This window comes from Halobacillus sp. BAB-2008, from assembly GCF_000328325.1.
Lineage (GTDB): Bacteria > Bacillota > Bacilli > Bacillales > Halobacillaceae > Halobacillus.
The window spans coordinates 57672-105977 of record NZ_ANPF01000013.1 but is presented as its reverse complement, the minus strand read 5'-3'; the positions used below and the strand labels follow the sequence as shown (position 1 = coordinate 105977).

Below are 48306 nucleotides of genomic sequence, written 5' to 3'. Positions count from 1 at the left end.
CTTATAATTAAATGAATATTTCTCATTTATCATACTGGTATCGTTATATATTTGGTTTTCTTCTATAATTGCCATAAGGTCTTCATGATCTTTTACTAAATCTTTCATATAATAAGCAGCTTTTTGATATAAACGTACTAAGACTATTATTTCGAATGAGTCTCTTATTTTGTTTGAATCATATATTTGATCCAATAGGAAAAGACTTAGAAAGTGGTAATGGGAAAATATTATAAGTTTTCTCATAAGGAATTCTTCCGTATTGAAGAGTTCCTTAAAAATAATGGATAATAAGAGTACATACTTAAACCCAATAAGGGTTCATCTTTACTATGAAACAAATCAAAACGGTTGTTTGCAAAGTTCTCATTTTCCTCTAGTAATAAATTCGTATATTCAATAAATTTTTCGTTAGTTAATCCTAAATACTCTTGAATTTTACTTTCGTCCAAACCATAGCACATCCTGTCTAATATTTTCTATTTGATAAAATTGTATAATTTTCAAATAATTGTGTCAAATTACTTGATTTATGTAAAAATTAGCTAATAATATACAAGTGAGGGGGCAAAAAGACTTTGGGAATTAGTCCTAGTTATTATGTGGCCAGACAAGGGGAATTAAATGAATTTACAAGCGCAAAATTTACATAGTGAATTGTACAATACGATGGGCTATAAAGAGGTTGACTTTAAAGAGGTCAAATTTACTAAGATAAGGTTAAAAAAAAATTTATGGAACCTTTATACCTTAAATATTGTGATTAATGATACGAACTTCAAATTTCTCATAGATACAGCATCACAAATTTCAATTATCCGTCACAAGGTAAAAGCGAATCTTGAAATTGAGAGCCTAAAAAGAAATGTTAAATTAAAAGGATTCGGAGGAGAAAACCTCATTACCAAGGCTGTAGTTATAGATAAGGTGAAACTTGGTGCCAATCTTTTTAATCATGTACTTTTTTTCATGAAAGAGGACAGTAAGCTATTTAAGTTCCTTCGTATAGATGGAATCCTAGGATGGGATTTTCTAAGTAGATTGGATTTTTCAATTGATGATTTAAACAAAAATTTTACAATATACAGTGAAAGTGATTTAGAAAGGTTTGAATTAGAACCACACTCCAAATTAACAGTATCTAGAATTCCGATTATTGAAGCTGAGGTTGGTAATATAGTGGGAATTGACCTAGGTGCGAATAAATCATGGGTATCAAAGGATTCCGAAATTATTGAGAACAATCCGTTCATTAGAAAAAAAAGAATACTATCCATGGGGATAAACGGGATAAATATTGATAAAAAAGGTTATTTGAAAGAACACACAATAACGTTATCGAATTTAAAGATTGTTAGTAAAAAATTAGCAATCTCAAATACAAACTTTGTACATAATGTAGAAATAGATTTAATGATGGGCACGGATACTATGAGGAATAAAAAAATTACATTTTTAAATAGTCAAGGTAAGCTTTTAATCTCCAATTAATTTAGATATTGTGAATTGCTTAATGTACTGAAAGGAGGTGATTCGAATGAATAAAGAAGAAAAATTGGAAGAAGTAGTTGAGGAATCCGTTGTTGATCTTTCTTCAACACCGCGAATTACAATTTCCTGGTAATGATAAGGGGTAAATGTATTTATACTTACTAAGGAGGTGGAGTATTTGCGCCTTCTAAAATTATTTAGCTGAAAATATATGAAACTGAAGAAAACTGCAATCCCCCGATGCATCTTATGCATCGGGGGATTGCAGTTTTTCTATCAGTTATAGGCGAGGTTTTTCTTCTTCTTCAAATCGAAACGGTCGGCGTTCATGACTTTGACCCAGGCGTTCACGAAGTCCTGGACAAATTTTTCTTTGCTGTCATCCTGCGCATATACTTCTGCAATAGAGCGTAGAACAGAGTTGGATCCGAAGACGAGATCGACGCGGGTCGCTGTCCGAACGAGTTCACCGGTCATGCGGTCGCGTCCTTCGTATTCATTGTATCCGGCAGGCTTCCATTCGATGCCCATGTCGAGCAGGTTGACGAAGAAGTCGTTCGTCAGTGTGCCGACGTTGTCGGTGAATACGCCGTGCTCTGTACCGCCGTGGTTCGCGCCGAGGACGCGCATGCCGCCGACGAGAACCGTCATTTCCGGTGCGGAAAGTCCGAGGAGCTGGGCTTTGTCGACAAGCAGCTCTTCCGGGCTCAGCGTATAGCGCTTCTTCTCATAGTTACGGAACCCATCTGCCATCGGCTCCAGCACATCGAAGCTTTCGACATCTGTCTGTTCCTGGGAAGCATCGCCGCGCCCCGGGGCGAACGGAACGGTGATTTCGAAGCCGGCTTCTTTGGCTGCTTTTTCTACCGCCGCACTTCCTCCGAGGACGATTAAATCAGCAAGGCTGACGTTCTTATCCAAGTCTTTTTGGATATCTTCGTAAACGGAGAGGACGTGGTCCAGCTGTTCGGGCTCGTTCACTTCCCAGTTCTTCTGTGGCTCAAGCCGGATGCGTGCTCCGTTGGCGCCCCCGCGGTTGTCCGATCCACGGAAGGTGCTTGCGGAAGCCCAGGCCGTCGTAATGAGCTCGCTCGTCGTCAGTCCGGATCGAAGAATTTTCTCTTTCAACTCCGCTGTTTCTACACTGGATAGTTCATAGTCGGCTTCCGGTACCGGATCCTGCCAGATCAAGTCTTCATCAGGTACCTCTGGGCCGAGGTATCTGGCTTTCGGTCCCATGTCACGGTGGAGAAGTTTGAACCATGCGCGTGCAAAGACGTCAGCGAAATATTCCGGATCTTCATGGAATCGGCGGGAAATCTTCAAGTACTCAGGGTCTTCCCGGAGTGCCATATCAGCCGTCGTCATCATCGTATTCACCTTAATGGAAGCATCCTCCGCGTCCGGGGCGAGGTGTTCCTCTTTGGGATTGACCGGCTTCCATTGGTAGGCACCGGCTGCACTCTTCGTCAGTTCCCAATCATATCCGAGCAGCAAGTCATAATAGCCGTTGTCCCACTGCGTAGGATTTGCTGTCCAGGCACCATCGACACCGCTCGTAATTGTATCGCGGCCTTTTCCGCTGCCATGAGTGCTCTTCCATCCTAAGCCTTGATCTTCGATGTCTGCGGCTTCAGGGGAAGCGCCGACGTGTGCTTCGGCATCACCGGCACCGTGGGCTTTACCGAAGGTGTGTCCGCCTGCTGTCAAAGCGACAGTTTCTTCGTCATTCATTCCCATTCGTGCGAACGTTTCGCGGATGTCACGGGCGCTTGCCAAAGGATCCGGCTTGCCGTTCGGTCCTTCCGGGTTTACATAGATCAGTCCCATTTGTACAGCTGCGAGCGGGTTCTCCAGTTCACGATCACCGGAATAGCGGTTGTCACCCAGCCACTCTGTTTCCGTACCCCAGTAGATGTCTTCTTCCGGATGGTAGATGTCTTCACGACCGCCGCCGAACCCGAACGTTTTCAATCCCATGGATTCAAGAGCTACATTACCGGTCAAGACGAGCAGGTCTGCCCAGGAAATTTTGTTGCCGTACTTCTGTTTGATCGGCCAGAGCAGGCGGCGGGCTTTATCGAGGTTGGCGTTATCAGGCCAGCTGTTCAACGGTGCGAAGCGCTGGTTCCCGGTTGCTCCACCACCACGGCCGTCTCCGGTACGGTATGTTCCTGCCGCATGCCAGGACATACGGATGAAGAGGGGGCCGTAGTGACCGTAATCGGCCGGCCACCAATCCTGGCTGTCGGTCATCAGGTTATGAAGGTCCTGTTTGAGTGCATCGTAATCCAATTTTTGGAATTCTTCTGTATAATCGAAGTCTTCTCCCATCGGTGTCGTCTTCGTGTCGTGCTGACGAAGGATGTGCAGGTTCAACTGGTTCGGCCACCAGTCTTTATTCGTCGTACCGACTTTCGTCGTTGTAACGGCGTTTTCTTCCTGCGTTTTGCCATGAGATACCGGACACTTGCCAGCTTTGCTGTCGTGCATTTCGTTCTTATCCATGTTCAAATCTCCTCCTCTATATAATAGAAACATAATTAAAACTAATCTCAGATTATAATTATAATAAAAAGAGAATAGAAATAAAAGAAAGAACCTCTGACATTCAGAAAAAAATTGAGAGTATAACAGGATTGGTAGACAAGGGAAGGGTTTATCAAGGCGGTTGAAAGGTTTGTGTAGTAAATGCAGTGTGTGTTGTTACTATCATTCTAACAAACTATCAGAAAAGAAAGTATCTTTTACATTTTTTAATAAGGCTGCTTGTTACATTGGTTGGGTATGGAATGGTTCTCAACTGAGATATGGTCGGTATTTACTCTTTCGACTTCCGAAACAAATGGTTTGACCATTTACCTGAGGAGGCGTATCTTTAATGGCGCACACCAAAGACCAGGCTCTGTTGGTCATTCACACAAAACGAGGCGGCTGGAACCGGCTGCCCTTGAATAGAATGATGAGAGGAGAATACATCATGGAAAACTATCAATCACTGCTTGAAAAACAGAAAGCCTTTTTCCGGACAGGACAGACGAAGTCCGTTGAATTCCGTAAACAGGCGTTGAATAAATTGAAGAACCTCGTCACAGCGAACGAGCAGAACATTCTAGATGCGCTGAAAGCGGATCTTAATAAACCGGAAGTAGAGGGGAAACGGGCGGAAATCGGTCTCGTTGTATCGGAAATCGACTTCATGCTCGATCACCTGTCGGATTGGACGAAGCCGGAGGAAGTTCCTACGCCTGCGACGCATGAGGGAGCGTCCAGCTTCATTATGGCTGATCCATATGGAGCGGCCCTTGTCATTGCGCCTTGGAATTATCCGTTCCAGCTTGCATTGAACCCACTGGCGGGAGCGATCGCTGCAGGGAATACAGCCGTCTTGAAGCCATCCGAGCTGACACCGAACACGTCGCATCTGCTTGCAGCCTTGATCAACGACCATTTTGACGAGGACTATCTTCGTGTCGTGGAAGGGGAAGTAGAGACAAGTACGGCGCTTCTGAAAGAAAACTTTGATTATATTTTCTTCACTGGCAGTACCGGTGTCGGCCGCATCGTTGCAGAGGCGGCAGCCAAGCATTTGACTCCTGTGACACTGGAGCTCGGCGGCAAGAGCCCTGTGATCGTGCACGAGGATGCCGATCTTGATGAAACGGCCGCACGGATTGCACGCGGCAAATATGCTAATGCCGGACAGACATGTGTCGCACCGGATTACGTGCTTGCACACAGCCGTGTGAAGGATGAACTCATTGCTAAAATCAAACAAGTGATCACGAACAACTACGGGACGGAAGTATCTGCGGACACTTTCCCTCACGTGGTCAGTGAACGACACTTCGATCGTCTGCAAGGGTTCCTGGATAACGGGACGTTAGCGGCAGGAGGCGGGTCTGACCGTTCCCAGCTGTTCATTGAGCCGACGATTCTTGATAATGTCTCCTGGGATGATGCGGTCATGCAGGATGAAATCTTCGGACCGATCCTTCCGGTGCTGACCTATGACGAGCTTCCGGAAGCGGTGGAGAAAATTATGGATCGTCCCAAACCGCTCGCTCTCTACCTGTTCTCTGATGATGAAGGGGTTCAGGATGACGTCTTCGGCAATCTGTCCTTCGGGGGCGGAGCGATCAATGATACCATCAACCATATGACGTCTCACTACCTTCCGTTCGGCGGTGTCGGTGACAGCGGCATGGGCGCGTACCACGGAAAAGCGAGCTTTGATACGTTCACTCATTATAAGAGTGTGTTGAAACGCTCGAATAAATAAAGAAGGCACGGGAGGACCAATTCATTGGTCCTCCTTTTTTTCGTGACAAAAAGCCATGGCGGTAGAATGATCCGCCATGGCTTTTGTCTGCATTTTTATAACGATGCTTTCAGGATGGAAAGGATGTCCTCTTTGTTCAGTTTGCGGAAGTTGCTGAATCCGCCGTGCTGCATTTCTTTCGCTGCAATCTCTGCTATTTCTTCCAGACGGTCTTCGCCGATTTCATAGTCGGCGAGGCGCGATGGGGCACCGAGACTGGACCAGAAGGCGCTCAGCTTATCGACACCTTCCAGTGCAATTTCTTTGTCGGTTTTACCTGTCGTATCGATATCGAACATCGCAAGCATCACTCGCATCATCCGTTCGGCATCATGGTCGACAACGTGGCGCATCCAGTTCGGGAACAGGATGGCGAGTCCACCGGCGTGAGGAATGTCATAGACAGCGGATACCGCATGCTCGATGGTGTGGGAAGCCCAGTCTCCGAAATAGCCCATTTGCAGGGTTCCGTTCAAAGCGATGGTACCGGAGTAAAGAATCGTCTCCCGGTGCTCATAGCTTTCCAAGTCTTCCAACAGCTTCGGAGCTGTCTCGATGACAGTCTGCAGGACAGAGAAGCACATACGGTCCTGCAGCTTCGTGTTGGAGACGTTGTGGAAGTATTGCTCGAACACGTGACTCATCATGTCCACCATTCCGTAGATCGTTTGGTCGCGCGGGACGGACATCGTGTGGACGGGATCTAGAATAGAGAAGGCAGGGTGGGTGACCCCGGGGCTTCCCCATACGTATTTTTCATTTGTCTCCCAATTCGTAATGACAGAATCCGGGTTCATTTCGGAACCGGTCGCAGCCAAGGTAAGCACCGTTCCGAACGGAAGGGCTTCCTCAGCTGTCACTTTCTTATTGATGATGTCCCAAACATCTCCGTCATACGCTGCGCCGGCAACGATTGCTTTTGTACAGTCGATGACGCTTCCTCCGCCGACGGCAAGCAGGAAGTCGATGTTCTCCTGATGGCAGATTTCGATTCCTTTTCTTACCGTGGAAAGACGAGGGTTTGGTTCGACTCCGCTCAATTCGGAAATGGTGACATCGAGTTCCTTCAATTGTTTCACGACTTGATCGTACAAGCCGTTCCGCTTGATACTACCGCCACCATAGACGAGGAGAATGTTCTTGCCGTACTTAGGTATTTCCTGTTTCAATGCATCGAGCTGATTTTTTCCGAAAATCAGCTTTGTAGGATTGTGATAGGTGAAATGGTTCATATTATTTGTACCTCCTGTATAGTTGACATAATCTATAGGAAAGATTCCAGTATAAATCTTGTAAGATTATCTAACAAGGGACGATGGAATCAGAGATGTGGTAAGGTACACTTAGGAAGATAGGGATAAAAGGGGGAAGCAGCATGAGGGATGTAAGTTTTGTTCCTTTAGGAGAAGGACGGGAGCTTGTGATCAGCTCGGATAATGCAGCGTTTATCGGTGAGAAGGAAGCGGATGAGGTAAATGCTCCTTATGAAGTGGTGGCCGAGGCGCTGTTCCGTGTCGCTTATATGGAAAACAGGGCGGTCGGTGCTGATCCTGTATCGGTGATTTTGTACGATTTCTCCGGTGGAGAAGGGTGGCGGAGGATTTCCGGCGCCATTGAAGAGCTGGGGAAGAAAACGGGGTATCATCTTCCGGTTACAGGGAGTACGGAATCGAACTTTCCATTGCCTCAGTCCGCCTTTGCTATTGCCATTCTTGGACAGGTGAATTCCGAAAGTAAGAAAGTGAGGAAGACACCGAAAACCGCCAAATTTGCCGTTATCGGTGAGCCATTGGTCGGAGAAGAGGTACGGACGAAGCGTGAATCCATTGCTCCGCTTCATTTGTTCGATCAACTGCTTCAGTTGGACGGGGTCTATGAAGTGCTTCCTGTAGGGTCCAAGGGAATTGCCGGTGAGACGAGGGGATTGTTGGAGGACAATAACCTTTTGTCGGATGTCTCCTTCCACTGTGATTTGGATATCGAGAAGTCAGGTGGTCCTGCTACGTGCTTTGTCGTTACATATGAAGAGAAGGAAGAAGCGAGGATTCGCGCATGCTGCAAAGGTTTGTTCCATCCTCTATATGTTTCTTGAAAAAAGCACGCCTGCCGCAGAAACGGCAGGCGTGCTTTTTTTTATTGGTCTCCGAATGCTTCCGGAAGCATTTTAAACCTTCGATTTCCGCATCTTCTTCAATTTCGATCATGATGCACCGTTTTCCTTTATAGTTGACCTGCCGGACGTATTCCAAGTCCTGCGGGCTGATGGATATGTTGGCGACTTTTGTGTTGATCTTAATCGATTTTGACTTGTAGCGTGGCACGATGCTGCTTGCTTTCAGCTCATAAGCCCCATCGTCGGTAATTCGTTCAAAGGCGCTTTTCACCTTCTCGGAATCGACCTGCTCCCCGCTCTGGGATAGGACACGCTCAACGTCTCTGTAATCCAGTTTCGGCGCCTCATCTTCTTCGTTCTCTTCGACGACGCGGTTGATCTCGCCGTAGACGCTTGCAAGAGTGGAAGGGTTAAGCTGGTTTCCGACAACATCTTTAATTACTTCTTCGAATACGGCTTTATCCTCCTTCGCCGTCATAATCTCTTCTCCGTTCAACACGTCCTCGATGAAGGTGTAGTCCGGTTCGTTTGCTTTACCGGCTGCGTAAAGGATGTGATTAACGTCGGCAGCACCGTCTGTAATGCATGGGAACAAGAAGCCGGTCATCGGATTCTTCAAATCGATGACGGGGTCCACTTCGATTTTATATTTAAATTCCTTCTCTATGTAGTCGAATTGGATCGCTTTCTTCGGTTCCTCCGTCCGGTTGACGCTGCAGAGGAGGAAGGGATTCGAATATACGGTATCGCGTTCGCTTTCCTCCGCCTCTTCATTCCTTGCCTTCATCGGCTTTCGGTATTCCGCTCGAATGAAGGTGATGACGGTGTCTTTTTCATTCGGTCGGTCGCGAATCATCTTCTCTGTCATGGCCAGCATCTGTTCTTTCCAATCTTCTACGTCCGTACTCAGCAGTCCTTTATGGAGAAGGAGCTGGGTGTGATCTTCCGCTTCACGCTGAAACTTCAATTCGAACAGCTTCTCATCAAGCTGCCCTGTCAGCAGTTTCTTGAAATTGTTCATGAACAGCTCCTGCTGATCCTGGTCGAGCAGATCAAAGGGCTGACTTTGATAATGATAAATGTCCGTCGATTCCTTCATAATATACACATTGAAAATATCGGATATTTTCAATAGGTCATTTTCTACTTTCAACTGCCTGCGAATACCGGCAATATCTTTTTTATCCATCCTACGTCCACTCCTAATCAGGCTAATATATCGTTTCTTTATTTTATCATGGGAGTCTGGAATAGGAAGGGAGGATGAGGATTTTTTGTCCCTTTAACTAAAGGAGCTGGATGGAATGCAGTATAGAAGCTATAATGGAGGATGGCTTTTTTGTTACGGAGGAAAGGAATAGATGGAAGAGGGGACTTCGGCCTTCTTCCATCTATTTTTTCTTGCTGAGTATATAGAAGAAAGGAACACGATCATGGACTTCTTTACACGAATGGAAGAACAGACGGGCGTCCGCTTAAATGATGTCCAGAAACAGGCGGTGACCCACACAAACGGACCGCTTCTTCTGCTTGCGTCCCCAGGGGCAGGGAAAACGACGACCCTTAATATGAAAATCGGTTATTTACTACTGGAGGAGCGGGTGAGACCGGAACAAATTCTTGCTGTCACCTTCAGTAAAGCATCTGCGAGGGACATGGAGGAGCGTTTCGATCGATTCTTTTCCGGGATGACGGATCAGAAAGTCCATTTCTCAACCATTCACAGCTTTGCGTATCAGGTGGTTCGGGAAGTTCTCAGGAAGCGGGGCGAGGACTTTCAATTGATCGAAGGGAGCGTCAGTGAGGAAGAATGGAAGAAGGGCTTCGATGGCCCGGACGTTCCTCTTCATAAGAAATTCATTCTGAAGCGCCTCTTTGAAGAGCGGAACGGGGCTGCGATTACAGAGGAGGAAATGGATGAACTTATGACGTATATCAGCTTCGTTAAGAACCGGATGGTGGAAGGGAAGGAACTGGAAAGTGTCGACTGTACCGTAAAGCATGCGTCCGATATTTACTTAGCGTATGAACGTTTTAAGAAGACAGGTGCAGAGAAACGGCTGCTCGACTTTGATGATATGCTGACTTACGGCTATCAACTGCTGTTGGAAGAGAACGACATCTTGAAGAAATACCAGCAGAGGTTTTCTTACCTTTTAACAGACGAGAGTCAGGACAATTCGGTCGTGCAGCATGAAATCATCGAACTCCTGGCAAAACCGCAGAACAATCTGTGTGTCGTAGCAGATGATGACCAGTCCATCTTCATGTGGCGCGGGTCTGACGTGACGAAGCTGCTGCAATTTGAGAAGGCGTATCCGGAAGGAACGGTCATGACGATGGCACAGAATTATCGTTCCTCCAAGGAAATTGTCCAAGCTTCCAATCAATTCATCAAGCGCAACAAGAACCGTTTCCAGAAAGAAATGTTCACAGAGAATCCTTCCGGGAAACCAGTAGAAATTAAAGCGTTGAAAAACTATGAGGAGCAGTTGAATTATGTGACGGAAGAAATCAGGAAAAGCGGCTCTGCCGAAGAGGTCGCGGTCTTGTACCGGAATAACGCTTCCGCCGTCCCACTGGCGGATAAGCTGGACCGCGCGGGAGTTTCCTTTTATATGAAGGACATCGACGCCAAGTTCTTCAGACACTGGGTCGTCGAAGATATTCTTAATTTCCTGCGATTTTCTTACAACGATGGACGCGTCGATGTGTTGGATCGGATTCATACGAAATTTAACGGATATATATCGAAGAAGCAGGTTGCTTTCTTAAAGAGGGCAGGGGGCGGTTCTGTCTTTGATACGCTTCTTGACACCGATATTCCATCTTATCAGGAGAAGAATTTAAAGCTTGCGAAGAAACATTTCCATGCCATCAATGAAATGGAACCGGACAAAGCAATCCGGACAATCCGCGAAAAGCTCGGCTACGATCATGCCCTGCAAAAAATGGTCGAGAAGTTCGGGTTCCAGGCGGAGCAGTTGTTCGGGATCCTTGATACGCTGGAGGAAATTGCTCAGGGCCTCGGGTCGTTAAAGGGCTTCGCAGATCGCTTGAAAGAATTGGAGCATCTGATTCAAACGTCCAAGTTCAATAAAGAGACAAGCCCGCTTACGCTCACTACTTTTCACAGCGCGAAGGGACTGGAGTTCGACAAGGTGTTTATGATTGATTTGATCAACGGGGTCGTGCCTTCCAAAGATGACATGGAGCGGTACCGAAGTCAGGATCAGGGGCCGATGGAAGAAGCGGTCCGACTCTTCTATGTAGGGATGACGAGAGCGCGGAAGGACTTGCAGCTGCTGACATACAGCTACAAAGGAAACGAGCGCGTGACGGAATCGCTCTTCGTCATGAACGTCCGCAGAATCATCCAGCCAGGGGGTTCGACTGTTAAAAAGAGACCGAAGCATGCGGACGTTGACTTATCCGATGAGCGGCTGCTTACGCTTGATGAGGTCGAGATCGGCAGACGGATTGTTCATAAGAAATTCGGGACAGGGATCATCAAGGCTTATGGAGGAGATCAGATCGGAATTGAGTTTCATGGCGCTGGTTATAAAGAGCTGATGCTTGCCTTCTGTCTGGAGAACGGGCTCCTGCAGAAAGAATAGGATTCCTTGTACTCACCTTAACCGTTCGACAGCAAAGGAAAGAAGCAGAGAGGAGTATCTCTGCTTCTTTCCTTTTTATTAAGCTTCCCTTACAGGGCCGGCAGTGAGGAGATCGTCCGGTGTCTTCCTGTCTCCATCCGGTACGAACGGGATGGAGGGAATGTCGAACGGTTGATATTCCACCGTCCCCCCTCCGTCTGAACGGTACGTTTTCGATAAGATAGAACCAAGGACCTTACCCCCGCCGGTTATCCGGAAGTCCGCATGAGGAGCATAGAGGAGGGACGCGTAAGCTCTCGCTCCCCCGGAAATGATGAAGCTTCCGCCTCCGGTAAAAATATGTCCCTGAAATCCGCCGCCTCCGGTCAACTCTATATCCGCTGTTTCCGCATAGAGAGAGCCGAAGATTTTCTGGCTTCCTGCCAGTTTAATACGTCGAGCTTCGTCGGAATCAGCGACATAAACACCGAGCTGCTCAATGGAACCATTTTCGTTGATGGTGCTGCCGGAACCCATCGTAAGCGCATCTTTCACATATAAAGTCAGTTTCCCTGTGCCGGTTATGTTTATATGTCCGTTCTTTACGTTCAGGTGGTCGACGACGATAGCTTTGTCCGTGTCCCCGACATCGATGGTCAACGTGTAGTTGCTGTTAAGGATGATTTCCTTGAAGTGGATATCGTTTGTTAGATGGAGCGTGTATCCATCAGAAATATAGTTGTCGATTTTCAGCTTCCCGTCCTTGATGACGTCATAGCCGTTCCATTCGGTCTTTTGAAGACGTTCGTCATCAGGAACCGGATAGTCCGGATAGACCGGGAAGGGGGGCAGCTCGAACGGAACGTGCGTATTATTCGGAATCGGTGGTGGAATATTCATATAGGCAGGAGCATTGACTGCTTGATCTTCTGCGCCTGATGGAACGTAAATGTCTCCGGTTACGCTCGCTCCACCATTAAAGGACACGGTGTTTGCCGCTTCTGAATTCGTTCCGATATTCCCTTCAACAAGAGCTCCGCCGGATAAGGTAATCGTTTCTTCTGTGAAGACGGCCATCGCGTTCGGTACGGTCATGCCGCCTTTTTCCTGCCATTGGATGTGAACCGACTGGGTGACTGTCCTCGTCCGCGCCCCAATCCTCCCTGTCGATGTGATTTGGTAACTTCCAGGGTTATTTTCCTGGTCCCTGGTTATCGTGACTTCCGCTTCCGGCTGTTTCCCAAAAGCAGGTGTGAACGATTGAATGTCGACGGTCCCCAGCATCTTCTTTTCTAATACTTCGTAGAAAGAACGTTCGTCATCAGCGTCAGCGTACGATAAATCGACGGCTTCCTCCATATCTTGCAGCCGCTGGACCGCTCCTGCTTCCGCGATGTAATAAACAGACTGCTGGTCCCGCTCCGTCGAGCTGATCTTGGTGTTGCCTGCAACAAGGCCGAGCAGACTCAAACCAAGGATCGAAAGGATCATCAGAACCATCAGGACAAACACGAAGATCATTCCTTGTTCATTGGTAAATCGTTTTCCATTCATAATGGTTACTCCCTTATATACAGAGCGGTTGTCAAAGAGGTCGTTTTCCCTTGTCCGTTGGATGTGCTCTCGATCGTGATACGGATCTGGTCTCCGTTTTTCTCCAGTTTGAAAGAGTCGATGTTCTGTGCCAGGAGGGAATCATCCTGTAACATTTCGGAACCGTTCAGTTCAAAAGTGGACGAATCCGTCTTCAAGCGCTCGTCCGTTATGCTTACCTCGTTGGTTTTACGAACCGCCTTGGTAATGGCATTCATCGCATAGCGTACATCTGCTTCATGATCGATCTGTTTTGTCTGCACCTCATATTGATGTTGGCTTGTGAAGAAGATGTTACTGATCAAGAGGAGGAGGATGCCTGCCAGACTCAAGGCTGCAAGCAGTTCTACAAGCGTGACACCGTCTTCTTTCCGAAAAAAGGACTTCATGCCTCTGTCTCCCATCGGTAGATCGTCTCCATCTGCGCTTCCAAATCCTGCTTGTCGGAATTCTGGAACACCTTCACGATTATGGTGGACAGCCCGCCATCCGGTTTCGTCAAAGTCAGCTCTATGTAATAACCGTCAGCGGCTTCTTCCATTTGAAGTGTCTTTTCTGTTTCCGCCATGCGCTTCATGGGGGCGAGCGCCGTTTCTACCTGTTGGAAAGGAATAGATGTACTTAAGTGATAAACATCTTCCATCTTCTTCTGTGCTATATAAGTCGCATCTAGCATGTTTGATGATACGGAAGAGGACCGTTGAGATTGGGTGAACAAAGGGAAAGCAACAATTAATACGATGAATAGGATGGTCATAGAGACGACGATTTCAAGAAGGGTGACACCACGTTCTGATTGGAGTGCTTTCCACTTCATTTACCCGGCCTCCTTTTTGATTAGACTTTTAAGAGTATAGTACCATATTTTTGTTTGGGTGAGTGGTTTTAATCTGTTTCATTGGATCTTTAGATTCAGGTATATAGTCTTTGTTCTGCATGTATAATATCGAGAACAGCAGCGGAGATTAACAGGAGGAGGTGATGAGCGGTGTCGGAGGAACACAAATCTGTAACAAGCTCCGGAACGGACATCGAGAAAGTCAAACGTCTTAATGCGGAATCCGGGCGGTCCTACAATGAAGTGAAACAGCTGCTTGCAGAGCGGATGCAGTCGGAAAAAGAGTGAAATCCCTGTCGTTGTGACGGGGTTTTTTTATGGGAGGATTCACAACGTACCTTTTGTGGTACTTATCTTTCAGAGGTGATGAGATGAAGACGAGGTGGATTTTCGGAAATCAGCTGTGTCATCAGCTGCCTTTATTGAACGAAGCGGACAAGCAAAACGACGTCATTCTGATGGTTGAAGCGAAATCGCGTTCCCTTTGGCAGTCCTACCACAAACAGAAGCTCGTCCTGATCTTCTCCGGCATGCGCCACTTCGCAGAAGAGTTGGAGGAAAAAGGCTTCACCGTCGATTACCGCAAAGCGGAATCTTTTACGGAAGCTTGGGAAAGCCACCAGGAGCGCTACCACCCGGATGAAGTACACGTAACAACCGTAACCGATCACAGGATGAAGCGGGCGCTGAAGAAATGGGAAAACAATCTAAACGGCGAGGTAGCGGTTCATTACCATTCCGAGAAGCCGCTGTTCCTGCTCTCAGAAGAGGAAGCAGTCGACCGGCTGAAAGGGGAAGGGCCGTGGAAGCAGGACGCTTTCTATAGAAGGTTAAGAAAAGAAAGAGACATATTGATGGAAGATGGGAATCCTGTCGGCGGCAGGTGGTCGTTTGACCAGGATAATCGGAAGCCTGCAGATGAAGATACGGATTTTGTAAAACCAAGGACCTTTCGTCCGGATGACATCACGAAACAGGTGATAAAGGAAGTGGAACGGGATTTTGGTGATAACCCCGGGAATCTCGATGCATTTCCATGGCCGATGACGCGTAAGGAGGCGTTGAAGAAGCTGAATCAATTCATCGATGAGCGGCTCCCGACATTCGGAACGTATCAGGATGCCATGCTGGTGGATGATCCGTTCATGTCCCATTCACTGCTTTCTTCTTCTATTAATATAGGGTTTCTGAATCCTGAGGAAGTAATTGAAAAGGCAGAAGCTGCCTATGCTGCAGGGGAAGCACCGCTGAACGCCGTGGAGGGCTTCATCCGACAGATACTAGGATGGCGGGAATATATGCGTGCTGTGTACGTAAAGAAAATGCCCGGCTACGCTTCTGTAAACGAACTCGGTCACGAGGCTGAACTACCGGCATTTTTTATACAGGAAAGCCGAAAATGAAATGCATGGAACAAGCGATCCGTCCTGTGATCGATGTAGGTTACGGCCATCATATCCAACGGTTGATGATCATCGGGAATTTCTCCAATTTGTTCGGTATCTCTCCGCAGGCGGTATCGGATTGGTTCAATGAAATGTATGTCGATGCCTATGACTGGGTTGTCCTTCCGAATGTGCTCGGCATGGCTCTTTATGCTGATGGAGGATTGCTGTCGACGAAGCCGTATGTCTCTTCAGGGTCTTACATTAAGAAAATGAGTAATTACTGTAAGCATTGCGAGTTTAACGTCAAGCATCAAACAGAAGATGATGCCTGTCCGTTCAACGCGATGTATTGGGACTTCCTGGACAGGCATGCCGATAAGCTGCAGGATAATCCAAGAATGAAATTGATCTACAGTCAATGGCAGAAGCGGGAGGAAGAGAAGAAAAAAGAAATCAAGAAGAAAGCAGCGTCCCTTAAGCAGCAGCTGACGAAAGGGACACTTGAGGCATAACCAAACGGCACACCGATGGAAGGTGTGCCGTTTGGTTTCTTCTATATTATTGGTGAATGGTTGTCTTTTGCTGCTCGCGTATGTTTTGAGCAGCTTGCTGCATGTGATGAAGGGAAGCAAGTGTTTCCTTGATCCCGCGTGTCTTTAATCCGCAGTCGGGATTGATCCAGAACTGGCGTGGATCGAGCACTTTCAGAGCACGACGGATGCTTTGTTCCATTTCTTCCACACTTGGAATCCGCGGGCTGTGAATGTCGTAAACGCCGAGTCCGATACCTTTATCGTATGCGAACGTTTCGAAAGCTTCAATCAGTTCCCCATGGCTGCGGGCAGTTTCAATGGAAATGACGTCCGCATCCAGTTTGTCAATCGTGGCAATGATTCTGCCGAATTCCGAATAACACATGTGCGTATGGATTTGCGTTTCATCTGCCGCTGCAGCGGTCGCAAGTAAAAAGGCGCGGACAGATTGATCAAGGTACGTCGCTTGTTTATTGGATTTCAGCGGCAGCCCTTCACGTAGTGCCGGCTCGTCTACTTGAATCATTCCAATGCCTGCGTCTTCTAAAGCACGGATTTCCTTTTGGAGAGCAAGAGCAATTTGTTCCGTAACCTCTGCAAAAGGGATATCCTCCCGCACGAATGACCAATTCAGGATGGTAATCGGCCCAGTCAGCATCCCTTTGACCGGTTTGTTGGTCAATGACTGTGCATAAGCGCTCTCTTTCACCGTCATAGGAGCTGGTAGAGATACATCTCCGAATATAATGGGAGGCTTCACACAGCGGGAGCCGTAGGACTGCACCCAGGCGTATTCCGTAAAAGCGAAACCGTTCAGCTTCTCACCGAAATATTCTACCATGTCATTCCGCTCGAATTCGCCGTGAACAAGGACGTCGAGGCCGACCTCTTCCTGGTTGGCGATCCATTCGGCCGTCCTTTCCTTTACGAATGCATCGTATGTTTCTTCGCTCCATGCACCTTTTCGGAAGTTGGCGCGGGCCTTTCTGATTTCTGTCGTCTGGGGCAGGCTGCCGATCGTCGTTGTCGGGAGCAGAGGCAGAGCGAACTTTTCCTCCTGTACCTTCTTTCGATTGGAAAATTCGGAGGCACGGGACGGATGTTTGTCTTTCCAACGTTTTACTTCCTGCTGTACGTTCTCGTTCGAGCGGCCTTCGGAATTCGCAAAGGACCTCCAGTTTCGGGAATGTTTCTCCACCTCCGGCAGGATGATTGCTTTTCCTTGATTGACGCCCTTCGTCAGAAGAACCGTTTCTTCCAGTTTCTGATCAGTGAAGGCAAGGACCTGTTTCAGGTCAGATGCCAGCTTCGTTTCCGATTCGGTCGTCACCGGCACGTGAAGCAGGCTGGTGGAAGGCTGGAGAATCAAGCGGTCTTCCGGCACGATCTTTCTGACAGCATCCGTGATCTGCCATGTGTGTTTCCAATCGTTTCGCCAGATGTTTCGGCCGTTAATCACTCCCGCCGCCAATACTTTATCGTTCGGAAAGCCGTGTTCAGCGAGCTGGGACAGGGTTTGGCCGTTATCATCCACGAAATCAAGGCCGATGCCATCTACAGGAAGTTGAATGACGGAATCATAAGCTTCCACTGCTTCAAAGTATGTTTGAAGCAAAAGCTTGATGCCGCTCACTTCTTTAGAAATGGTGTCATAAACCGATTGAACGAAGCGGAGGTCTTCTTCCGATAAGTCAGTAACAAGAATCGGCTCATCGATTTGAACCCAAGCTGCTCCTTCTGCGGCCAATTCTTGAAGCACTTGTATGTAGAGCGGTACCAGTGCCTGCAGCACTTGTTCGAACGGCTGCTTATCAAAACCCTTGGCAAGCTTCAAGTAGGTCACAGGCCCTAGCAGCACCGGTTTTCCATCAATGCCGAGCTGCTCCTTCGCCTCTTTATAATAGCGGAGCGGCCTGTTCTCCAGAAGCACCGGTTTTGTATCCTTTTCAATTTCCGGGACGATATAGTGATAGTTGGTATTAAACCATTTTGTCATGGAGGAGGCTACCGCTGATTCTGTGCCACGGGCGATGTTGAAATACGTTTCCAGTGAAGTGGGTTCCGTATCCTGAAAACGCTCGGGAATGATCCCGAACATGATGGATGTATCCAGAACGTGGTCGTAATAGCTGAAGTCACCGACCGGAATCAAATCGAGCCCTGCTTCTTTTTGTTTCTTCCAATCCTTGTGTCGGAGGGCAGTCAGTTCTTCCACAAGCTCCTGCTCTGTCGTATCTTTCTTCCAATAGCGCTCCAGAGCTTTCTTCCATTCCCGTTTCTCCCCGATACGCGGGTACCCAATTGCTGAACTTCGTGCTTGTTTCATTTCCCATTCCTCCTGCAGTTGTTTTTCAATCCAATAAAAAAATCTCTCTTACCTACAAAGAGAGACGACGGAGTGACATGGGAAGGATACGTCGAAAAAGGGTAGACGAATCCCGTTGTCAACACCTGCCTATTCCTCGTAGGACCTAGTGCGGGTTCCAGAGGCAGGTCTCCTGACTTATGATCACGGCGGGCTGCGCCTTCCCATCGACTATGATAGTGGCTGCTGCAGCTCCGCTCCCAATTACAGTGGCGGGACCGTGCCGGATTTTCACCGGTCTTCCCTTTTAAGCCGGGGGACACCCCGGCACCTGTGGAACAGATTATTCAGTTGAATAATAAAAAAGAACCTCTTGTATGAGAGGTTCTGATTGTACGGACCTCTCTTATCTTTCAGAGCATCTGCTCTGCTGGAATTAGCACCACAATCATATCGATCGGTTGCCGGGTTTCGTAGGGCCAGTCCCTCCACCACTCTGAATAAGAGATTGCTATTGGATTGATTACAAGCATACTAGCATGAGAAAAATAGGGTGTCAATCCGCTCTTCTACAATTTTTTCTAGAAAAAGGATAGAGAGGGGCGAGTATCAACGGGTGAAAAAAATCTATCAAAAAGGTAGAATGTAGGGTATTACTACTCGGGAGCTGGTTATTTTGTTGCGTGTCGTCTGGTTCAAGCGGGACCTTCGTCTCCATGATCATGCACCATTATATAATGCGGTACAGTCGGGAGACATGGTGCTTCCGCTTTACGTTGCAGAACCTTCCATCTGGCAGGGGCAGGAGCTGTCTGCCCGCCATTATCAGTTTGTGAAAGAGAGCCTCCATGATCTGCAGAAGGAGTTAAAGCAGAGAGGCGGTCGGTTATTCGTCGCTGTCGGGGAGATGGAAACAGTGCTGGAAGAGATATACGAGACATATGGCCCGTTTTCTCTTCATGCGCATGAAGAAAATGGAACACCGGTCACGTTTTCAAGGGATCAGAGAGTAAGGTCGTGGATGAAGCAAAAGGGGTTAACCATGAAAGAAGATCAACCATTCGGAGTCTTCCGTGGCTTGAACTCAAGGGACGGATTTTCTGAGCGCTGGGAACAGTTCATGAAGCATCCGGTCTTTCCTGTACCGGAAAAAATCCCGTGCGTCCCGGAAAAGGAATCCGTGTTGACGTTGAATCTGGACCAATTGGACTCGCTGTATGTCGGCGGTTCGACGCTTGATAAAGGACAGAAGGGAGGAGTGGAAGAAGCACATCGGACGTTGGACAGCTTTTTAAGGGTACGCTTCCATTCCTATTCTTATCACATATCGAAACCACTGAAATCAGCACGATCTGGAAGTCGTCTGTCTCCATATCTTGCCTGGGGAAACATATCCCTCCGCTTCGTTGTCCAGCAGACTTGGATGAAGATCAGGGCATGCAGCGATGCGGGAGAAAGAAAGCAGCTGGAGAATTTCTTGTCCCGTCTTTACTGGCACTGCCATTTCATCCAGCGTTTGGAGGATGAGCCCGAAATCGCGGAAGAGTCGATGAATCCTGCTTTTGATCAAGTGTACGAGGAATGGAATGAAGAAGCATTCCGCCGCTGGTATCAAGGAAGTACCGGATTCCCGATGATCGATGCCGCCATGCGTGCCCTTCATGAGACTGGCTGGATCAATTTTCGTTCCAGGGCGATGGTCGTTTCCTTTGCCTGTCATACATTAAGACTGGATTGGCGAAAACCAGCCCGTGCACTGGCGGGGTTGTTCCTCGATTATGAACCGGGAATCCATTACAGCCAAATGCAGATGCAGGCTGGTACAACAGGTTTCCATACCATCCGAGTCTATAATCCTGTCAAACAGGGACTCGACCACGACCCGGGCGGGGCTTTTATCCGGACTTATATTCCGGAGCTTCGCGGCATTCCTGCGTCTTTCATTCACGAGCCATGGAAGCTTCCTTCGTTTGCCTCCTTGGAATATCCGGCTCCCATGATCGATATCCAAGCAGCAACGAAGAAAGCACGGGATACCTTATGGGCTGTGAAGGAGTCGCAAACAGCTGAAGACGAGGCTGGTAAACAGCTTAGGAAACATGGATCTCGAAAGGGTGTAAGGAACAGAGAGACGGTGGATTCGGAGCAGCTTTCCTTTGATTTATTCTAAGTGGCCTTTTAAGAAAGCGGCCGCTTTTTTGTTCAAAAATTTTCCTAAGGAAGCTTTTCAACGGTGGGAATTACTGCTACAATTAACGAAGTTAATTAAGAATGATTATCATTATAGATGTTGGAAGTTGGAGGTAGTCAAAGTGAAAGCAACGAAGTTTTGGTTAGTTACTATTTTTTGTATCGCCGGTTTTGTTCTTGCTGGATGCGGCGCTGAATCCGCAAATCAGGAAGATCAAGGAGATTCGAAGGAAGGCACAAGAACGATTGAACATCAGCTGGGAAAGACGGAGATAGAAGGAACTCCAGAGCGTGTAGTTGCTCTCGAATTTTCCTTTGTCGACAGCTTATGGGAGCTTGGTATGACACCGGTTGGAATCGCTCATGAGAACGATGACGATGTGGAAGGTTTGCTTGGTGAGAAAATCGACTATACGTCTGTCGGAACTAGACAGCAGCCAAGTTTGGAAGTGATCGCTTCGCTGCAGCCGGACTTGATTATCGCCGATGAGAATCGTCACTCCGCGATATACGATCAGCTGCAGGAAATTGCACCGACGATTGTGTTAAAGAGCAGGAACTCTACATATGAAGAGAATCTGGAATCGTTCTCAACAATCGGTAAAGCTGTAGGCAAAGAGAAGGAAGCAGAGGAACGTCTCGAGGAGCATAAGAAGACGATTGAGAGCTATAAATCAGAAGTCGATCCGGACGAAGACAGGGAAATTATGCTCGGCGTCTTCCGTTCTGATTCTTTGAGTGCGCACGGGGCGGAATCCTTTGACGGCCAGCTCTTGAGTCAGGTCGGTATTCCGAACGCCATCAAAGATGCCAAGGAACCGACAGTGAAAATCACCCTGGAACAGATGGTGGAATGGGACCCGGATGTCATCTTCCTGGTGGAAGCAGATGAAGCGCTTCTGGAAGAGTGGAAGCAGAACCCGCTATGGAACAACATTACGGCCGTGAAGAACGGAGAAATCTACGAAGTCGATCGTGCTTTATGGACGCGCTATCGAGGCTTAAAGTCAGCGGAACGTATTGTAGATGAAGCGACGGAAATCCTGTATGACAAATAGGCAGCGGGAGGAAAGCCAGATGTTGTGTCTGGCTTTTTTCTTTGTATAGATTGGAGGAATGGAAGATGGAAGGTATCCATGACCGCCCGTCCGGAAAGAGAGTCAGCCTGACGGTAGGGCTATTGCTTGTCCTTTTGATTGGAGGAGTAGCGCTCAGTTTATTCACTGGACTTACGAAAATTGATGCCGGAACGATAATAAAGCAATGGTGGCAGGGGGAGGAAACGAAAGAGCTGCTCGTTTTCCAGACGCTCAGGTTTCCGAGAGCGGTACTCAGCGTCGTGCTCGGAGCGAACCTGGCTGTAGCAGGTGTCATTATGCAGGCGATTACGAGAAATCCGCTGGCATCTCCACAAGTGTTCGGTGTAAACGCCGGAGCATCGCTTGTCGTTGTGGCCTCCATCGTTTTCCTTCCGTCGATCGGAAGCACAAACCTCGTTTATTTTGCTTTCGCAGGTGCCTTGTTCGGGGGTTTCGTCGTCTTTTCCTTTTCTTCTTCCCGGGGGATGACCAATGTCAAGATTGCTCTTGTAGGTATGGCTGTTCACCTGCTGTTCTCTTCCATGACAAAAGGATTGATTATTTTCAATGAAGAGATATCCGATGTACTCTCCTGGCTGTCCGGTTCCATCAGCGGAGCATCCTGGGGAGACGTCCGCGTGATCCTGCCATGGTCGATCATCGGTCTTGTCGCAGCGTTTCTTCTGTCACGCTCCCTGTCGATCTTTCAACTTGGAGAAGAAGTGGCAATCGGGCTGGGACAAGGAATGAAACGGATTAGAATCACAGCGAGTATCGCCGTCATCCTGCTCGCAGGATCTGCGGTAGCGGTGGCAGGCGCAATCGGATTCATCGGACTGATGGTTCCCCACATTACCAGGAAGCTGGTTGGCGAGGACCATCGGATTTTAATACCGGTTTCCGCGCTTGCCGGAGCGGTGCTGCTTTTGTATGCGGATGTCGTCTCACGGTACGTCGCGTATCCTTATGAATCACCCGTAGGATTGTAACAGCGCTGATCGGAACTCCGTTCTTCCTGTATCTCGCAAGAAACAACGCCGGGAAAGGAGAGGAACAATGAATAGGAAACAACAAAGAAGTCGGGATTATAAGTCGAAGGCGATACTTGTCTTTCTTACCATCCTTCTAGCAGGGATTGCCTTCTTATCTCTTGGATTCGGAACGGTATATGTTACACCCGGAGAAACGTTGGCCATTTGGACAGAAGAGAATCAACAGCTCTCCTTTTTGATTAATAATCTTCGCATGCCTCGGACGGTTATCGCTGTTTTGGGAGGTGCAGGACTTGCTGTTTCCGGAGCAATTCTCCAAGGAGTGATCCGCAACCCGCTCATCTCGCCGGACGTCGTCGGATTGACAAATGGTGCCGGTTTATTCGCTGTCATTGTTCTTATACTGCTCCCACAGGCACCGATCGGTCTCCTGCCGGCAGCCGCTTTTTTCGGAGCTGCGCTCGTTGCCGTCCTGCTTGTAGCGTTAGCGAGGAAATCGGGGATGAACCCAGCAACGCTTGCATTGATTGGAATAGGTCTGGGTGCGGGATTCCAGGCATTGACAGAGTATATTCTGACAAAATACCCGATGGAAGCGAATGAATCCCTTGTGTGGCTGGCCGGGAGTTTATGGGGGAAAGGGTGGGATGATGTATATGGTCTCCTTCCCTGGATGACCGTCCTGCTGCCAACCTGTCTCCTTCTTTATCGCAGGCTCGATATTCTCAGCCTGAACGAAGAAGCGTCTATCGGTTTGGGTATGAACGTCCGATCTACGCGTTTATTATTGTTAACACTTGCAGTGGCATTGGCAGGGGCGGCCGTTGCAACGATCGGCGCCATCGGTTTTATCGGTCTGGTCGCTCCCCATATGGCACGAGGGATCTTCGGATCAAGACACCAATATCTTCTTCCCGGATCCATGATACTAGGCTCGCTCCTTTTGGTTGTCGCAGATACGGCAGGCAGGACCATACGTCCGCCGATTGAAATTCCTGCTGGTATTTTGACGGCAATTATCGGTGTCCCATATTTCTTATATCTCATTCGCAGAGAGTTGAAGGAAAGTTGATACAAGCAGTCGGAAGAGGAGTGAAAACCTCTTTACCGACTGTTTTTTTACAATCATGTAACAGGTGTTTTGACGCAATGTAACGAGCTTATCCTCCTCTTGTTACATAACATCCACAAACTGACAGCGATGTGTGAACGATTCCCTATAAATTTTTTACAATTATAGATCGCAGGTAATTTTTTCACTTTGTCATAAAACCGTTTGCAATTGAAAAGTAAAGGGTTTCATCCTTGGTTTGTCAACGGACATAATCCATACGGACTGTCTTGATTATGGGTTTGCGCAACTATATTACAATCCGTAATATGAGGACGTAAAAAAACTTTTTCGAGAATTGTTGAGGAGGGGATGTTCGAATGCATTCACAAGGAATGACATATTCGAAAGTCGGTGTGATCTTGACCATGCTTCTCGGTCTGTTCGTGGGGTTACAGACAGAGGTCTCTGCCAAAGAGCAGGATGATACAGCAAACTGGACAAGAGAAATGGCGCAAAACTATAAGAATACGCCTGAAAATACACCGGAAAATATTGATAACTTCAAGGACGTAGCACCAGATTATTGGATTTGGGATACATGGCCGTTGAGGAACCGCGATGGTTCACTGGCTGAAATCGACGGCTACAAAATCATTTTTGCTTTGACGGCTTCGAAAGATTATACATGGAACGGACGTCACGATGTTGCGAAGATCCGTTACTTCTACTCTAAAGACGGCAAGGATTGGAAACTTGGCGGCCTTGCTTATGATCCTGACAAAGCATACGGCTCCCGCCAATGGGCTGGATCTGCAATGATGGAGAAAGACGGAAAGGTCAACTTGTTCTACACAGCAACTGGAAGAAAGTCTGATGAGGAAACTACATATGAGCAGAGGTTGGCTCGTACGACGTTGACTTTCGACACAGATGAGAACGGGGTGGAAGCGAACCCTTCCGGAAAGCATGAAATTCTGCTGGAAGCAGATGGAAAGTATTATGAAACACAGGAACAGAAGACAGGAGATATCATCTACTCTTTCCGTGATCCATGGTTCTTCAAAGATCCGAAATCCGGCAAAGAATATCTGTTGTTCGAAGGAAATTCCGGAGGTACGGAAAAAGCATGTGAAGCTGGAGATATCGGAAGTACATCCTTCCAGAAGAATCATGATGTTCCGGAAGGTGCGGAAGATTATAATGGGAACGTGGGAATCGCCGTTGCTGATGACGGAGATTTAAGTGATTTTGAACTGCTGCCTCCACTGTTGGAAGCAGATTGTGTAAACCAACAGTTGGAAAGACCACACTTAGTTTATAAAGACGGCAATTATTATTTGTTTACCATCAGTCACAAATTCACCTTCGCTCCTGGACTGGAAGGGCCGGACGGACTTTACGGTTTTGTTAATGACTCCCTGCGTGGGGATTACAAACCGCTTAATGACAACGGTTTGGTTGTAGCGAATCCGGAAGATGACCCATTCCAAGCATACTCCTGGGCCGTTCTTCCGAATGAGAACGTCATTTCATTCGTGAATGAATACAAGGATGAGAACGGAGAAGATCAAGTAGGAGGATCCTTTGCTCCTACATTGCAATTGGATCTGGATGGTGACGAAACAAAGATCGTTGGCGAATTGGAAGACGGGCAGATCCAGTACCCGGATAACAAAGAGGAAGACGAGAACGAAGAGAAAGAGCAGACACCGGAATGGTCTGCTGAAGACGCAGATAAATTCAAGCGTACCAAGGATAACACGGTCGACGAAATCGATTTGAAAGAAATAAAGAAAATCGCTCCGGACCTTCATATTTGGGACACATGGCCGCTGAGAGAACGTGACGGATCCATTGCGAAAATAGATGGAAAGGAAATTATTTTCTCACTGACTGCACCGGCGGATGTCCTTCCTGGCAAGCGCCATGACATTGCTGAAATCCGTTACTTCTATCGTGAAGATGGAGGAGACTGGGAGCTTGGCGGTAAAGTCTTTGAAGACGGTGAAGCACTGGGTTCCCGTCAATGGGCCGGCTCTGCTATGGTAGATGACGGAGAGCTTCACATGTTCTATACAGCGACAGGACGCAAAGGCGAAGAGAAATTGTCGTATGAGCAAAGACTGGCGACGGCTTCCGCAGATATCAAGTCCAGATATGGAAAGATTTCTTTCGATAACTGGTCCGACCATGAAGTCATTCTCGAGCCGGATGGCGAAACGTACCAGACGATGGAACAGTCCGAAGAGGGAGACATCGCTTATACTTTCCGTGATCCATGGTTCTTCCAGGATCCTAAGACAGAGGAAGAGTATATTCTCTTTGAAGCGAACTCCGGTGGAACTCCTGCAGAGCGCGCTGAGAAAGACGGAAAAGAGCAGTCCGAATCGACTCTTTATAACGGAAGCATCGGAATTGCTAAAGCACAAAACGACGAATTAACGGAATTCAAGGCACAGGATCCACTTCTGGAGGCAGAAGAGGTCAACCAGGAGCTGGAACGTCCGCACATCGTTGTTAAAGGTGGAAAATATTACTTGTTCACAAGCACTCATACGAATAAGTTCGCTCCGGGAATCAGCGGAGAAGATGGCCTGTACGGCTTTTATGCCAAAGACCTGCAAGGGGATTACGAACCGCTTAATGAAAGTGGACTCGTGTTGACCAACCCGGCAGATGAACCTTACCAGACATACTCCTGGACCGTAATGCCGGACGGGAAAGTCATCAGCTTCGCAAACTTCGCGGACTTGGACGGCTTGACCATCGATGAAATCGGCAGCCAGTCCGAAGCTTACCAGTTCGATCACTTCGGCGGGACTTTGGCACCGACCGTAGAGCTGCAGTTGAGTGGTAAGAAGACGAAAATCAAAGACATCCTTGATCCTGGAGTCATCTCGGATGAAAAAGGAAATGGGAAGCACAAAGGAAAAGGTCCAAAGCATAACGGATAACAGTCTGAAAGCATAAATAGAGCCTCTTCACTAAGGTGGAGAGGCTTTATTTAAAGTTACGTCTGACAATAAGGCAGGAGGTTTAACATGTCGAAACAAATGCGATTCACCTTACTTGGAGGAATCGTCCTTCTATTGATAGCCCTTCTCATCTATCTCATCGCCAACATCTCCTCTGAGGGGAACAAGGATCTATCGGAAAATCAGGAAAATCTAGAAAATCCAGTTGGAAATCAGGAGATACCTGCTGAATATGATCAATCATTCCGCCCTCAATTCCATTATACTCCGGCAGAGAACTGGATGAATGACCCGAATGGAATGGTTTATTATGAAGGGGAATACCACCTTTTCTATCAGTACAATCCGGAAGGGGACCAGTTCGGTAATATGAGCTGGGGCCATGCGACAAGTAAAGACCTTGTCCATTGGAAAGAAGAAGAAGTGGCGATGACGCCTGATGAGAATGGAATGATTTTCTCGGGCAGTATTATCGCTGATGAAAACAATAAGAGTGGACTTTTCCCGGATGGAGAAGGCGGTTTAATCGCTTTTTACACCAGTGCAGGAGACGTGCAGGATCAACGTATCGCCTACAGTACGGATAAAGGCAGAACATGGACGAAGTACGAGGGGAATCCAGTCGTCCCGAACCCTGATATAGAGGATTTCCGTGATCCGAAGGTCGTTTGGCACGAAGAATCAGAGCAGTATATCATGCTGCTTGCCGCCGGCAAGAAAGTGATGTTCTATGGATCTAAAAACCTGGTGGACTGGGAGTACCTGAGCGAGTTCGGGAATGTCGGCGCCCAGGACGGTGTCTGGGAAACCCCGGAACTGTTCGAGCTGCCCGTCGACGGTAACGAAGAGGACACCCGCTGGGTCCTTCAGGTGGATATGAATCCCGGCAGCATCGCCGGTGGATCAGGAGGGCAGTACTTCCTCGGTGACTTTAACGGGAAAGAGTTCATTCGTCAGGAGAAGACGTACGACATTAACTGGGTTGACTTCGGCAAGGACTTTTACGCTGCCCAAGCCTTTAACGGCATGGACGACCGCACCGTTTGGATGGCCTGGATGAGCAACTGGGAGTATGCGGCAGATATTCCGACCGACCCGTGGCGCGGAGCGATGTCCATTCCTCGAGAAGTGACGCTTACGAAAGATAAGAATGATGAGGTGCAGCTTGTCCAACAGCCGGCTCCGGAATTGGAGCAGCTGCGCGGGGATCTTTTATACGAAACGACGGATGAGACATTGGGTGGAGCGAAACCTCTGTCTGATATAGAATCCCAGACGTATGAAATCGTAGCGGAATTTGAAGTCGGGTCTGCTGGAGAGTTTGGATTCCGGGTCCGCAACTCGGATGATTTGAAAGAAGGCACTATCGTCGGTTACGATGCGAAAAATGATCTTGTATTCACAGACCGTGCGGATTCAGGGAAAACAGACTTTCATGAGAACTTCCCCGGGGTGTACCGTGCTCCTTCTTCTGCAGAGGATGGAACAGTGAAGCTTCATTTGTTTGTCGATCGTTCCTCTGTGGAACTATTCGCAAATGGCGGACGGCAGGTTATGACGAACCGGATCTTCCCGTTCATGGAAAGCAACGGATTGGAAATGTACAGTAAAGATGGAGAGGTCACCATTAAATCCATGCAGATTTATGAAATGAATACGACTCACTGAAACAAAAGAGCCTGCTCCCCGGAGCAGGCTCTTCTAATGAAAAAGTGGGAGTCTGCTGCATAAAACTTTGTGCTTCGGGTAATGAAAAGAAGAGTGGTATTTGTGAAGGAGGACGATCATGCAGAAAATGAACAGGGGAATCGTTACAGCCCTTTCAGCTATTGGAATTGCTCAAGGGTTGAAGATATTGACACATAAGCGCCTGACAGGGAAGTGGGATTGGAAACAGGTCGCTACGACAGGGGGGATGCCGAGTTCCCACTCTGCCGGAGTGGCGGCACTTGCTTCTTATATCGCATCCAACCGCGGTTCGAGACATACGGAGACGGCGCTCGCGACAATCTTCGGTGTCATCGTCATGTATGATGCTCAAGGGATCAGGCGTCATACCGGAGAGATTGCCCAGCTTGTCAATGACCTAGAGGATAACGTCGCCCAGCTTTCCGGGGATTTCCCAAGTCTTGAATTCGTCGAACGGGATAAAGAATTGAAGGAACTCCTCGGTCATCAGCCGGTCGAGGTGCTTGGAGGAGCTGTCCTCGGCATTCTGCTTGGTGTCGCTTCCGCTAAAATTGAGGGATAACAGCACGTATATCGTGCTGTTATTTTTTATGCCTGATTCAGTATGACTCCATTACTGGAACCCACGAGTACTTCTTTTCCTTTTTGATTACGATAAACGGACGACATCGCCACTCTTGTCTTTTGGTCAAGCACTTCGACATCTGTCACCATGACTTCGCACGTAATGAGATCTCCTGTGAAAACGGGCCGCAGAAATTCGCTGTCCATATTCCTCGCTATGTAGTTCAGGTCGCCGCCGATTTCTGTTCCGATGCTGGCAGTCAGTAAACCGTGGACCATCAGCTGTCCTTGTTCGTTCTCTTCCAGATGATGCCTTCCCTGGTCTTTAGATAATTCACCAAAAGCCAGCACTTCCTCCTTCGTAAAGCTTCTTTCTTTCCTGAATGTGTCTCCAATCTTCATAAGACCGCCTCCTTTTCTCTATAGTCTACCATACAATGAATCACCATTCAGTTTAAAAAGTGTATTTGACGGAATATTCTTTACTTTATTATTAGATACTTCTACACTGATAGGTAGAAAAGTAAATTTTCCCAAATGGAGGATGCTGTTATGCAGACGCTAAATCAGGTGAAAGTCATGGAGTATGAAGATCGTTATGCCGCAGGGATTGCGAAGATGTGGAATGAGAGTAGAGACGAATGGGGAGGAGATTCGGCTGTAACGACGGAAGAAGATGTGATGGAGAAAGAGGGGAAATCTTCGAACCTCAACCTTTTTCTTGCCGTGATTGAGGAAGAAGTCGTCGGTTACTGCGGACTATCCGAGTACAGAGAAGACAAAGGAGCGCTCTATATCCCACTCTTGAATGTCCATCCCGATTATCATGGGAAGAAGATCGGTAAGATGCTGCTGAAGAAAGCTATCGACCAAACCGTTGCCTACGGCTGGCCTCGACTGGACTTATTTACATGGCCCGGAAATACGAAAGCTGTCCCGTTGTACAAGAAGTGCGGTTTCTTTTGGGAGGACAGGGATGATACGACTCACTTGATGAACTTCCTCCCGTCCATCCTCCAGTTGGAGATGCTGAAGCCCTTTTTCGAGAAGAACGATTGGTACGAAACGAGCAGTCGTCTCATTGAGGTAAGACCTGATGGCATCGAAGAGGGAAAACATACGTGCTATGAATATAAGTGGGAAGCAGACGGCTCGTATGTACGGGTCCAATTTGAGCGGACGGGGCGAAAAATCAGACTGGTGGAAACAGAGCGTTTACTGGTGGAAATGACTGCCTCTGATTTTCGAGTTCTGGAGGGAGGAGACAGTTCGATTACATACCGGATTCGGAATTATGATCCGGAGCCTCTCACCGTTCATTTGCGTGGAGCCGGGGATACCTCTGTCCGGCAAGGATGGCAGAAGGATGTACAGGTGAGTGATGAGTGGAAAGAAACGGTCCCACTCGACGTCGAGGCGGCCGGTGTTGCTCCCAACCCGTGGCAGGCGCACCCTGTCGCCGGAATGGATATAGAATTAAATGGGTGTATGACACCGCTTCGGATGGGGTTCTTTCCGGTGAAAGCAGGCCGGGTGCGTGTCCGGACGCTTAAGGCCCATTGGCTGCCGGGGGAAGAAGAGACCGTTTATCTCGATTTAGAGAGTGAATGGAAAGAGCCTTCCCACTGGACAATCCACCTTCCGAACCAGCCGTTGATCGACTGGGAGGAGAAGGTAATCCGCACGTTTGTGGAAGCGAACGGCCGCTGTTCTGTTCCTGTACCTGTCCGACTTGTAAGAAATGGCTGTCTTGAAGGAAACATCCATGTGACGATGGAAGCTCCTGATGGGGAAAGTCTAAAGTTCACTTCCTTTCTCCACGCTTCTTTTCCCGGAAAAGGGGCAAAATTCGGCGGGGAATCGGATACACATATGTATGCCTACAACGGCCCTTTTTTCCTTAAAGTGGAAAAGAGGAATCATATTGTAGAAATCGGAAAGACAGGCGCTGTTAATGAGCCGGTCGTCCTGATGACGCCAAAGCTGGGACTCCCTTACACAGAAGAATTCTCGAAAAAAATGATTCATGATGTCGAGTTCATTGAGCTTCCGGAATGCATCGTCCTGAAAACAACGATGATATCCGACAGTATGACAGGGCTGCGGATGAATGTGTACATGCATTTACATGGGGATGGATTGGTGAAAGTCTATCACGAATTAATTAATGAAGGACTGGAAGCCAAGGAGGCTGTCTCTCTACTCCAGCCTGTGTATCCAAAGTTCGAAGGGTTGGTGATGCCGGTAGCTGATGGTGCCCTAACCGCTGATGATTCTCTCGTGCCTTTCGTCGATGACCTTCCGATAAAAGATCTTTCTGAGAACTGGTTGTTCACTTCTCCTCGGACAGGAGAAACGACAGGCTATGCCTGGTCCGATGATTGGAAGGGAAGAAAGGATGATTGGAAATTCAGTTTGGAGTCTTATACGGACGTGCTGCATCCCGGTGAGGCGTGCCGGATCGGACCCCTTCAAATAGGCATTCAGACAGATCGGGATTGGCTTGAATGGCGCCGGTATTCGGAAGGAAGCACTGGAAAGATCCTGCCGATTGTCCCTTTATTTGATATGAAGGCAGACTCGACAGCAATGGTAGGAGGAGACGTCGTTTATACATTGCAGTCCCGGATGAACTCTTATTTGGATGGAACGTTCCGAGTGGAGCGACGGCAGGAGATAGCAAGCAGACCCATAGACAAAGCGGATCAGAGGCACGAGGCTGACCTCTCCTTTCAAACACGTCAGGCGGGCATTTATGAGGTGAAAGGATTCTATCAGGCGTCAGGCAGGGAGACGGAATTTCATAAAGTGGAACTGGTCAAGGGAGCGAAGCAAGTCGAAGTGTCGGAAAAGGACGGCGTGTGGACTGTACAGAATGGTGTCCTGGCTTATAAGGCATCTTCTGCTTATTTCCCAGGCATTTTCTCCTTGGTTGTGGATGGACGGGAGTTCCTTCACCACCAATATCCTCAAGCCGAGCCGAAGTCCTGGTGGAATCCATGGGGAGGGGGACTGCGCTACAGCCTGCGCGGTGTCAATCCTTTCTCAATATTAAAGGAAGAGACAAGGGTCACGCAGGTGAAGAGGACAGACCAGGAGGGATCCATTTGGGAAGGGATCTGTTTAAGCACTACGTTCCAGGTGCATAAGGAGCGAAAGGGCACCACCCTTCATCAATATATGCTGACACTGCCGGAAGTCCCGGTGGTAGCCGCCTACGCCGATATAGAACAAGACTCTGGTCGGACATTTACGGAAGATGAGCTGACAATGGAATCCTTTTGGAAACCATCGGACAACCTGGACTCCTGTTATGCTGTCATAGATACGAATGGTCCGCCGCAGACCTTTTATGCAGGCGTCGAGGAATTCGATCTCTCTGTATCCGATATTGCACGGATCGGTTCGAAAGATACTGGAAATTCGATGACGATGGTTATACCGGAAGATGCGTCAGGGGCGGATATTTATATGAATAAAGAGGTGCTTCTATTAGCAGCGAAAAGGAGCTGGAGGGCGGCGGATAAGGGCAGGGTGACCACCGATCCTTCTGTGCTTATGTTTGGGGAGATAGCAGCGAAAGATCGTTCCTCGTTTCCGAAAATAGCGTTCAGGGACAATGCCGATGCAGATTATTGATGCGCATATCCACTTTTCAGCGATCCGGAGCTTTGAACAAACGGCAAAAGAGCTTTCCCATGTCGATTATTCCGGTCTCGGCCTACAGAAAGAGATGGCAGAAGCCGATGCTCTCTATGCGATAGGTATGGGGGTGACGGAATCAGAATCCGGTGGGTTTCCCGATCACAGGACAAAGACGCCGATGTCATTGGATTTGGAACCAGTGCTTCCTCCGAATGTTTTGGAGTGTCCAGGGATAAATCCTTATCATCTCGATGCGTCCGCTCTTGACCAGTTGGAACAACGTTTGAAAGAACCACGCGTGGTTGGCATAAAAATCTATTTGGGCTATTACCCTTTCTATGCATACGACGCTGTCTATCAACCTGTGTATGACCTGGCCGCGGCTTATGATGTTCCGGTAGTTTTTCATACAGGAGATACGTATTCAGAGAGAGGATTATTAAAATACTCACACCCGCTGACTCTTGATGAAACGGCCGTGCAGAGAAGAGATGTCCAGTTCATGATGGCTCACCTTGGTGATCCGTGGGTACTGACCGGGGCAGAACTGGTTTATAAGAATCCGAATTTGTATGCGGATTTGTCGGGCTGGGTGGTAGGCACGAAAGCGGTACTTGCAGGGAAACAGGTAGATAATTATTTCGACCACGTCCGTCACGCCCTTACGTACTGTGGTCATTATGAGAAACTGTTGTTCGGATCGGATTGGCCGCTCGCTCCGATGAAGCCGTACGCAGAATTCATCGGTTCCTTTCTTCCTTCTGCTCATGTAGAAAACGTCTTTTATAATAATGCCATGCGTTTATTTCCTAAATTAAACGGGCAGTTTTGATTCCGTTGAAAATATAGGAAGCACCTCCATATGCTTGGAGGTGCTTTTTATTGTTTTCTTCTGTAACCGGCATGGGTATATAATATTATTCGGAAGATGCCGATATAGGAATAAAGACATGGTGGTGAAAAGGATGAAGTGGAACTATTTATGGATCATGTTTGCTTTTTACTTAGTGCTCGGCTGTATCATCGGAGGGCTGTTTGTGCAGTTTATGCCCAAAGTCATTCCGATTCCACAGGATTTGCAATGGTTCTTCACATTCTCATCCATCACAGCAGGCCTTCTGCTCGGTTTAATCAATTTCTTTGTATTCTACTTCTTCATTCACTGGTTTTTGAATTACCATAAACGACTTTTCCGATCTATCAAGGAAGGGGATCTGTCCGTACGGTCCCATATGCGTTCCTCCGGGTCACTGGCGTTATTCACAAACGGGGTGAATGATACGTTGGATACGCTTCAAACGACGCAGCGTTTCGTCACGACCGACGATTTAACAGGGCTTCTGAATCGTTCAGCGCTCCAAAGAGATGTATTGGAGCTTAAGAAAGGAGAACGGATGCACCTGTTCTTTCTTGATTTGGATGACTTCAAACAAATCAACGATCGTCATGGTCATTTGGCGGGGGATGCTGCCCTTAAACATTTTGTAGCTGTTCTTCACGAAACTATGGATGAAGCAGGTACACTTTACCGGTACGGCGGAGATGAATTCATTCTCATTTATGAAGGGAATGCCGATACGAATGACGTTCGCAGCAAGGTCCACCTTGCTTTGGAAGAACCGCTCCTTTTTCATGAACAAGAACTGCGTATAAACGTCAGTATAGGATTGTGCAGCTTCACTGCAGGCGAGCAGGATCTCTTGTCCGTTATTAATGAAGCAGACAATTTGATGTATGAAGTAAAGCAAGGAAAAAGTGTACAAAAGATCCTGACTTTATAACAGGCGGCGGGGGGCTGGTTCTGAAAAAGGACCGGAAAGGATAGATATAAGAAGAGTATGTCTCGAAACTAATCCGTCAACTTCAATTCTCAGGCTTTTGCTGAGCTGATAGTAAAGGTGTGGAGATAGATGCTATTTATGTTTGATCAAGGTCGTTTTGTAGAGGAGACACTTCCCACGGTGAATGTCAGGAATAAAGGACTGAATTATGGTTTAGGATGCATTGACGGTATCCGGGCTTTTTGGAATGAGGAGCATCGGCAGTTGTATGTTTTTCGGTTGGCAGATCATATCGATCGTTTTTACAAATCCGGGAAACTGCTCTTCCTTCCCATTCCATATGCCGTACCAGAAATGATCGCGATTGTCAGGAAGCTGCTTGTCCTTAATCACGTAAAACAGGATGTTTATATTCGTCCGCTCTGTTTCCACGGGGCGGATATGTTACGTCCAGATATAGCTGGTGTCAACAACCGAGTGGCTGTGTTCACAAGCTATTTGGAATATGAGCCGAAGCCGGTTTTAAGAGCTTGTGTTTCTTCCTGGAACAGGATTGGAAGTAATATGATCCCCCCTCAGGCGAAGCCGACGGCCGGATACTTGAATTCAGCCCTTGCTGTCAGTCAAGCGTTGGCAGATGGATATGATGAGGCGATTTTTTTGACGAAAGACGGAAACGTGAGTGAAGGGGCGACAGAGAATATATTTGTGGTCCAAGGGGACTGTGTATGGACGCCTCCTGTTGCGGATGACATCTTACCGGGAATTACACGTGCTACGGTTATGGAGATTTTATGGAAGGAGATGGGGATCAAGGTAAAAGAGCAGAGTTTGGCGAGAGCCGAGCTGTACCGGGCTGATGAAGTTTTCTTTACAGGTACAGCCATCGGTATTAAGCCGGTGGTTGAAGTGGATCGACGAAGGGTGGGGACAGGGGAACCCGGTTCCATCACATTGGCCGTCCAGCGTATGTATGAAGCGGTGGTTCGCAATGACATGCCCGGATACGATCATTATTGTACACCGATTTATCTATAAGAACCCCGGCTTTTTGGAAAAAGTCAGGGGGATTTGGTGTACAATAAAGGTTGTACATAGAAGAAAACCTTGGGGGACTGTTCATGAGAAAAGTAATTATTGATACAGACACAGCCGGAGACGACACGATTGCTATTCTTACGGCTCTTCACAATTTTCAAGTGGAAGGGGTCACCATTACAGGAGGAAATGTAGACTTCGATCAGGAAGTGGAAAATGCGTTGTATACGATCGAGGTGTCCGGAGGCGGACGCTATGTTCCTGTTTATAAGGGATGCGAGAGGCCGCTTTTAATGAACGGGGAGGCTGGTCACCGCACCGTAGAGGATGTACATGGCGAAGATGGAATGGGCGGGGCGCACTTTCCGAAAGCGGAGCAGCGGCCGGAGGAAGGACATGCCGTCGATTTCATTATTGAGCAGGTGAAGCGTTCCCCCGGCGAGATTGAACTGCTTGCGATTGCGCCGTTAACGAATATTGCGTTGGCGATCAAGAAGGATCCGAGCATTATTAAAGCGATCCCGCACTTGTACATAATGGGAGGAACAAATAATTCTCTTGGGAATATTACAGCAGCAGCAGAATATAATTTTTGGGTGGACCCTGAAGCTGCGCGCATTGTTCTTCACTCAGGCATACCCATTACAATGGTCGGCTGGGATATGTGCTTGGAGTATTCTATCATGGATGATTCCGATCATGAGGAGATAGCGGCGCTTGGTACGAAGGGGGCGGACTTCTTCGTGCAGATAAACGAAGTCGTCAAGAAATTCAATAAAGAAGTGCACCGATTAACAGGAACGACTCATCCGGATACGTTGCTTATGGCGGTTGCAGCCGACGAAGAATTGATGACGAAGTCGCATAAATATTTTGTGGATATAGAAACAAAAGGAGAGCTCACGAGGGGATACAGCCTTGTCGATATTAACAATCGTTCCGGAAAGGCACCGAACGTGCGTGTCTGTGAGCAGGTAGACAGGAAAAGGTTTAAAAAGCAGCTGTTGGATGTGTTGAGAGCCATCGATTAAAATGACCGTTTGTTACGGTCTTTTTTTATTGACTTTGCCTTCAAATACGATTAAATTTATATAGACCGTTCGTCATAATTATTGAGGGAGGAGTAAGAATGAGCAAGCATGCAGATACGAAAGAAATCATTCTGAATACATCATCCAACCTTTTCCATATACAAGGATATAACGGTACAGGTTTGAGTCAGATCATAAAAGAAAGTGGGGCTCCAAGAGGTTCTTTGTACTACCATTTCCCTGGTGGGAAGGAAGAAATCGCATTGGAAGCCATTGCCCGGATGCGGACTGCGGTCGCGGAAGACTTGGAGAAGAGCCTCAGGCCTGGAATGGATGTCGGCGAAGCTTTGAAGCAGCACATACTGGACATCGCCGACATGTTCGAAAGAGGGGAACCTGGAGAGGGCGTTCCCATCGGCCTGATTGCCTCAGAGACTTCTATTTGCAATGAGAACCTAAGGCTCGCATGCAAGCAGACCTATCAACATTGGAATCGTTTCTATGTGCAGGCTTTGGAAGCGTCGGGTTACAGTAAAGAGCGTGCGGAAGACTTGGGAATAAGCATCCACGCAATGATTGAGGGTGCGTTTATTTTGGCGAAGACGATGGTTAACGGAGAACCGCTCCGAGCAATCGCCAGACAAATGCCGTATTTGTTGAGTAAAGAAAAAGAGGAGAGATAAGCAATGCAGATGGATGCAGCAGCATCGGAAGAAATGAATACATCAAAACAGGCCATAAAGCCGATGCCGATCATTATTTCACTTGTGGTCGCAGGCTTTGTGGGGCTGTTCAGTGAAACGGCGCTTAATATGGCGCTCAATAGTTTAATTACCACATTCGGGATCCAGGAAACGACCGTCCATTGGTTAACGACTGGATACCTGTTGACACTAGGAATTCTTGTTCCTATATCAGGTTTGATCCTGCAATGGTTTACGACGAGACAGCTTTTCACAGCATCTCTTATCCTGTCGATTATAGGAACATTAATTGCGGCACTGGCCCCGGTATTCGGAGTTCTTATGATCGCGCGGGTTGTTCAGGCAGCTGGAACGGCGTTGCTGCTTCCGCTTATGTTCAACACGATCCTTGTCATCATTCCACCGAAGAATCGCGGAAAAGTTATGGGAGTCATCGGGTTGGTGATCATGTTTGCGCCTGCTGTCGGTCCGACGTTATCCGGACTGATTCTTAACAATTTCACGTGGCATTGGATTTTCTGGTTCTCCCTGCCGCTATTAATCGCAGCGCTCTTGTTCGGTTTTGTTTATATGCAGAACGTGACAGAACCAACGAAGCCAAAAATTGACGCTCTGTCCATCGTTTATTCTACATTCGGATTCGGCGGAATCGTCTATGGCTTCAGCAGCACGAGCGAAGGATGGGGACATTTGGTCGTTGTCCTGCCGCTCATCGTCGGAGCGATCGGGCTTGCATTCTTCATTCATCGTCAACTGAAACTGGAACAACCGATCCTTGATTTGCGTGCGTTCCGTTATCCGATGTTCACCGTCGGTTTGATTATTATTGTCATTACAATGATGGTCATTCTATCATCTATGATTCTTCTTCCGTTGTATTTGCAGACTTCCCTTGCATTGACGACGTTTGCGGCAGGGCTGCTTCTGCTTCCTGGGGGAATTATCAATGGTTTGATTTCTCCGATCATGGGTGGATTATTCGACCGGTTCGGCCCTAAGTTCCTTGTCATTCCAGGGTTCGTCATCATTCTCGGAGCAATGCTTGGGTTTACGACTGTCGATATGGAAACGACATCCGCTTGGATTATCGGCCTTCATATCGTCATGATGATTGGTGTCTCCATGGTTATGATGCCGGCTCAGACCAATGGTTTGAACCAGCTTCCGGCTGATTTGTACCCGGATGGAACAGCTATCATGAATACGCTCCAGCAGGTTTCCGGTGCGATTGGAACAGCGGTTGCTATTTCTATTCTATCATCCGGAACCGCCCGTTTTATGAATACGGTCGACAATCCGGCTGATCCGATGAACCAGGTCCTTGGTTTCACCTCAGGGGTTCAAGGTGCTTTCTGGTTCGGTACGATTATTGCAGGGGTAGGTTTGATTCTTTCCTTCTTCATTAAACGTGTCAAAGTATAATGAAAAAAATCCATACGCCGCCCGGGCGTATGGATTTTTTCGTTTATTTACGGTGTCGGTTGTTTGGTGAGGGAGGCTTGGTTTACAAAATGATCGAATAGTCGCTGCATCCGCTCGTGTTTTTTTGTCATCATTTCCGGGTGCCATTGTACACCGATGACAAAAGCGGTGGTGTCTTCCATTTCAATTGCTTCGATAACGCCATCCGCTGCATAAGCGGTTGCTTTAAATCCCGGCGCCACCGTTTTGATCGCTTGATGATGGAAGGAGTTCGTCAACGTCGTTGTACCGAAGTGTTCGCGCATAAAGCTCTCCGGCTCTGTTTGTATGGTATGCGTCGCTTGTGCGGGCGTATGGACCTGGTCGTGTTTGAGAATATTCCCCTTCATGTAGGAGGTATCCTGATACATGCTTCCTCCATATACAGCGTTTAACAGCTGCACACCTCGGCAGATGGCAAATACGGGTTTACCCTGTCGGATCATTTCTATTGCCAGCACTCCCTCTGAATGGTCGCGCTCAGGGAAGGGAGATCCCTGCTTCGGTGACGGCTCTTCCTGATAAAGAAGAGACTGGACATCGTGTCCCCCGGAAAGGATAAGGCCGTCCATTGCCTGCGCCTGTGCTTTAACCGCTTCGTCATCTTCCAACACGGGAAGGATGAATGGAATACCTTCTGCGCGGAGGACAGACTGGACGTAATCGTTGTTAACATAGGCGCGGTCATAGCCTGGAAACCGCCCGCCCTGGTCGATTATAATACTTCCTGATATGCCTATGAGTGGTCTCATTTGTAATTTTTTCTCCTTTGTCTTCCTATTTATATAAAATTTTCTTTGACATAAAGATTTTTCTGTACTAAAATCCTAGTATTCTGGTATGGATTCCATACTATCGAATTATACGGAACATATTAGTAGGAATTCAAGAGAAAAAACGGAGAAAAGGGGAAAAGAAATTGAAATTATCACGTTTTTTATCGGTTCTCTCCCTTCTCCTTGTCCTTGTTATCGCCGGATGCGGTAACGGAGAAGGAGACGGGAATGGAACGGCAGACAGCAGTAAAAAAGCGGAGGCGCCTTCTAAGGAAGAAGGTTTGACCATTGCCGTAGACGGCAACTTCACGAGCATGGATCCGCATGATACGAACGACAACCAGTCCTATTCGGCGCAGTCCGCTGTGTACGAAGGGTTGCTCGGGTTCGATGAAGATTTGAACATCGTGCCGGTATTAGCAGAAAGCTATGAAGCAAATGAGAACTCTACGGAGTTTACCTTCCAACTGAAAGAAGGCATCACTTTCCATGACGGTACGCCTTTCAATGCGGAAGCGGTCAAAGCGAATATCGACCGGCTTGCCGACCCTGACAGTCAGTTGCGGAGAAGCTCTCTATTCGAGCTTGTCGACAGCACAGAAGTTCTCGGAGAATACGAAGTGAAAGTTACATTGAAAGAGCCGTTCGGCGCCATGCCGAACAACTTCGCCCATCCGGCTGCAGCAATGATCAGTCCGGAATCGATTTCAGAAAGCGAAGAGGAGATTGCCCGCAATCCTGTAGGAACAGGCCCGTTCCAATTCAAAGAATGGAAGAGCGGGGATCACCTGACTGTAGAGAAGTTTGATGATTACCGGGATCCGGAAGTTCCCAAAGTGGACCAGCTTGTATTCAAACCGGTTCCTGAAAGCGGCTCTCGTTCCGCAATGCTTCAGACAGGCGAAGCGGATTTCGTCTTCCCTGTTTCTACAAGCCAGGTGGATACATTAGAGAATCAAGCAGGTGTAACGGTGGAGAACAAGCCGTCTCTTGTCGTTAAGTATTTCTCTATGAATACCATGAAGAAACCGTTTGACGATCCAAAAGTTCGTCAAGCCATCAACTATGCAATCGACAAAGAAGCGTATGTCAATGTCATCTATGACGGCTATGCGACTGTTGCCGAGTCTTCCATTGCACCTGATACACAACACTACTCTGGTCAGGAAGTCTATGAATATGATCCGGAGAAAGCGAAAGAGCTGCTTGCAGAAGCCGGTTATCCGGACGGATTTGAAACGACGATCTGGGGCGGTACAAGTTCTGACAAGACAAAGATGATGCAGTTCTATAAACAGCAGTTGAGCCAAGTCGGTATTAAGCTGAACGTCGTCCCTATGGAAGGCGGTACACTTGGAGACAACATCTGGGGTGTCGAGAAGCCGGAAGATACGGAACTCGAGCTTTACAACGGAGGATGGTCTCCTTCAACAGCCGATGCAGATTGGGGACTTCGTCCGTTATTCAGCTCAGAATCTTTCCCGCCGGAGTCTTATAACACTTCCTATTATAAGAACGATCAGGTAGACGAGCTGTTGCAGAAGGCATTAAATACAGCCGATGATGATAAGCGTGCAGAGTATTATGCAGAGGCGCAGGAAATGATCTGGAACGATGCACCTTGGGTATTCCTTGCGGTTCCTGACCTGCTCTATGCTCATCAGGATTACGTGAAGGGGATTACTATGTTATCTTCCGGAGTCCTGGACTTGAAAAACGCTGAAATCGTATCAGAATAACTTCCAGAGGTTGAGCGCGGACAGCGCTCAGCCTCTTTACTGATTAAGAGAAGGAAACGAAAAATGAAGGAGGGAGAATATGCTTAAATACAGTATCAAGCGGATTCTCAGTATGATTCCGCTGCTTTTCATCATTTCCGTCATTGCATTTCTGTTCGTGCATTTGATACCGGGGGATCCCGCCAGATTGATAGCCGGAGCGGACGCCACTTTGGAAGAAATCGAGAATATCCGTGTGAAATATGGTCTTGATGCGCCCCTTTATCAACAATATTTGAACTATATGGCAAATCTGTTCCAAGGAGATTTAGGCACCTCGATCGTCAGCGGTGAACCTGTTCTGGATATGCTGAAGGAGCGTTTTGGTCCAACACTTACTCTTACGCTTGCCAGCATGTTCTGGGCGCTCTTATTCGGCCTTCTTATTGGAGTAGTTTCAGCAGTCAAACGTAATCGCTGGCAGGATCATCTCACCATGTTCCTTGCCGTTTCCGGTGTATCCATCCCTTCCTTTTGGCTGGGACTTATGTTGATCCAAGTCTTCTCTGTCCAGCTCGGATGGTTTCCAACAGGCGGCATCGGAGGGTTGGAATCTTACATTCTTCCATCGATTACACTCGGAGCAGGGGTGGCGGCCATTATCGCCAGGTTTACGCGGTCCTCGCTGATGGATGTTTTAAAAGAAGACTATATCCGTACCGGCCGTTCCAAAGGACTGTCAGAGTTCAAAGTCATTAATGGGCATGCACTTAGAAACGCCTTAATTCCCGTAGTGACCATGTCTGGACTCCAATTCGGATTCCTGCTCAGTGGATCCATTATAACCGAGACGATCTTCAGCTGGCCGGGGCTTGGAAGACTTCTGATCAACTCTATTACTGCTAGAGATTACCCGGTCATTCAATCGGAAATTCTATTATTCTCTCTTGAATTTCTATTGATCAACCTGCTTGTAGATCTCTTGTATGGTTTCTTGAATCCGAAAATTCGTTATGAGGAGGGGTCATAATGGTGGAATCAGCAGAACAACAGCAGACGGAGCAAAGAGTGACGCCCTTCCGGCAGTTTTGGAAATCATTTAAGAAACAGAAGGTTTCCTTTTTTGCGGGAATCTTCCTTTTATTCCTGTTTCTTATTGCGATCTTAGGACCGTATATTGCTCCATATGAACCCAATGAACCGGATTATAATCAACTGTTGTCTTCTCCGTCCATGGATCACCTTGCTGGAACGGACGATTTCGGTCGAGACATTTTCAGCCGGATTCTTCATGGAGCGAGAATATCATTAGCCGTCGGACTGTCTTCTGTTTTAATTGGTGCAGTTGTCGGTACCGCTCTCGGTATCATCAGCGGCTATTTCGGCAAGTGGATCGATAATGCCATTATGCGCATTATGGATGTCCTGCTCGCTTTTCCGGGGATGCTGCTTGCCATTGGAATTATCGCTATTCTCGGACCGGGGCTGTTTAATGTCGTCATGGCTGTAGCCATTTTCAGTGTGCCGGTCTTTGCGAGGATCATCCGGAGCACCACGCTCTCTATTAAATCGACGCTTTACGTAGAGGCGACGCAGTCTATCGGTGCATCCAGCTGGAGGATCATTTGGAAGCATATTTTCCCGGGGACTGTCTCGACGCTGATTGTATATTTCACGATGCGGATCGGTTCAGCAATCTTGATCGCTGCGGGGCTGAGTTTTCTCGGTCTTGGGGCTGATCCTTCCACACCGGAGTGGGGAGCCATGCTTAGTGACGGGCGTAACTATCTGAATGATGCTCCGCATGTCACGTTCTTTCCGGGGCTTGCAATTTTCTTGACCGTTCTTGCTTTCAATCTTTTAGGAGATGGATTACGGGATGCGCTCGACCCGAAAATCCGTGATTAAGGAGGAAGACGAAATGACAGAGCCAATTTTAACTATTAATCAGCTGCACACAAGCTTCCGGGTGGACGGAAAGATGATTCCAGCTGTAGAAGGAATCGATCTTACGCTGTATCCGGGGGAAATCGTCGGCCTTGTCGGGGAGTCCGGGAGCGGTAAGAGTGTGACCTCCTTATCCATTATGCAGCTGCTGGAAGATACACCGGGGGAGATTGTCGGCGGTGAAGTACTCTTTGACGGGAAGGATGTAGCGAAAGCATCCACCAGGGAGAAACGTAAACTGCGTGGAAACCGTATGTCGATGATTTTTCAAGAGCCGATGACTTCCTTGAATCCTGTTGTGAAAATAGGCAAGCAATTAGTGGAAGCGATTCTGGAACACCAGTCTCTCACGAAGCAGGAGGCGAAGCGTCATGCTGTTTCTATGCTGGAACAGGTCGGTATTCCGAGAGCAGCGGAAATCATGAAGGAGTTTCCCCATCAACTCTCAGGAGGAATGCGTCAGCGCGTAATGATTGCCATGGCTATGTCGTGTGATCCGGATTTGCTGATTGCGGATGAACCGACGACGGCGCTCGATGTAACGATTCAAGCTCAAATTCTCGATGTGATGAGGAACATGAGAAAAGAGCACGATACGTCTATCTTGTTCATTACGCATGATCTTGGTGTCATTGCAGAAATGTGTGACAGAGTTGCCGTCATGTATGCAGGAAGAATCGTAGAACAGGGAAACGTCATCGACATTTTTGAAAATCCTAAGCATCCGTACACACAAGGATTACTCGGGTCGATTCCGAAGCTTGGGGAAAGAAAAGATCGGCTGGATTCTATCCAGGGTCAGGTTCCTACTGTAGAGGACCGGCCTGAGGGATGTAAATTCGCTAACCGCTGTCCTTTCGCCTTTGAACGGTGCTGGAAAGAAGAGCCGCCTCTGTTCAACGGAGAGAATCGCTGCTGGCTTCATGAGGAGGAGGTGTCATCATGAATCAATCCTTACTGCAGGTAGAAGGACTGAAAAAGCATTTCGTAAGCCAGAAAGGTTTCAGGAAGCAATCCCGTCAAGTGGTAAAAGCGGTGGACGGAGTCTCTTTCGATATTAAAAAAGGGGAGACATTCGGTCTTGTCGGCGAATCCGGCTGTGGCAAATCGACGACCGGACGAATGATTATGCAGATGCTCACCCCGACGGAGGGCACGGTCACCTTTGATGGACAGCGGATGGACCAGCTTTCGGGTGGCGAACTGAAACAGGCGCGCAAAGACTTTCAAATGATATTTCAAGACCCCTATGCCTCGTTGAACCCAAGAATGACGGTAAGGGAAATTATTGGTGAGCCATTGATCGTTCACCAGCTCGCTAAGGGACCGGCCATCGATGCGAGAGTAAACGAATTGTTGGACACGGTCGGCTTGTCCAGGAAATTCGCCGATCGTTATCCGCACGAGTTCAGTGGGGGACAGCGACAGCGGATTGGAATCGCCCGGGCTCTGGCCGTCAATCCGAAGCTCATTATTGCGGATGAACCGGTTTCTGCACTCGATGTGTCCATTCAATCGCAAGTGTTGAACCTGATGAAGGATTTACAGCAGGAACTGGATTTGACTTATTTGTTCATCGCTCATGATTTAAGCGTTGTGGACTTCATTTCCGATCGGATCGGCGTCATGTATTTAGGGAAACTGGTGGAGGTAGGAGAGCGGGATGCGGTCATCCAAAACCCGCAGCACCCCTACACGAAGGCGCTGCTGTCTGCCGTACCGGTACCGGATCCGAAAGCGAAACGGGAACGGATCGTTCTGGAGGGAGACCTCCCGAGTCCATCCAATCCACCTTCCGGATGTCCTTTCCATACGAGGTGTCCATTTGCCTTTGATCGCTGTAAGGCAGAGGTTCCGGAGCTTCAGACGTCTGGAACTGGTCAAACGGCTGCTTGTCACTTGTTGGATCAATGATACAAAAACAAAAAGACCGCCTGGAGAATATCCAGGCGGTCTTTTTTGTGTGTTTTATCTGTTTAGAAATCATGGTTTACTTCAGAATCTGTTTGAACGTTTCGTTCCATAGATCCGCTTGATAGAGTGCCTCCTTGTCTGTGGTGATCTCGCCGGGCTTGTTTGCTTCTCCGATTAGATAGGAAGCAAAGGGGAGACCGACAAAATCAAAGATATGTTGGAACTGTTGGATCATTGGAAGACCTTTCGTGCGAGGAGAATCCCCTCCGACAGCGGCGACGTATGCCTGTTTCTCAGCCATTTTTGTCCGGAAATCACGGAAATCCGGATCTCTCATCGTCTGCGACCAACGATCAATGAAGAGCTTCATGGCAGCGGTCATACTGTACCAATAAATGGGGGTGGCGAAGAGTAGAATGTCTGCTTCCATGACACGTCTCATCAGTCCATCATAATCATCTTGTACACATGGAAATCCCTCTGCAGCGTGACGTCCGTCTATGACCGGCAGAATATGGTGGGCGTCTAATTCCATCCGGTCCACCTTCATACCGGCAATGATGCGTTCTGTTAAATACCTGGTATTTCCTTCCCTGCGTCCTCCACCGTATATAACGGCAAGTTTCATGATACTTCCCTCCTTGTATATTCCGTTTCCAGTGTATAATGAATGTGTTGAACATAAAAACGGATTATTATGATTGGAACGATCGGAATTTATGATTAAGGAGAATGATGATGGATTTCAAGCAGTTGCGGACATTTATAACAGCGGCTGAGATGCTGAATTTTACAAAGACGGCGAAGCAGCTTAATTTTGCTCAATCAAGTGTAACGGCACAGATAAAAGCATTGGAAGAGGAGCTGGATCAGCCTTTGTTTGAGCGTTTGGGAAGAAGACTGTTCCTGACAGACGCAGGGCATCGGTTCAAGGAATACGCGGATCAGCTTGTCCGAATATATGCAGAAGCAAAGGCTGTTGTGGGTGATGAGCATAAATTACAGAGGACGCTCGTCATAGGTGCACAGGAAAGTCAGTGCACCTATCGCCTGCCTCCCGTGCTGTCTGCCTTTAGAAAACACTTCCCTGAAGTGAAGGTAATATTCAAGCCGGCCCACTCCGAAGCGCGAGTGAGGGAAGAAATAAGGAACGGGACGCTGGATGTGGCCGTTCTGTTGGATCAAGAAAAATCAGCAGATCACTTAGTGACCGAAGCCTTCGGGAGGAAAAGTTGATGGTGGTGGCTGCTGCAGATCATCCTTTATCTGTGAAAAAGAAGGTAGGAGTGGATGAATTAGCAGACGAAACATTTCTGTTGACCGAGTCAGGCTGCTCTTACCGGGAGCTGTTGGAACACTCGTTTCACCAAGACGGATATTCTTTGTCCAACCTGTTGGAGTTTGGGAGCATAGAAGCCATCAAGCAGTGTGCCGTTGCGGGGTTGGGACTGGCTGCACTTCCAGAAATGGTAGTAGAGAAAGAGATCAGGGAGGGACGGTTGGTCGAACTTCCCTGGACAAAGGACATGCCTCCCCTATACACGCAGATAGCATGGCATAAAGAGAAGTGGATGTCAGTTCCGTTAAGCGGTTTTATTGATTTAACGAGAAAAACCTATTGTACTTCCTGAGCACATTCAACGGCAGAGACGGATGCATTATTTTGGATATATTTTCTTGTGGGTGATAAGGTGGTTTAAAATGGAAGGGAGTAGATGGTAATGAGTAATGGCTTTCCTGAAATAACACTGAATGATGGAATGAAAGTGCCGGCACTTGGTTTCGGTACATATGAACTGAACGGCAATAAGGGAGCGGAGGCAATCGGGAGCGCCATTCATGCAGGCTATCGGATGCTCGACAGTGCATACAACTATGAAAATGAAGGAACTGTAGGAGAAGCTGTCCGACGCTCTTCTGTATCGCGGGATCAGCTTTTGATTTCTTCCAAGCTTCCAGGCAGATACCACGAGTATGACAAAGCACTCACGACAATCCAGGAATCCCTCTACCGCGCGGGATTGGATTATTATGACTTTTATTTGATTCACTGGCCGAACCCGAAGCAGGACATGTATGTAGAAGCTTGGCAGGCGTTGATTGATGCAAAGAGATGGGGGCTTGTCCGCTCCATCGGTGTTTGTAACTTCCTGCCCGAACATTTGGAACGTCTGAAGAAGGAAACGGGAGTGCTTCCTAGTATCAATCAGGTGGAACTTCATCCTTTCTTTAATCAGGAAGAACAAAGGGCATTCCATGAAGAGCATACGATTGCGACTCAATCCTGGAGTCCGCTTGCAAGAGCCGGAAAAGTGATGGAGGAAGAAACGTTACAGGAAATCGCCTCCCATTATAACAAATCGGTGACGCAGGTCGTCCTCCGCTGGCATTACCAGTTAGGGGCCATAGCGATTCCACGTTCAACTTCACCGGCCCGTCAACGGGAAAACTGTGCAATCTTCGACTTTTCTCTGACGGATACGGAAATGAATAAGATTTCCTCCTTGTCCGTTCCGGATGGTCGAATGAACGACCAGGATCCTGCTGTCTATGAAGAGTTTTAAGGAAACAGGCGCACCTCCAAGGGTGCGCTTTTTTTATTGGGGTATGTTAGGATGGGCATACGAATGATAAGTAACGTAGGACACACTTATAAAGGAGATAACATGACACATTCCGATAAAGCAGGTTGGAATCTTTTTAACAGCTACTCAAAACTTCCCGGGGTGTTCTATGCCCGGCAGGCCCCGACACCGGTGGCGGACCCGAAGTTGGTCCTATACAATGAACCGCTGGCAGGAATTCTTGGACTGCATGATATACATGCAGAGCAGCTGTCAGGTAATGAGATACCTGAGGGTGCTCAACCTATAGCCCAAGCTTATGCCGGTCATCAATTCGGTCATTTTACCATGCTCGGTGACGGACGAGCCGTCCTTCTAGGGGAGCAGATGACTCCGGGGGGAGAGCGATGCGATATTCAATTGAAGGGGGCCGGTCCGACTCCTTATTCCCGGAGAGGAGACGGACGGGCGTCGCTTGGACCAATGCTCAGGGAATATGTGATCAGTGAAGCGATGCATGGACTGGGAGTGCCTACGAACCGCAGCCTGGCTGTTGTTACGACTGGTGAAACGGTGCAGAGGGAGACAGAATGGCCCGGAGCTGTACTTACAAGAGTAGCAGCCAGCCATCTGCGCGTGGGTACATTCCAGTATGCAGCAAAACAAGGAGATGCCGAACATCTTCGAGTGCTTGTACAGTATGCGACGGAGCGCCATTTTCCAGAGTTGGAAGCAGGAGATTACCTCGGTTTCTATAGAGAGGTGGTCCGGAGACAGGCGCAGCTGATTGCCCAGTGGCAGCTCGTCGGTTTCGTGCACGGCGTCATGAATACGGATAATATGACAATCAGTGGAGAGACAATGGATTATGGTCCATGTGCGTTTCTCGATATTTATAATCCGGATACCGTTTTCAGTTCGATTGATACAAGCGGCCGGTATGCCTATAAGAATCAACCGGCTATCGCGATGTGGAACCTGGCCCGTTTCGCAGAGACATTGATTC

The 48306-nt window shown here is 47.9% G+C and carries 36 protein-coding genes, 3 pseudogenes and 2 riboswitches (1 of these 41 cut by a window edge); of the genes and pseudogenes, 29 read left to right on the top strand and 10 right to left on the bottom strand.

The genetic code is table 11. The features are described 5' to 3' along the window. The first annotated feature begins 624 nt into the window (after positions 1–624). Positions 625–1491, top strand: a complete 867-nt coding sequence (locus D479_RS04185) for a retropepsin-like aspartic protease (protein WP_008634026.1) — start codon at positions 625–627, stop codon at positions 1489–1491. 276 nt (positions 1492–1767) lie between these two features. Here the strand turns inward: D479_RS04185 and katG are convergent, their stop codons facing one another. Beyond that, positions 1768–3999 carry a catalase/peroxidase HPI gene (gene katG, locus D479_RS04180; protein WP_008634025.1) on the bottom strand — a complete coding sequence of 744 codons (2232 nt, stop codon included), beginning with the start codon at positions 3997–3999 and terminating at the stop codon, positions 1768–1770. Positions 4000–4372: 373 nt separating this feature from the next. Between katG and D479_RS04175 the strand changes: the two genes are divergently transcribed. Then, positions 4373–5773, top strand: coding sequence for an aldehyde dehydrogenase (locus D479_RS04175; RefSeq protein ID WP_008634023.1), 1401 nt, complete (start codon positions 4373–4375; stop codon positions 5771–5773). Positions 5774–5868: 95 nt separating this feature from the next. On the opposite strand, the gene D479_RS04170 is transcribed toward D479_RS04175, so the two are convergent. Then, the gene (locus D479_RS04170; protein ID WP_008634020.1) at positions 5869–7044 is read right to left on the bottom strand and encodes an iron-containing alcohol dehydrogenase; all 1176 of its coding nucleotides are present in this window, start codon (positions 7042–7044) and stop codon (positions 5869–5871) included. Between the two features lie 143 nt (positions 7045–7187). On the opposite strand from D479_RS04170, the gene D479_RS04165 reads away from it, so the two are divergent. Beyond that, positions 7188–7904, top strand: coding sequence for a hypothetical protein (locus D479_RS04165; RefSeq protein WP_008634017.1), 717 nt, complete (start codon positions 7188–7190; stop codon positions 7902–7904). Positions 7905–7945: 41 nt separating this feature from the next. Here the strand turns inward: D479_RS04165 and D479_RS04160 are convergent. Continuing rightward, positions 7946–9114, bottom strand: a pseudogene (locus D479_RS04160) (DUF4317 domain-containing protein). A 172-nt stretch (positions 9115–9286) separates the two neighbouring features. Here D479_RS04160 and D479_RS04155 point away from each other — a divergent pair. Beyond that, the gene (locus D479_RS04155) at positions 9287–11542 is read left to right on the top strand and encodes an ATP-dependent helicase (RefSeq protein WP_008634013.1); all 2256 of its coding nucleotides are present in this window, start codon (positions 9287–9289) and stop codon (positions 11540–11542) included. Between the two features lie 78 nt (positions 11543–11620). On the opposite strand, the gene D479_RS04150 is transcribed toward D479_RS04155, so the two are convergent. From D479_RS04150 to D479_RS04140, 3 genes are read right to left on the bottom strand one after another with little or no spacing between them, the layout of a single operon-like run. Then, positions 11621–13075 (bottom strand): PilX N-terminal domain-containing pilus assembly protein, encoded by a 1455-nt coding sequence (locus D479_RS04150; protein ID WP_008634010.1) that lies wholly within the window; start codon positions 13073–13075, stop codon positions 11621–11623. A gap of 5 nt (positions 13076–13080) precedes the next feature. Beyond that, complete coding sequence (locus D479_RS04145) at positions 13081–13503, bottom strand: prepilin-type N-terminal cleavage/methylation domain-containing protein (protein ID WP_008634001.1); 423 nt, start codon at positions 13501–13503, stop codon at positions 13081–13083. Then, the gene (locus D479_RS04140; RefSeq protein WP_008634000.1) at positions 13500–13931 is read right to left on the bottom strand and encodes a prepilin-type N-terminal cleavage/methylation domain-containing protein; all 432 of its coding nucleotides are present in this window, start codon (positions 13929–13931) and stop codon (positions 13500–13502) included. Before D479_RS04140 ends, D479_RS04145 begins: the two co-directional genes overlap by 4 nt. 171 nt (positions 13932–14102) lie before the next feature. Here D479_RS04140 and D479_RS20625 point away from each other — a divergent pair, with 171 nt between their 5' ends. The 3 genes from D479_RS20625 (at position 14103) to D479_RS21000 (ending at position 15852) form a co-directional block, all read left to right on the top strand. Then, on the top strand, positions 14103–14240 hold the full coding sequence (locus D479_RS20625; protein WP_008633998.1) for a hypothetical protein: 138 nt from the start codon (positions 14103–14105) through the stop codon (positions 14238–14240). Between the two features lie 83 nt (positions 14241–14323). Next, positions 14324–15355, top strand: coding sequence for a cryptochrome/photolyase family protein (locus tag D479_RS04130; protein WP_241210910.1), 1032 nt, complete (start codon positions 14324–14326; stop codon positions 15353–15355). Further along, the gene (locus D479_RS21000) at positions 15352–15852 is read left to right on the top strand and encodes a hypothetical protein (protein ID WP_241210909.1); all 501 of its coding nucleotides are present in this window, start codon (positions 15352–15354) and stop codon (positions 15850–15852) included. The genes D479_RS04130 and D479_RS21000 overlap by 4 nt, the downstream gene beginning before the upstream one ends. Before the next feature lie 46 nt (positions 15853–15898). Here the strand turns inward: D479_RS21000 and metE are convergent, their stop codons facing one another. Further along, the gene (metE, locus tag D479_RS04125; protein WP_008633997.1) at positions 15899–18199 is read right to left on the bottom strand and encodes a 5-methyltetrahydropteroyltriglutamate--homocysteine S-methyltransferase; all 2301 of its coding nucleotides are present in this window, start codon (positions 18197–18199) and stop codon (positions 15899–15901) included. A gap of 144 nt (positions 18200–18343) precedes the next feature. Further along, a riboswitch (cobalamin riboswitch) is annotated at positions 18344–18528 on the bottom strand. 53 nt (positions 18529–18581) lie between these two features. Beyond that, positions 18582–18685, bottom strand: a riboswitch (SAM riboswitch). Between the two features lie 169 nt (positions 18686–18854). Here metE and D479_RS04120 point away from each other — a divergent pair. From D479_RS04120 to D479_RS04085, 7 genes and pseudogenes are all read left to right on the top strand, one after another. Then, positions 18855–20348: a deoxyribodipyrimidine photo-lyase gene (locus tag D479_RS04120; RefSeq protein WP_008633996.1), complete on the top strand. Its 1494-nt coding sequence runs from the start codon at positions 18855–18857 to the stop codon at positions 20346–20348. Between the two features lie 142 nt (positions 20349–20490). Next, positions 20491–21426, top strand: a complete 936-nt coding sequence (locus tag D479_RS04115; protein ID WP_236096537.1) for a Fe(3+) dicitrate ABC transporter substrate-binding protein — start codon at positions 20491–20493, stop codon at positions 21424–21426. A 65-nt stretch (positions 21427–21491) separates the two neighbouring features. Then, positions 21492–22507 (top strand): annotated as a pseudogene (locus D479_RS04110) (iron ABC transporter permease). Next, the gene (locus D479_RS04105) at positions 22504–23511 is read left to right on the top strand and encodes an iron chelate uptake ABC transporter family permease subunit (RefSeq protein WP_008633988.1); all 1008 of its coding nucleotides are present in this window, start codon (positions 22504–22506) and stop codon (positions 23509–23511) included. Before D479_RS04110 ends, D479_RS04105 begins: the two are co-directional and overlap by 4 nt. A 359-nt stretch (positions 23512–23870) precedes the next feature. Beyond that, the gene (locus D479_RS20995) at positions 23871–26447 is read left to right on the top strand and encodes a glycoside hydrolase family 68 protein (RefSeq protein ID WP_008633986.1); all 2577 of its coding nucleotides are present in this window, start codon (positions 23871–23873) and stop codon (positions 26445–26447) included. 87 nt (positions 26448–26534) lie between these two features. Beyond that, on the top strand, positions 26535–28136 hold the full coding sequence (locus tag D479_RS04090) for a glycoside hydrolase family 32 protein (RefSeq protein WP_008633984.1): 1602 nt from the start codon (positions 26535–26537) through the stop codon (positions 28134–28136). A 118-nt stretch (positions 28137–28254) separates the two neighbouring features. Further along, the gene (locus D479_RS04085) at positions 28255–28719 is read left to right on the top strand and encodes a divergent PAP2 family protein (protein ID WP_008633981.1); all 465 of its coding nucleotides are present in this window, start codon (positions 28255–28257) and stop codon (positions 28717–28719) included. Positions 28720–28745: 26 nt separating this feature from the next. Here the strand turns inward: D479_RS04085 and D479_RS04080 are convergent, their stop codons facing one another. Beyond that, positions 28746–29123 carry a MaoC domain-containing protein dehydratase gene (locus tag D479_RS04080; RefSeq protein WP_008633978.1) on the bottom strand — a complete coding sequence of 126 codons (378 nt, stop codon included), beginning with the start codon at positions 29121–29123 and terminating at the stop codon, positions 28746–28748. A gap of 150 nt (positions 29124–29273) precedes the next feature. Between D479_RS04080 and D479_RS04075 the strand changes: the two genes are divergently transcribed. From D479_RS04075 to D479_RS04045, 7 genes are all read left to right on the top strand, one after another. Then, positions 29274–32360, top strand: coding sequence for a GNAT family N-acetyltransferase (locus D479_RS04075; RefSeq protein ID WP_008633976.1), 3087 nt, complete (start codon positions 29274–29276; stop codon positions 32358–32360). Continuing rightward, complete coding sequence (locus D479_RS04070) at positions 32347–33198, top strand: amidohydrolase family protein (protein ID WP_008633974.1); 852 nt, start codon at positions 32347–32349, stop codon at positions 33196–33198. Before D479_RS04075 ends, D479_RS04070 begins: the two co-directional genes overlap by 14 nt. A gap of 133 nt (positions 33199–33331) precedes the next feature. Continuing rightward, entirely contained in the window at positions 33332–34147 is an 816-nt protein-coding gene (locus tag D479_RS04065) for a GGDEF domain-containing protein (RefSeq protein WP_008633973.1), read from the top strand. A gap of 129 nt (positions 34148–34276) precedes the next feature. After that, complete coding sequence (locus D479_RS04060; protein ID WP_008633971.1) at positions 34277–35185, top strand: branched-chain amino acid transaminase; 909 nt, start codon at positions 34277–34279, stop codon at positions 35183–35185. A gap of 83 nt (positions 35186–35268) precedes the next feature. Next, on the top strand, positions 35269–36216 hold the full coding sequence (locus tag D479_RS04055; protein ID WP_008633968.1) for a nucleoside hydrolase: 948 nt from the start codon (positions 35269–35271) through the stop codon (positions 36214–36216). A 98-nt stretch (positions 36217–36314) separates the two neighbouring features. Next, positions 36315–36899 carry a TetR/AcrR family transcriptional regulator gene (locus tag D479_RS04050; RefSeq protein ID WP_008633966.1) on the top strand — a complete coding sequence of 195 codons (585 nt, stop codon included), beginning with the start codon at positions 36315–36317 and terminating at the stop codon, positions 36897–36899. Positions 36900–36932: 33 nt separating this feature from the next. Next, positions 36933–38342, top strand: coding sequence for a DHA2 family efflux MFS transporter permease subunit (locus D479_RS04045; protein WP_039870745.1), 1410 nt, complete (start codon positions 36933–36935; stop codon positions 38340–38342). Between the two features lie 47 nt (positions 38343–38389). Here D479_RS04045 and D479_RS04040 read toward each other — a convergent pair whose 3' ends face one another. Beyond that, a complete protein-coding gene (locus D479_RS04040) occupies positions 38390–39133 on the bottom strand; it encodes a gamma-glutamyl-gamma-aminobutyrate hydrolase family protein (protein WP_008633960.1) in 744 nt (247 codons plus the stop codon). Positions 39134–39300: 167 nt separating this feature from the next. Between D479_RS04040 and D479_RS04035 the strand changes: the two genes are divergently transcribed. The 5 genes from D479_RS04035 to D479_RS04015 all read left to right on the top strand — a co-directional run bounded on the left by D479_RS04035 (position 39301) and on the right by D479_RS04015 (position 44736). Next, on the top strand, positions 39301–40896 hold the full coding sequence (locus D479_RS04035) for a glutathione ABC transporter substrate-binding protein (RefSeq protein WP_008633958.1): 1596 nt from the start codon (positions 39301–39303) through the stop codon (positions 40894–40896). 79 nt (positions 40897–40975) lie between these two features. Then, the gene (nikB, locus tag D479_RS04030; protein ID WP_008633956.1) at positions 40976–41905 is read left to right on the top strand and encodes a nickel ABC transporter permease; all 930 of its coding nucleotides are present in this window, start codon (positions 40976–40978) and stop codon (positions 41903–41905) included. Further along, positions 41905–42783 carry an ABC transporter permease subunit gene (locus D479_RS04025; protein WP_008633954.1) on the top strand — a complete coding sequence of 293 codons (879 nt, stop codon included), beginning with the start codon at positions 41905–41907 and terminating at the stop codon, positions 42781–42783. The genes nikB and D479_RS04025 overlap by 1 nt, the downstream gene beginning before the upstream one ends. Positions 42784–42796: 13 nt before the next feature. Next, entirely contained in the window at positions 42797–43768 is a 972-nt protein-coding gene (locus tag D479_RS04020) for an ABC transporter ATP-binding protein (protein WP_039870743.1), read from the top strand. Next, on the top strand, positions 43765–44736 hold the full coding sequence (locus D479_RS04015) for a dipeptide ABC transporter ATP-binding protein (RefSeq protein ID WP_008633950.1): 972 nt from the start codon (positions 43765–43767) through the stop codon (positions 44734–44736). The genes D479_RS04020 and D479_RS04015 overlap by 4 nt, the downstream gene beginning before the upstream one ends. 76 nt (positions 44737–44812) lie before the next feature. Here the strand turns inward: D479_RS04015 and D479_RS04010 are convergent, their stop codons facing one another. Continuing rightward, on the bottom strand, positions 44813–45364 hold the full coding sequence (locus tag D479_RS04010) for a flavodoxin family protein (RefSeq protein ID WP_008633948.1): 552 nt from the start codon (positions 45362–45364) through the stop codon (positions 44813–44815). 110 nt (positions 45365–45474) lie between these two features. Between D479_RS04010 and D479_RS04005 the strand changes: the two are divergent. From D479_RS04005 to D479_RS03995, 3 genes and pseudogenes are all read left to right on the top strand, one after another. Further along, positions 45475–46367: pseudogene (locus tag D479_RS04005) on the top strand (LysR family transcriptional regulator). Positions 46368–46457: 90 nt separating this feature from the next. Further along, a complete protein-coding gene (locus D479_RS04000) occupies positions 46458–47300 on the top strand; it encodes an aldo/keto reductase (protein ID WP_008633940.1) in 843 nt (280 codons plus the stop codon). A 102-nt stretch (positions 47301–47402) separates the two neighbouring features. After that, positions 47403–48306, top strand: the 5' portion of a protein-coding gene (locus tag D479_RS03995; RefSeq protein WP_008633938.1) for a protein adenylyltransferase SelO. 536 nt of this gene lie beyond the right edge of the window; the window shows 904 of its 1440 coding nt (coding positions 1–904); the start codon lies at positions 47403–47405; its stop codon lies beyond the right edge, outside the window.

Coding starts and splice junctions, on each gene's coding strand:
- D479_RS04175 (WP_008634023.1), top strand. CDS start 4,373: ATGGCGCACACCAAAGACCAGGCTCTGTTGGTCATTCACACAAAACGA.
- D479_RS04070 (WP_008633974.1), top strand. CDS start 32,347: ATGCAGATTATTGATGCGCATATCCACTTTTCAGCGATCCGGAGCTTT.
- D479_RS20995 (WP_008633986.1), top strand. CDS start 23,871: ATGCATTCACAAGGAATGACATATTCGAAAGTCGGTGTGATCTTGACC.
- katG (WP_008634025.1), bottom strand. CDS start 3,999: ATGGATAAGAACGAAATGCACGACAGCAAAGCTGGCAAGTGTCCGGTA.
- D479_RS04150 (WP_008634010.1), bottom strand. CDS start 13,075: ATGAATGGAAAACGATTTACCAATGAACAAGGAATGATCTTCGTGTTT.
- metE (WP_008633997.1), bottom strand. CDS start 18,199: ATGAAACAAGCACGAAGTTCAGCAATTGGGTACCCGCGTATCGGGGAG.
- D479_RS04155 (WP_008634013.1), top strand. CDS start 9,287: ATGGAAGAGGGGACTTCGGCCTTCTTCCATCTATTTTTTCTTGCTGAG.
- D479_RS04020 (WP_039870743.1), top strand. CDS start 42,797: ATGACAGAGCCAATTTTAACTATTAATCAGCTGCACACAAGCTTCCGG.
- D479_RS04025 (WP_008633954.1), top strand. CDS start 41,905: ATGGTGGAATCAGCAGAACAACAGCAGACGGAGCAAAGAGTGACGCCC.
- D479_RS04000 (WP_008633940.1), top strand. CDS start 46,458: ATGAGTAATGGCTTTCCTGAAATAACACTGAATGATGGAATGAAAGTG.
- nikB (WP_008633956.1), top strand. CDS start 40,976: ATGCTTAAATACAGTATCAAGCGGATTCTCAGTATGATTCCGCTGCTT.
- D479_RS04170 (WP_008634020.1), bottom strand. CDS start 7,044: ATGAACCATTTCACCTATCACAATCCTACAAAGCTGATTTTCGGAAAA.
- D479_RS04080 (WP_008633978.1), bottom strand. CDS start 29,123: ATGAAGATTGGAGACACATTCAGGAAAGAAAGAAGCTTTACGAAGGAG.
- D479_RS21000 (WP_241210909.1), top strand. CDS start 15,352: ATGAAATGCATGGAACAAGCGATCCGTCCTGTGATCGATGTAGGTTAC.
- D479_RS04140 (WP_008634000.1), bottom strand. CDS start 13,931: ATGAAGTGGAAAGCACTCCAATCAGAACGTGGTGTCACCCTTCTTGAA.
- D479_RS04165 (WP_008634017.1), top strand. CDS start 7,188: ATGAGGGATGTAAGTTTTGTTCCTTTAGGAGAAGGACGGGAGCTTGTG.
- D479_RS04075 (WP_008633976.1), top strand. CDS start 29,274: ATGCAGACGCTAAATCAGGTGAAAGTCATGGAGTATGAAGATCGTTAT.
- D479_RS04185 (WP_008634026.1), top strand. CDS start 625: ATGAATTTACAAGCGCAAAATTTACATAGTGAATTGTACAATACGATG.
- D479_RS04060 (WP_008633971.1), top strand. CDS start 34,277: ATGCTATTTATGTTTGATCAAGGTCGTTTTGTAGAGGAGACACTTCCC.
- D479_RS04045 (WP_039870745.1), top strand. CDS start 36,933: ATGAATACATCAAAACAGGCCATAAAGCCGATGCCGATCATTATTTCA.
- D479_RS04055 (WP_008633968.1), top strand. CDS start 35,269: ATGAGAAAAGTAATTATTGATACAGACACAGCCGGAGACGACACGATT.
- D479_RS04065 (WP_008633973.1), top strand. CDS start 33,332: ATGAAGTGGAACTATTTATGGATCATGTTTGCTTTTTACTTAGTGCTC.
- D479_RS04050 (WP_008633966.1), top strand. CDS start 36,315: ATGAGCAAGCATGCAGATACGAAAGAAATCATTCTGAATACATCATCC.
- D479_RS04085 (WP_008633981.1), top strand. CDS start 28,255: ATGCAGAAAATGAACAGGGGAATCGTTACAGCCCTTTCAGCTATTGGA.
- D479_RS04015 (WP_008633950.1), top strand. CDS start 43,765: ATGAATCAATCCTTACTGCAGGTAGAAGGACTGAAAAAGCATTTCGTA.
- D479_RS04105 (WP_008633988.1), top strand. CDS start 22,504: ATGAATAGGAAACAACAAAGAAGTCGGGATTATAAGTCGAAGGCGATA.
- D479_RS04130 (WP_241210910.1), top strand. CDS start 14,324: ATGAAGACGAGGTGGATTTTCGGAAATCAGCTGTGTCATCAGCTGCCT.
- D479_RS04010 (WP_008633948.1), bottom strand. CDS start 45,364: ATGAAACTTGCCGTTATATACGGTGGAGGACGCAGGGAAGGAAATACC.
- D479_RS04040 (WP_008633960.1), bottom strand. CDS start 39,133: ATGAGACCACTCATAGGCATATCAGGAAGTATTATAATCGACCAGGGC.
- D479_RS04090 (WP_008633984.1), top strand. CDS start 26,535: ATGTCGAAACAAATGCGATTCACCTTACTTGGAGGAATCGTCCTTCTA.
- D479_RS04145 (WP_008634001.1), bottom strand. CDS start 13,503: ATGAAGTCCTTTTTTCGGAAAGAAGACGGTGTCACGCTTGTAGAACTG.